A 57,671-nucleotide genomic window follows, 5' to 3' on the forward strand; every position below is an offset into this window, starting at 1 on the left:
ATTGTATTGAATGAGCTTGATGCATTGGTTAATATCGATTTTAAAACCCGTACCATCAATCCAAATCTTCGCAGCCTTAACATTATCCGCATTGGCACTTCGGGCGCTGTGCAGGGGGATATTGCTGTTGATAGTGTGCTATTATCGTCGGCAGCTTTTGGGTTAGACCCGTTAATGCATTATTATCAGCAAAGCCTAACCGATAAAGAACAAAATCTGCTTAAAGCGTTTAAAGCAGCTTTACCTGCAAATGCTCAACTATCCCCTTATATAGCGTCTGCCGGAAATAAATTACTTGCTGCATTAGGAAATGGCGAGCAGCAGGGCATTACTATTACTGCTCCGGGGTTTTATTCGCCGCAGGGTAGACAGATTAGGGCCGTGGTGGCTATTCCGGAACTAATGAATATAATTCAGCAATTTAATTTTGAAGGGCAGCGCATTGCTAATTTAGAAATGGAAACTGCCGGTATATATGGTTTAGCGGCCAGTTTAGGGCACCAGGCATTATCTTATAATGTGATATTGGCTAACCGGGCTACACACGTTTTTAGCAAGCAGCCTGCAAAAATAATGGACCATTATATTAAACATCTGCTGGAGAAACTGGCGGATATTTTATAAATTATTGAATATTAGTCTATTATTATTACCTTCAAAACATATAATAAACAACAACGTTACCTACTAAATTTCATACCCGGTACTATGACGCCTAAAAAAATCATCGCTCCTTTTTATGAACGTTTATCGCTGGTACTTATAGGTATTTTGGCGCTTGGCTTTTTAATAATACAAGGAAAGGAAGTGCTTGATCCGTTAATATTTGGATTTCTTTTCTCTATACTTTTACTGCCTGTTTCTGGTTTTTTAGAGCAAACGCTGCACATGCCCAGGAGCGTATCGTCTTTTTTATCAATTATATTGTTGGTTGCTTTTATAGGTGGTGTATTGTATCTGGTAGGGTCGCAGATATCTAAACTAACAGATGATTGGCCGATGCTGCAAAAACAGCTTGCCCAATCAAGAGACAATATTTCCGACTGGATACAAAGCGCTTTCCACCTCAATTTAGAGAAACAAAAAGCTTATGTAGATAATACAGCCAAGAAGATCATGTCATCAGGTACCGAAGTTATAGGTACCACGTTTGGTGCAGTGTCGTCATTAATGCTATTTTACGTATTCATTATGATATTTACCTTTTTTATCCTCTTTTACAGGAAGCTGCTTTTGGGGTTTATCCTGCAAGCTTTCGGTAAGGATAATGAGCATGTTGTGCATGATATTATAGAGAATATTCAAAGCATTTTAAGACAATACATATTGGGCCTTTTGTTAGAAATGATAATAGTTGCCTGTGTAGCCTGTACCGCGTTCTGGGTAATCGGCATTAAATACGCCGCCCTGTTGGGTATTATCGTAGGCCTGTTTAACATCATCCCCTACCTGGGTATTTTTACTGCCTTATTTTTAAGTGTGCTTATTACCTTTGCTACAGGGCCGGTTGGTAATGCGGTTGAGGTGGGCATTAGTGTAATTATTATCCACGCTTTGGATGCAAATGTATTACTTCCTGCAGTTGTAGGATCGAAAGTAAGGCTTAACGCGTTAATTACCTTTTTAGGCATTGTTTTGGGCGAAATGATTTGGGGACTATCCGGCATGTTCCTTTCCATACCGATAATGGCTATTTTTAAAATAATTTTCGATCGTATTGAAAGTACAAAACCATGGGGTTACCTGCTGGGCGGCGATTACGAATTCAAAAAATCCGCAGAGAAAAAAATGAAAACGGAATAGCTGCTATTTATGCGTTTTAAATTAATAACTGTCCTTCTTCTTCTATTATCAGTCGGCGGCTTTGCACAAGGCGCTTTTAAAATAGTCCCCTTGGGTGTTTTGGGTGGGATAGATGAGAGCAATATGTCGGCCTATATGGTTGCCCCGGCCGGTAGCAATAATTATATCTGTATGGATGCCGGTACGTTACATTATGGTATTGAACAGGCAATAAAAAACAAGGTATTTACTATCCCTGCAGAACAGGTGTTAAAGAAATACATTAAAGGCTACTTTATTTCACACCCGCATTTGGACCATATCTCCGGGCTCATCATTAATTCGCCCGATGATAGTACTAAAAATATTTACGCTTTCGCGGATTGTATAAACACAATTAAAACTCACTATTTTACCTGGACCAGCTGGGCCAATTTTGCAAATGAAGGCGAAGCGCCACAGCTAAAAAAATACACTTACCAGGTGTTGAAACCCGGCGAAGAAACAGATGCGGCAAACACCACCCTGAAAGTTACGGCATTTCCGCTTAGCCATTCTAATTTGACAAGTACCGCGTTCCTTATTAAAAGCAACAATAACTATTTATTGTATTTGGGCGATACGGGGCCGGACGAAGTAGAAAAGGGTCATAACCTGCAGGCGCTATGGCAGGCTATTGCTCCGCTGATTAAAAATCATCAATTAAAAGGAATGATGATAGAAGTATCCTTTCCGGATGAGCAGCCCGATAAGACCTTGTTTGGTCACTTTACCCCAAAATGGCTAATGACCGAAATGACCGGGCTAAGCAAACTAACAGGGGCTGATGCATTGAAAAACTTTAACCTGGTTATTACCCACGTTAAACCTCCGCAGGTAAATATTAATAAATTGAAGGCCCAGCTTAAGGCAGAAAACAAGTTTGGCTTTAATTTGGTTTTTCCGGTGCAGGGGAAAGAGTTGGATTTTTAAGAATAAAAGGGTGTCACCCTGAAGCACTCGAAGGGTGAGCGTAAAGGTCCGCCCTCATGCTTCGATTACCTGCCAATGACACCTGTACGTTTCCTGCCTTTCCATAGCTTTTCCTATCTTTACCCCATATATGAAATACCTGCGCCTGCTATTATTTCCTTTTTCGTTGATCTATGGCATCATCATCATGATGCGCAATTGGTGTTATGATGCGGGCCTGTTTCAAAGCAGGCAATTTGAGTTGCCCGTTATATCTGTTGGCAACCTTGAGGTTGGCGGTGCCGGCAAAAGCCCGATGACCGAATATCTCATTCGTTTATTTAAAAACGACTATAAACTGGCAACCCTTAGTCGTGGTTATGGCCGCAAGACAAAAGGATACCAAACTGCTACTGCCACGGCTAATGCCACTAAAATAGGCGACGAGCCCGCACAATTTAAACATAAGTTCCCGGATATTACCGTTGCCGTTTGCGAAAAACGGGTGGATGGTATTGAACAGTTAAAAGCCGGCCATGATTTAATTATTCTGGATGATGCTTACCAGCACCGCGCCGTTAAACCCGGATTAAGTATTTTATTGTTTGATTATAACAGTCTTAATAACCCGCACCTGGTACTACCAGCGGGTAATTATCGCGAACCGTTTAGCGGGCGCTGGCGCGCGGATATTATCATCATCAGTAAATGCCCTGAATTATTAAGTATTGATGAGCAAGCGGCAATTACAGCTAACATGAGCCTGCTGCCCTATCAGCAATTATTTTTTACCGCTATTGCTTACCAGCCTTTGCAAGCTATGGATAATAATTTGCCGGCTATTAATATTGATGCGGATACTACCGTTTTTTTATTAACAGGTATAGCAAATGCCAATCCGTTAGTTACTTATATTAAAAAACACACATCGCACGTTATACATCATAATTATCCCGACCATCACTGCTTTAGCTTAAAAAATATCACTAAACTTGCCGATGAATTTACAGCTTGCACCTCACAAAAAAAGGTGATTATTACAACAGAAAAAGATGCACAGCGTTTAGGAGAACAACAATTGCTGCCACTTGTTAAAAAACTACCCATTATGGTGATACCCATAGGCGTAAAATTTTTAAACCAACAGCAGCAATTTGATCAATTTGTTATTGAATATGTTAGAAAATATAGAGAGCACAACCAAATACATTAAAAGCCGCATTGGCGATTTTGTGCCCGAAGCAGGTATAATTTTAGGAACAGGCTTAGGCGGCCTGGTAAGCGAGATAACAATAGAAAAACAGCTGATGTATAGTAACATACCTGATTTTCCTATTTCTACTTTAGAGTTTCACTCGGGCAAATTAGTATTTGGTATGCTTGACGGGGTAAAAGTAGTTGCTATGCATGGGCGACTGCATTATTACGAAGGCTATAACATGCAGCAGATCACTTTCCCCGTTAGGGTAATGAAAATGCTGGGGATAAAAACCTTGTTCGTATCAAACGCCAGCGGGGCCTTAAACCCTGCCTTTAAAAAAGGCGATCTGATGGTTATCGAGGACCATATAAGCCTGCAGCCGGATAATCCGCTGGTAGGCAGAAATGAATCAGACCTGGGCCCCCGTTTCCCGGATATGAGCGAACCTTATAAACGAGTTTTGATTGATAAAGCTTTGGCTATTGCTTCAAAAAACAATATTCTTTGCCATAAAGGTGTATATGTTGCGGTAACCGGCCCTAATTTAGAGACTAAAGCCGAATACAAATATTTACGCATTATTGGCGGCGATGCCGTTGGCATGAGTACCGTGCCCGAAGTTATAGTAGCCAACCATATGGGCCTGCCGGTATTTGCTATATCTGTATTAACAGATGAGGGTTTCCCGGAAACGCTAAAACCGGTTTCTCTTGAAGAAATTATAGCGGTGGCCCGGGAAGCCGAACCAAAAATGACATTAATACTTAAAGAATTGATTGCCGGTTTAAATGCCTGATAAATTAAAATATATACTGCTTTTACTGATCTGTATTACAGTGCAGGCAGCTTTTGCACAACAATATAATCCCAACAATCCGAGGCGTCCCAATGGATTTGTTGGGGATACTGCCGCGTTAAAGGGAACAAACCTGGCGCCGCTTACCGCCGAGCAGCAAATAGATACTTTACGCAAGCGCGAACAACGCAGCCGCGACTCGGTAGTTTTTACATCGAAGTTTATTAAAATAACCAATGAAAATTTACTGAAGGATAGCACACAGCTATTTCCAATTGATACAACTTTAACCAATTTTGAAAATTACAGCCCGCTTTTTCAACCGCGGTCGCCTAAAATAAGTTTGGGCGGTACCATGGGTCTGGCTACAAGAAGCTTATTATTTGAGCCGTCTAAAACTATTGGCTTTGATGTGGGTATGCACGCGCTTGATCCCTACCTGTTAACTCCGCAGGATATACAATATTACAATGCCCGTGTGCCTTATACTTTGCTAACCATGTTTTCGGCCGGTAGAACAGATCAATACTTTAAAATATTGCATACCCAAAATATAAAGCCTAACTGGAATGTTGGCTTTAACTTAAACTTTATTGGTTCGCGGGGATTTTATGCCAGTAATAATGTGCTGGGGCAAAATGTTAGCGATTTAAATGCCGCCGTGTTTACCTGGTACGAGTCAAAAAACAAACGCTATAACTTATTGGCAAACATAGTGTTTAACAACCTTAAATCGCCCGAAACAGGTTCTATATTAAATGACTCGGTTTTTACCAGTGCAAAAGGTTCGTTTGATAAAAGTACCGAACCTGTACGATTACCCAATACGTATGAGAATTGGAAAACAGCCGGTTTTTATATTAAACAGTTTTACTACATAGGGCGTATAGATACTACTGTAAAAAAAGGCGGCGCAAATATATTGCCTACGCAAAGGGTATCCTATACACTTAATTATAATGTTACCAAGTATAATTTTTTGCAGAATGATATTGATACCTATCATGTTTTTCCTGATTATTATTACAGCGCTAACCGGTCAAGAGATTCACTTAATTTATCGCATATACAAAATGATTTTGGGTATAGCTTTTATTTACGGGGCAAATCACAAAAGTTTGTAAAGAACGAGTTAAAACTCGACCTGGGGCTTACGCACGACCTGTATCATTATACCCAATACGTAACCGATACCACGCTGGATATAAACAGCAACAAGGTAAGAATGCCTGACAAAAAGCAGGATGCCACTTTCCAGAACATTACCATTAAAGGCAAACTAAGCTACCGCTTCAGCGACCGGATAAACCTTGAGTTTAACGTGAACCAAATAGCCGCCGGACGTAATTTTGGCGATTTTATTTATGATGCCAAAGCATTGGTAGCGGGTAATAATAAAACGGGTAAAATTATATTGGATGGATATATACAAAGCAGTTCGCCGCCATTGGTGGCTACCAACTGGATATCCAACCATTATATATTTCATAACAGCTTTCATAATCAAAAAACCACCAGCTTATCATTCAATTACATTAATAACCCGCTGCAACTTGATCTGAAAGCCGAATACTTTTTAATTACCGACTACCTTTACTATACCGCGCAACCCGGTGGTATTGATGCGCACCCGGTACAATTGTCAAACCCTATTAACTTATTAAAAATAAGCCTGGGTAAAAACCTTTCATGGCGCGATCTGCACTTTGACAACTTTATAGTATACGAAAAAACCGACTATCAATCTACCCTGCGCGTACCCGAAGTATATACTTATACCAGTCTGTATTATAACATGTTTTTATTTAATGTACTGCACCTTTCGGTAGGTACAGATGTGCGCTATAATACGGCCTATACCGCGCCATCCTACGCCGTTGGGTTGGGTCAGTTTTATAACGGCCCTGATATTACATTCTCATCCTACCCTGTGGCAAACATTTTTTTGAAAGCCACCCTGCAAAAAACCAATATTTTTGTAGGGTATGATTATGCCAACCAAGGCGTATTCAGCAAAGGCTATTACACCGTTAACCGCTACCCGCAGCAAGATCGCATACTTAAATTTGGGGTGAGCTGGATGTTTTTTGAGTAAACTATGTTTTCAATTTTTTCTTCTTGGCTGCCGGGAACAGCACATTATTCAATATCAACCTGTAACCGGGCGAATTGGGGTGCAGGTTTAAATCGGTTGGCGGATCATTAAAGCCGTGTTGATAGTCTTCCGGGTCATGGCCGCCATAAAACGTCCATTGGCCTTTGCCATATTCGCCGTGTATATAACGGGCCTCGTTCATGGTCTTCATTTCGCCCATTATGGTTACGCCGGATTTTAGCTTGGTCTTATCAAATGCGGTAGCCAGGCCCATAAAGCCTTTTATTACCCGGTCATGATCCTGCGTAAGCATACTGGGTACCACATCCCACTTGGCCGAAAAATCAAACAAGGTAAAAAAATCGTTCTCCATGCCAATACTGCGGTGTAAGGGCCCGGTATCAATATTGCTGAACCCGCGCCCATTACCGGTAACCACCGTAAAATTCTGGAATGCGAAGGTTTGGCTAAAATCCAACTTTGATTGGGCGCGCGGGTCGGGCGGGTCATCGTCATATGTTTCGTCAACAATATCTGTATTGGCTGCAGCGAGGGCTATATCAAAACTATCCGCGCCGCTGCACATGGCAAATAAAAATCCGCCGCCGGCAGTAAAATCACGGATACGCTGTGCAACCGCCAGCTTCATTTTTGATACTTTTTTATAGCCAAACTGGCGCGCGGTAGCCTCTTGTATTTGCTTATCCGCTATAAACCGGGAAGAGTTTCGACCACGACCGGTTTTGCTGTATTGCCCGGTAAAATCTTCATGGTGCAGGTGCAGCCAATCGTATTTTGGTAATTCATCTTTTAATATTTCTGCATCGTAAATTATATCAAAAGGGATCTCGGCATATTTTAATACCAGTATCACCGCGTCATCTGATGGCAGCACACCTATTTTAGGCGAATAAACAGCCACGCGGGGTGCCTTTTGCAGCTTCACCAGGTCCATATTTACAGATGGATCGTTTATTTGTGTGATGATCTCGCTTACTTTGGCATCAGCCAGTACCTCGTAAGTAACGCCACGTATTTTGCATTCGTCCTCTGTTTTTTTATTATATAGTGTCATGAAACTGCCGCCGCGGTAGTTAAGCAGCCAGTCTACTTCGTCGCCGTTCTTTAAAACCCAAAAAGCAATACCGTATGATTTTAAATGATCTTTTTGAACATCATCCATAGGTATTAATATGGAAGCGGCTTTAGAGCTAAAAGCTGAAAGCAAAAAGGTGAAAGCTAAAAGGTGTTTTAGATATTTCATCGTAAAATAACCTATATAACAGTTGCAAAAAGTTTATATGGCGCGTAAACCCATCCCTACACCCTCCCGTTGGGAGTGAATCGCACAGGCCTTTGCTTTTTCTATATTATCAAACTAACTTGCTTACCAAAAAATTCCAATCACCAATCACCAATCACCAATCACCAATCACCAACTTACGTTTTTTGTTTCTTCTTCTTTGCAGCCGGGAACAGCACATTATTTAATATCAACCTATAACCCGGCGAATTAGGGTGTAAATTCAAATCAGTGGGCGGATCACTAACGTTGTGCTGGTAATCCTCCGGATCATGGCCGCCATAAAATGTCCATTGCCCTTTGCCGTATTCGCCGTGTATATACCGCGCTTCGTTAGCGGTTTTCATTTCGCCCATTATGGTTACACCCGGCTTTAACCTATTTTTATTAAAAGCGGTGGTAAGGCCCATAAAACCTTTTATCACTTTATCATGATTTTGGGTGAGCATGCTGGGCACCACATCCCATTTAGCCGAAAAATCAAACAGGGTAAAAAAATCATTCGTTCTGTCTACCTGGCGCGTTTGGGTTACATCAATATCACTAAACCGGTGAGAGAATGGGTTATTATCCAAATTAAAATTCTGGAAAGCGAAGGTTAACCCATAATCCAGCTTGCTTGCTGCATTAGGGTCGGCAGCATCGCCATCAAACATACTTTCGCATATATCGGTATTACTGGCTGCCAGCGCAATATCAAACGTTTCGGTACCAGAGCACATGGCGAATAAAAAGCCACCGCCCGCGGTAAAATCGCGGATATGCCCGGCAACGGCCAGCTTCATTTTTGATACTTTTTTAAAGCCCAGTTTAGCGGCCATTGCCTCCTGCGCTTTTTTATCATCTATATACCATGACGCGGTGCTAAAGCCGGCATAAAATTTACTGTACTGCCCGGTAAAATCTTCGTGGTGCAGGTGCAGCCAATCGTATTTGGGCAAGTCTCCGCGAATTACTTCTTCATCATAAACCAGGTCGAAAGGAATCTCAGCATATTTTAACACCAGCGTTACTGCATCATCCCAGGGCAATTTATTTTTAGGCGAATACACCGCTATTTTGGGCGCTTTCTCCAGCTTCACCAGGTCCATATTGGCAGAGGGATCGTTTACCTGGGTAATGATCTCGCTTACCTTAGCATCGGCCAAAACCTCGTAGCTAACGCCGCGTATCCTGCATTCGTCTTCCAGTTTTTTGTCATACTTGGTCATGAAACTGCCGCCGCGATAATTAAGCAGCCAGTCTACCTCGCCATCATTTTTCAATATCCAAAATGCTATGCCGTATGCTTTAAGGTGGTTTTTCTGTACCTCGTCCATAGGCATCAATATAGATGCTGCCCGGCTTGTTAAGGCTAAAAGGCAAAAGGCAAAAGGTAAAAGGTATTTTAAGCGGCGAATCATGTTCAAATTTAACGAATTAATGTTTAAGGTATTACGCTATTGAGGGAAAAAGGTGAAAGGATAAAGGTAAAAGGTTTATGCAGTTTATTATAAAGCTTACCGTTCTGTTTTATTCTTACCTTTTACCTCAAAAAGAACCTTTCACCTTTTACCCAAAAACATTACCTTTGCCAACTATTAAAAAATTTGAGAATGAGTAAAGCAATTATAAAAACTGAAAAAGGCAATATGACCGTAGATTTTTACGAGACAGATGCCCCTAAAGCGGTGGCTAATTTTAAAAAATTAGCAAAAGAAGGATTTTATGACGGAATAACTTTTCATCGTGTTATACCTAACTTTATGGTACAGGGCGGTTGCCCTTTCTCTAAGGACCCTGCAACTGCTTATAAAGCAGGCAGTGGCGGACCGGGTTATAATATTGATTGCGAATTGACAGGCGAATTTCAGTATCATGACCGCGGCGTATTGTCTATGGCACATGCCGGCCGTAACACAGGCGGGTCACAATTCTTTATTTGTCACAGCCGTACCAACACTGCTCACCTTGACCGTAACCATACCTGCTTTGGTAAGGTTATTGAAAATGTTGACCTGGTTGATGAGATACGCCAGGGCGATAAAATTTTAGGAATAGAAGTTTTAGAAGATTAATTACGTCGCATGTAATAAGTTATACGTCATATGTTGCAAAACGCAACCACGTAAAACTTATTACGTATAACCTACAACACACTATATGAATTTAAGCGGAATAGTATCAGTATCAGGCAAACCGGGCTTGTGGAAAGCACTGGTACAAAACAAAACAGGTTTTGTATTAGAGAGCCTTGATGCACAAAAAACCAAATTAATAGCCAACCTGTCAACTGCCAAATTAGCGGCTTTAGACGAGATAACCATTTTTGGTTATGACGATGATATTAAGCTTACAGATGTATTTGAGCGCATGAAAACTGCCGCGTCTGTACCTGATGCTAAAGCCGACGGCACCAAACTAAGGACATTCTTTAGAGAAGTAGCTCCGGATCATGATGAGGAGAAAGTTTACGCTTCTGATATGAAGAAGGTATTAAACTGGTACAGCATATTAAAAGATATGCCTTTGTTTAGCGAGGAAGCAAAAGCGCCCGAAGCTGCCGAAGCAGAAAAACCTGCTATTAAAGTAACAGAAAAACCAAAGGAAAAGCCGGTAGCTAAAAAAGCACCTGCGGCCCCTAAGGCACACAAGGCCAATACGCCAAAAAACCCATCGAAAAAAGGGTAGGTTGTTGTGCAGATATGCAGATGCGTGAATGTGTAGATGCTTATCGCTTACAATAAAAAATGCCTTACTGAAACAGTAAGGCATTTTTTATTGTAATTTATTTATTAATTTTTTCATCTGCACATTTGTATATCCGCACATCTGCACATCTACCTAACACTCCGGTTCACCGCACTTTTCCTCGGCAAACTCCGGTTCAAATGTGCTGTGGTTTATGTCGAGGTGTTGCAGGCGATGCCTTAGGTCCTGTTTAATGGCATCAAATAAATGCAGATCGGTGGGCAGTATAACCAGGTGGGCGGTTAGCGCGTTTTCGGTGGTGCTTAGCGCCCATACGTGCATATGGTGCACATCAACTACACCTTTGGCCTTCATCAATTCGTTTTTGATCTTGATGAGGTTCATTTCTTTGGGCACGCCGTCCATCTCTAAACGCAAGCTATCTTTAAGCAGGCTCCAGGTACCACGTAATATTACAATAGCTATTATTAAACTTACTACACTATCTATCCAGTACCATTTGGTAAAATAAATTATCACTCCTGATATTACCACGCCTAATGATACCACTGCATCCATTGCCATGTGCATATAAGCGCCTTTTACATTCAGGTCGGTATCTTTATCTTTTACAAAAAGCCACGCGGTAAACGCGTTAATAGCTATACCTATTAAGGATACCCATGCTACGGTATCGCCGGCAATTGGCTGCGGATGCATAAAGCGGATGACCGCCTCGTAAGCAATGATCCCGATTGAGGCTACCAATATAACCGCGTTAAAAAACGACACCAATATGGTAGACCGTTTATAACCATATGTATAATTACTATTTGAGCCAACCTTGGTTAGCTTAAATGCCAGCAAAGCCAACGCTAAACCTACAACATCACTCAGGTTATGCCCGGCATCGGTTAACAAAGACAATGAGCCGGTTATTAAGCCTGCAATTACTTCAATTACAACAAAGGCCGAGTTTAAAATTATCCCCCATATAAAAGCTGCATTTAAATGGTCGAGCTTGGGGGCTTCATGGTGATGGTGACCAAATCCATGGGAATGGTCATGGGCGTGTGAATGGGCGTGACCTGACATGGTGCAAAGGTAAGCTTTACTGGTTGAAATTTAAATTAGAACGAGATTAAACTATAGTATGGGCGCGATTACTCACCCCGACATCGCTACGCTTGTCGACCCTCTCTTCCGCAAGCGGGAAAGAGGGTTAAGGAATCTTTAATAACCCTCTTTCCGCCAAAGGCGAAGAGAGGGTCGCGCACGAAGTGCCGCGGGGTGAGTCAACAGCCTTACCTACTCATGATGATAAGGCTCACCCTTCAATATAGTAAAGGCCCTATATAACTGCTCTGTAAAAAACAAGCGTATCATTTGGTGCGAGAAGGTCATTCGCGATAAGGATAGCTTATCATTGGCCCGCTCATACACAGATTGGTCGAACCCATACGGCCCACCAACCACAAATACCAGGCTGGAAGTGGAACCGACTGACTTTTTATCCAAATAAGTGGCAAATTGTTTAGAGGTTAGCTCCATACCTTTTTCATCCAATAATATAACATGATCTAATGGTGATATTTTCTTCAGGATCAGCTCTGCCTCCTTAGCTTTTTGCTGCTCCTGTGTTAAGGCTTTGGTGTTTTTTAGTTCGGGCAAATCAACCAGCTCCAGCTTGGTGTAATGCTTTAATCGTTTTACATATTTGTCAATGCCATCTTTTAAATAAGCATCTTCTGTTTTGCCAACGGTTAGGAAAGTTATCTTCATAAAAAAACAAATAAACGTAATTTAAAATATTAGTGGTTATTTAGCCTGATTTTATTTAGGATGGAACAGGATATAATTGATTACTATAAAAATAATGCCCAGCTTGCACAGCAAGAGGCTGATAAATTTAAAAACCTGGCAGATACCTATTCATTAATGCGCCTCAGCATTTTTGTAATGATGGTGGTATCTATCTATTTCGGAGTGAAAGAGGACGATTTTACCATTGTAGCTGTCACCTTCGCCATTCTGATATGCGGCTTTGCATGGCTGGTATCGCGCCAAAGCGTTTATGAACGTAAAATGAAATACTTTAAGGATCTGAAACTCATCAATGAGAACGAGATAGCCAGCATCCTCTCCCGCGATAATCTGTATGATAACGGAGCCAAATTTGCCAACGAAAAACATTTTTATACTGCCGATCTGGACATATTTGGCAATGCCTCACTGTTTCAGTTAATGAACCGGGCAGCTACCGGCCCGGGCAATGCTAAACTGGCCGCATGGCTAAGCGCCCCAGCAAAAAAAGAAATTATTTTAGACCGGCAGGAAGCGGTTAAAGAAATAGCCAATAAAAACCAATGGAAACTGGAAGCACAAAACTTGCTTTTATTTGCCAATAAAACAGATGCTAACCAGCTACAGGGATTGTTTAATTACCTGCACACGCCTTTAGACCTGCCCCGCGAAAAATTGCTGATTAATTATATCAGGATAGCGCCTTACCTGTTAGCAGCGGCATTTATAGCAGGTTATTTTATGCCGGTATTTACATTGGCGGGTATAGTGCTGGCCATTGCCAATTTAACTATCATTACCATAAATGGTGGCTATATTGCCAAATCGGCCTCTATTGCCGATAGGATTAGCAAGGTGCTGGCCGGCTACGCGGTTGTATTTAACAAGATAGAGGGCGAAAACTGGCAATCGGCCTATAACAGCGCGCTAACTAAAAAGATCAAAGAAAACCACACCTCAAAAAATATTGAAGAATTAGCCAGGCTCATCAATAAATTAAGTTATAGCCTGATAATGATAGTGGGGTTTATACTGAACATATTTTTTCTTTGGGCGCTAAAGCAGATCATAGCCATTGAGCAATGGAAACGCAATAATCACGAAAGTTTAGAGGATGCTTTTGAAGTGATAGCCGAATTTGAGGCTTTATCAAGCATTGCAGGTTTGCAGGTTAATTACCCCGAATGGTGCATCCCGCAAATTGAGGATAGCCAAGCGTATACTTTAGTAGCTAAAAACCTTGCCCACCCGCTCATTAACAGTAAAACCCGGGTAACGAATGATTATGAACTAACAGACACTTTTAAGATAGATATCATTACCGGATCGAACATGGCAGGTAAGAGTACTTTCCTGCGTACCATTGGTATTAATACCGTATTGGCGCTTTGCGGCGCCCCCGTTTGTGCCGAAACTATGCGCGTATCGGTTATGACCATGGTGAGTTATATGCGGATTAAAGATTCGTTAAACGAGCGCACATCAACCTTTAAAGCCGAGCTTGACCGTCTGCAAATGCTGCTGGCTGCCGTTGAACAGGAATATAAGGTTTTCTTTTTGATAGATGAAATGCTGCGCGGCACTAATTCGGTTGATAAATACCTGGGCTCGAAAGCGGTTATTGAACAGCTTATTACAAAGATGGCTGTAGGAATGGTGGCAACACACGATCTGCAGATAGCGCAACTGGAGCAGAAATATCCTGACTACGTGCGCAACTTTTATTTTGATATACAGGTTAAAGACGGCGAAATGCTATTTGATTATAAGATGAAGCATGGCGAGTGTAAAACATTTAATGCCACTTTGTTATTAAAACAAATTGGGATCAATATCATAACAGAATAAAAATTACAATGGCGAATTTAAAAACGTCCGGTTACGCCGAAGTGAACGGCATCAACATGTACTACGAGTTGCATGGCAGCGGTAATATACCATTAGTTTTAATACATGGTGGCGGCTCAACTATAGAGGTAACTTTTGGCAATGTATTGCCCTATTTTGCCGCCAATAACAAAGTTATTGCTGTCGAGCTACAGGCACATGGCCGCACCAGCGACCGGAATTCGCCGGAGTCGTTCGAACAGGACGCTGACGACGTAGCAGCACTGCTAAAAGATCTTAATATAACTAAAGCCAATATCCTGGGTTTTAGCAACGGCGGTACAACTACGCTGCAAATAGCCATAAGGTACCCTCAACTGGTTAATAAAATAGTTGTCATTGCGGGTAGTTACAAACGGGATGGCTTTATAGATGGCTTTTTTGATTTTATGCCCAAGGCAACCATCGACAATATGCCGCAGCCACTAAAAGATGCCTTTTTAAAAGTAACACCCAACGAAGCCGGACTGCTTAACATGTTTAATAAAGATAAGCAACGGATGATAGATTTTAAGGATATCAGTGATACCGACATCAGTAATATAAAAGCTTCTGCGATGTTTATAGTAGCCGATAAGGATGTGATCACTGTTCCGCATACCATGGCAATGGCCAAATTAGTAAACGGCGCCGACTTAATCGTGCTACCCGGCGCACATGGCGAAGCGTTAGGTGAGACAACCACCTACAAAACAGGCAGCAAAGCGCCACAGGCAACCGCTATATTTGTACAGGAATTTTTAGACAAATAGTATTCCTCTTACAAACAAAAAGAGCGATGAGTTATAAAACCCATCGCTCTTTTTTGTTATGCTTAGCAAATATTATCTGCCGCCGCCACCGCCTGAGCCGCCGCCTACACCACCTTGATCGCCTTGTTTAAGGTCATCATTGTTAACACCTTTCTTTTTCTCCATTGGGTTGCTAAAAGTAATTTTACCAAAGTTATAGCTAAACGTTAAACCAACGGAACGGAAAGGGAACGCGAACGTGCTGTTCTGAACAAACGCAGGGCTCTTCAAATCTGAATTGAAATGTTTGTATTTGTTAAACGGCTCTAATGTATTGATACCGAGAGACATTTTCTTTTGCATGAATTGTTTCCTTACACCCGCGCCAAATATGCTGAATGATGGGTTACTTCCCTGTATAGTATAACGTTTTGAATTTTCAACCGCGAATACCTCGGCAATGAAACCACTTGGCAAGTTAACAGACCCACTCAGGAAAGCATTGTAGGCAAATGTTGCGCCTGTACGGGTTTGCTGTGTTGCATAACCACCTTCGGCAGTAGGATTATAAGTATAGCCATTAATGCTGCCCCTGATAGTTAATATGGATATAGGATTAATTGAGCCAAAGAAACTCCCCCCAAATGAATTATTGACACCTACGTTAGCATAGGTAGTTAATGTTCCCTGGTTATTGTTTATTGGCAATGCAATGCTTTCAATTAAACCGCCCGTATGTTTATAGTATACCGAGAAATTAATAACCGATGATTTAATAAACGTGTTATAATTCAACTCCACAGTTTGTGAAACTTCCGGCGATAATTTAGGGTTACCCTGCGATTGACTATTAGGGTTACTGGCATTCAAAAACGGGTTAAGGAAAGTTAAGCTTGGCCTGGTTATCCTCTTGCTATAAGTTAACTTTATTGTTTTTGTGGCACTTAATGCTTTCTGCACAGTAAAACTTGGCACAAACGTATTATAACTGTTTGAGAAAGGCGAAAAATTGGTTGTTACAACGCTGGGCTCGCCGTTAATACTTGTGTTTTCATCTCTTACACCGGCTAATAAAGTATATTTTTTAGGCAATGTAATGGTCATAACCGCATAACCGGCAGTAACATATTGATTGTATTTATATAGGTAAGAATTTGTAGGGTCAAGTATAAAGCTGGTCGAATCGGCTGCGCCAAAGGTTGCAGTTTTAAATACATCAGCATTGCTGTTTATATTTCTGAAAATACCTTTGCCACCTGCTTCTAACTTAAATATTTTATTTATTGGCAATACATAATCTGTCTGTAAGGTATATTCATTATTTGTACCGTTATTATCTCCGCGCTGGTTAGGGTTAAAAGCAGATTGCTGTGCATAGGTATTCATAAAATCAGTAGTTATAACACTATGGCTCCACTGGCTTGAGAAACTTAACTCATGACCCTCTTTTTTAAATTTATGCGTATAATCCAGGCTCCAGTCAAATCCGCCAAAAGTGTTATGTGATACTGAACTTCCGGTCGTCATCCTGTTATTTGCAGGATTAATAAAATCGGTATTACTAACTGCGACACCACCGGTGCTGTTAAAGCCACCCTGGTTAAGTCTTACAGTTGAGGTAAGGCTGTTAAAGCTGTTAAAATCATAGCTTGCAGTGATTGAACCAATAGCGCCATGACGCTTTACTTTGGTTGAACCTACCCTGCTGTTGGTAAGCGTTGGCGTATTACCATTTAAAAAAGTTTGTGTAAAGGCAGAATTAGATACCTGCGGCCAGGTAAGGTTACCACCAGCGTTAACAGCTAAGCTGAAACGGTTTTTACTATAATTTAAATTAATATTACCATTGTTTTGGCGCGTGCCAATACCACCGCTAACCGAACCACTAAAGCCCGACATGTTTTTTTGTTTAGTGATGATGTTAATGATACCGGCAGTACCCTCCGCATCATATTTTGCTGATGGCGAGGTTATAACTTCTATACTTTTTATCTGATCGGCAGGGATGGTTTTTAATACATCTGATAAGCTTGCAGACGTTGCACCCGATGGTTTACCATTTATTAATACACGCACGTTACCGTCGCCACGAAGGGATACGTTGCCATTTATGTCAACAGCAACCAACGGAACTTTCTGCAATACATCGGTAGCATTACCGCCTGCAGCAGTAAGATCCTTTTCGGCATTGTAAACAATTTTATCTATACGGTTTTCAATCAGAGGGGCCGTTCCGGTTATGGTAACCTCCTTCAGTGATTTTGAACTTGGCGCAACAACAACTGTACCTAAGTTTTTATCGGGCTTTGACGGAGTTGTTTCTACGTTATTTATGATCTTGGTTGGATAACCAATAAAAGTTATCTCTAATCTATAAACGCCCGGGTGAATATTATCTAATTTAAAGTTTCCCTTATCATCAGTTAAAACACCGGTGATAGGTGATTTTCCGGTACTTCTGAATAAGCTTACCGTACCATAATCTAAAGGTTTGTTAGTAACAGAATCAATAACAGTACCGGATATACGGCCTATTATTAATGAGCTACCGCCGCCAACACCAAATTGTGCCCTGGCAGCAGTGATAGAGAAAATTATTGTAATGAGTAGAATTATACGCTTCATTTTGTATTTTTTGTAATTGGAGGCAAAATTACTCCAAATGTTACAACGAAACGGCTATTTTATTTCTATAATCGATCAGCAGGATGTAAACATCACACTAAGCACCTGCTAAACAACCATATTTACAATGCGCCCTTTTACTACAATTACCTTTTTAGGCTGCTTGCCATCCAAATATTTTTTAACATCGGCATTGGCTAAAACAAATTCTTCAATCTCCTTTGGCTCCAGGCTTAGTGAAATATTCAGGTTCATTTTGGTTTTACCATTGATAGAAATAGGATACGCAAATTCATCCTCCACCAAATAAGCAGGGTTAAATTTTGGATATGCCGCATACGATAAAGTACCCGCCTCATTGCCCAGCATTACCCAAAGCTCCTCGCAAATATGCGGGGCATAGGCTGATAGTGTAATGACTAAATCCTGCAATACCCGGCGGTTATTGCATTTCAAATCGGTTAATTCATTTATGGCGATCATGAAGCTTGACACCGAAGTGTTGAACGAAAAACGCTCAACATCTTCCTCCACCTTACGGATGATCTTATGCAATGATTTTAATTCGGCTTTGGTAGGCTCAGCACCTAATACCGTAAATACCCAGGCATCATTATGGAACAATCGCCAAAATTTACGCAGGAACTTAAATACACCCTCAATACCATTAGTGTTCCACGGCTTGCTTTGCTCCAGCGGACCAAGGAACATCTCATACATACGCAAGGTATCGGCACCGTAGCGGGCAATCAGGTCATCGGGATTAACTACGTTGAATTTAGATTTTGACATCTTTTCTATTTCAACACCGCAGATGTATTTGCCGTTCTCTAATATAAACTCAGCATTACTATACTCATCACGCCAGGCTTTGAACTTATTTATATTCAGAACCTCATTCTCCACCATATTCACATCCACATGCAATGGCGATGTTTTATACTGACCTATTAAGCCATGCGAAACAAAAGTATTAGTGCCTCTGCCCTCTTCATCAATTAAACGATAAACAAAGTTTGAACGTCCCTGTATCATCCCCTGGTTGATCAATTTCTTAAAAGGCTCTTCCTCGATAACCAAATCAATATCTTTCAAAAACTTGTTCCAGAAACGGCTGTATAGCAAGTGCCCCGTAGCGTGTTCGCTGCCGCCGATGTAAAGGTCGACGTCTCGCCAATAGGCAATAGCTTCTTTTGATGCAAACTCTTTATCGTTATGCGCATCCATGTAGCGATACCAGTAAAAGCTTGAACCTGCCCAGCCCGGCATTGTCGAAAGTTCATATTCTCCGTCCGGATGTTTCCAGCCTTCTGCCCTTGCTAATGGCGGTTCGCCGCTTTCGGTTGGCAGGTATTTATCAACTTCGGGTAACAGTAATGGCAGGTCGCTTTCGCTGATCAGGTGCGGCAATCCCTCTTTAAAATAAACCGGCACCGGCTCACCCCAATAACGCTGACGACCAAAAATAGCATCGCGCATCCTGAAGTTTACTTTTGCCTTGCCGGCTTCAATTTCTTCCAATTTGGCAATTACGGCCGCGGTAGCTTCCTTGTAGGTTAAGCCATTAATAAAATCAGAGTTAATGTATTTTCCTTCCTTGGTCGGGTCGGCTTCAGTAGTAATATTCTGGGTATCCAGTATGGGTACTATGTTTAAGTTAAAATGTTTGGCAAACAAATAGTCGCGCTGATCTCCCGACGGTACACCCATTACCGCGCCGGTACCATATCCCGCCAAAACATAATCGGCAATATATATGGGCACCAACTCGCCATTTAACGGATTGAGTACATAGCTCCCTGTAAACGCGCCGGATACCGTTTTAGCATCAGCCATCCTGTCCAGCTCCGATTTCTTTTTGGTTTGGGCGATGTAGGCCTCAATATTCGCTTTTTGTCCAGGCGTGGTTAATTCAGCCACCAACTCATGCTCGGGCGCCAACACCATGAAAGTAACTCCGAAGATGGTATCAACGCGGGTAGTAAAAACTTCTATATAATGAGCATTGAGTTCTATGTTATGAGCCGGTTTTTCGATAGGGAACCTAACACTCGCGCCAATACTCTTACCTATCCAGTTACGCTGCATTTCTTTTAGCGGTTCGGGCCAGTCTATGGTATCCAATCCTTGTAGCAGGCGCTCAGCATAGGCTGTAATCCGCATGCTCCATTGCATCATTTTCTTTTGTTCAACGGGGTAGCCGCCGCGCTCGCTAAAGCCATCTTTAACTTCATCATTCGCTAATACCGTTCCTAAAGCCGGGCACCAGTTTACGGTACTTTCGCGCAGGTAGGTTAAGCGGTATTTCAATAATTCTTCCTGCTGAGAATTAGAACTCATCGCCTTCCACTCATCCGCGGTAAAGCTTAAAATCTCTTCATCACAAACGGCATTTACACCTGCCGAGCCATTTTTTTCAAAATGCTCAACCAGTTTGGTAATTGATTCCGCCTTATCAGCAGCTTTATTATACCAGCTGTTAAACAGCTGCATAAATATCCACTGTGTCCATTTATAATAATCGGGCGAGCTGGTGCGAACCTCGCGGCTCCAATCGAACGAAAAACCTATTTGATCTAACTGGCGACGATAGGTTGCAATATTATCCTCGGTAGTAACAGCAGGGTGCTGACCGGTTTGTATAGCGTATTGCTCGGCGGGTAAACCAAACGAATCATAACCCATGGGATGCAATACATTAAAACCTTTTAAACGTTTATAACGTGCAAAAATATCAGAGGCGATATAGCCGAGCGGATGGCCCACATGTAAACCCGCGCCCGATGGGTACGGAAACATATCCAGCACATAATATTTAGGTTTGGTGGTTTTATCCTCAGCTTTAAAAGTTTGGTTATCGGCCCAAAACTGCTGCCACTTTTGCTCTATATCTTTAAATTGATAGTCCATGAGTTATTATACGGTATTAATGCGCGAAATTAAGAAAATCCCTATTAGTTTGGTAGTTAATTATACAAGTGTTCTATTTTGAGTACGAGGAACATATGGACCATGAAACACTCCGGAACACCTATTTCTCATCTTTAAAATACTCAGGGCCTCCCCCCTCAGGCAAAGCGAGTGCAATAGGCCTATTTATTCACTTAATATATCCAGGCAATTTTTGCTGAGAGCAGCCAACCGTGTATTTAATGCCTTAAGGCCCTGTTCATCATGTATATTGGTATACATTAACTTTATAAGTGCCAATGTTTCGGCACTGGGGTCGCAGGCCTGGGCCTTTTCTAAATTGGGCAGGGCCTTTAATGCTGCCGCTTTATACAGATCGCCGATTGCTTTATCGGCCTTTGCCGCATATAAATAGCCCAATGCACGATGCGCTACGTAGTAGTTGGGTTCGGCAGCGGTTACCATTTCGTAATAAATAATAGCCTTATCGGGCTGATTATCCTCATATAGTTTTGCCATACTATTATAAAAGCTTATCCGGGCCTTTGCAGGTAATTTACCGGCATTGGGCAATATACTTTCGCCAAGTTTTAATGCTATGGCCATATCGCCATGCAGCCTGTCAAGATTATAATCAAGATATTGGTCGTAAACAGCATCGGCAGTTTGGGCCTTTGCTAAGCTGCAAAAGCAGATGATAAATAATATTAGGAGTATTTTTTTAGGCATTTTAGACTCCGATCTTATTCGCATCCCATAAAGTTTGCCCAACCCGATCAATATGATCTAATAATTCAGGATTAGCTATGTGATTGTAAATAGAAAGGTCGAACTTATAGGGTAATAACAGATCATCCAATTTTAAGTTTAGACGGATCAATATACTCAAATCAATACCACTGCCTTTTAAAGTAATATCAATATCTGATGACGCTTTAAAATTACCTTTTGCCCTTGAACCATAGATCACAGCTTTTTCTACAACAGGAAATTGTTCCAGTACCTCGTTTATTTTACTGACTGTATTTGATGATAATCCGTATTGCATTATTTAATATTGTTAACGAGATTTTAAGTTTTCGAATTTTATTTCGAGCGATTTAAATAAATCAAAGTAACTATTAACAACCGCGCTTGCAATTTCGTCAGCAGTTTCTTCATTATAGGAGTACGAAGTTAAATCTCTGATCACCAGCATATTCATCCACTCCTCGCCGTTACTAATTAAGTTTATTCTAAAAGCTTCTCTTATGGTATCCCTTGAACCGGCTACATTTAAAATACCTTGGTAGTCCAAATAGTCTCTCATGGTATTCCATGCCAATTCAAAAGTACATTCAAATGCTTTAATCAGCCCTTGTTCTTCCAATTCGGATAATTCGCCTTTCAGAATAAACTTTTCCAATTGCTTTAAGGCTTTGCAATAGTTTGCAAATCTTTGGTGCCAGCGAATATCTTCTGTTGAAGCCATATCGATTATACTTAAACAAAGATAAGATAATTAATAATTCAAGTCTTTCAATATTTGGTTCTGAAGTTTTACATCCAAAATTTCTCAAATCTCACTTCTCATATCTCACATCTAAAAACTATCTTTGCCCATGCAAGAAAAAATCCTCATTCTTGACTTCGGCTCGCAATTCACACAGCTTATAGCGCGCCGGGTTAGGGAACTCAATATTTACTGCGAGATCCACCCTTTTAATCACATCCCAGAAATTGACAACACTGTAAAAGGAATCATCCTATCCGGTAGCCCATATTCGGTTCGGCAGGAAGACGCGCTGCATTTTGATTTTATGAAATTTCATGGCAAGCTGCCTATGCTTGGCGTTTGTTACGGCGCGCAATACTTAGCGCATTTTAACGGCGGCGAGGTTTTGCCATCCAGCACACGCGAGTATGGCCGGGCCAATTTGCAATACATCAACAAAGAAAATCCGTTGTTTAAGCAAATACCTTCGGGTTCGCAGGTATGGATGTCGCATGGCGATACCATTGCCACTTTAGCCAGTAATTACGAAATTATTGCCAGTACAGATACTGTTAAAGTTGCCGCTTACCAGATAACCGGCACCCAAACTTACGGCATACAGTTTCACCCTGAGGTTACCCATAGTTTAGATGGCAAACAATTGCTGCAAAACTTTTTGGTTGATATCTGTGGATGCAAACAAGACTGGACAGCCGATTCGTTTGTAGAAACAACCATTGCCGCGTTAAAAGAAAAACTGGGCGATGATAAAGTAGTATTGGGCCTGTCGGGCGGAGTTGATTCATCGGTTGCGGCAGTATTGCTGCACCATGCCATCGGCAAAAACCTGCATTGCATATTTGTAGATAATGGCTTGCTGCGTAAAGATGAGTACCAGTCTGTATTGGATTCATACCAGCACATGGGCCTTAACATAAAAGGCATTGATGCCAAACAGCGTTTTTATGACGCGCTGACCGGGTTGTCTGATCCGGAGAAAAAGCGTAAAGCTATTGGCCGTGTTTTTATAGAAGTATTTGATGATGCCGCGCACGAAGTACAGGGAGTTAGCTGGCTTGGACAAGGCACCATCTACCCCGACGTTATTGAATCGGTATCAGTAAAAGGGCCGTCGGCCACTATTAAATCGCACCATAACGTTGGCGGCTTGCCTGATTTTATGAAGCTAAAGGTTGTAGAGCCTTTAAATACTTTATTTAAAGACGAAGTGCGCCGTGTTGGTAAAGCTTTGGGTATTGATGATAATATATTAGGTCGCCACCCTTTCCCGGGTCCGGGGCTGGCTATCAGGATATTAGGTGAGGTTACACCGGAAAAAGTTGCTATATTACAAGAGGCCGATGCGATTTATATCAACAATTTGCGCAGTGCAGGTGTTTATGATAAAGTTTGGCAGGCCGGCACCATATTTTTGCCGGTACAGTCGGTAGGTGTTATGGGCGATGAGCGTACTTATGAGAACGTTGTTTGCTTGCGTGCGGTTGAATCATTAGACGGGATGACGGCAGATTGGTGCCATTTACCCTATGACCTGCTGGCTAAGATATCAAACGAGATCATTAACAATGTAAAAGGAATTAACCGGGTAGTATATGATATCAGTTCGAAACCGCCTGCCACTATCGAGTGGGAATAAGTGGTTATTGTTTTTATGGATAACGCTATTAGTAGCTGCATGTTCGCCAAAACTGCAGCCGGTGGCCCCTCCTGTAAAACCAACTGAAACTGAAAAACCTGTTGTTAAAACAGAACCAAAACCAGTAAAGCCCTTGCCCCCAAAACCGGTGGTTATTTCGCTTTTGCTGCCATTTGGGTTAGATCATTTAAATCCGGGTGCAAGCTATACCGATGTTAGTTTAAAACAAGCTAACATCGCGCTGGATTATTACCAGGGATTTAAGCTCGCGCTCGATTCATTAACCGCGTCAGGTTATAACTACAAACTGTTGGTGCATGATACAAAGGGCTCGGTGGCACAGGCGCATGCTTTAGCCTACAACCCTCAAATACAAGCAAGCGACCTTATAGTTGGCCCGGTTTTCCCAGACGATCTGAAAGCATTTACCAGTGTATTGGTTAGCGCGCGTAAGCCCGTTGTTTCGCCGCTGTCTCCCGCTTCACCGTCAACTTTTAACAATCAAAATTTGGTTACTGTTATTCCGCCTTTAGCCTATCATGCCCGGGCAACCGCCAAATACATAAACAACCGCATAAAGCCTCAAAGGGTATTCATACTGCGGTCGGGTTATTCAGAGGATAATGAATACATTACACCCTTTAAAAACACTATAGATAGTTTGAGTAAAGGACACATACAAGTAGTGCAGTTAACAGTTGTAAGGGGCAATTTGGCTGCTTTGTCATCTCAATTTTCGACAGACAGTAATAATATATTTTTGATGCCATCAACTAACCAGGCGTTTTTAATGGTTACCATGCGGTCGCTGGATTCATTGGCGAAAAAATACCCGGTTATGTTATTTGGTCACCCCAGTTGGGCGAAGTTCAATTTTTTGCATGCCGATATTTTGCAGCGGTTAAAAACACATATAACCTCGGCAGATCAGGTTGATTATAAAGCTGCAACTACCCTTGATTTTTTACGTACCTATCGTAAAGCTTATCATGCCGAAGCAAGTGAATATGCCATAAAAGGTTTTGATGAAGGCTTGTATTTTGGTAAATTATTAGCCGCGGACCACGGCGAAATAAAAAATTTAGACCAAAAAGATTTTATCGGTTTACATAACGATTTTCACTTTATAAAAAAATCGGGGCAAGGTTATATAAATACACATGTAAATATGATGGATTATAGTTATTTTGAGCTCAGGAAAGTAGAATGAAGGCAATAAACCAGCTTAAAACATTTCAGCGTATTTTGGGTGAATATCCGGCCGAAACGCCTTTAAGCAAATTTTTGCCCGGCTTTTATCGTCAAAATAAACAAATGGGGTCAAGCGACAGGCGCCTTGCCAACCGGTTAATGTATAACTATTTCCGCTTAGGCAAAGCGCTATGGAACACCCCTACTGAGGACCGGTTAATGGTTGCCGAGTTTTTGTGCAACACCCAAACCAATTCCTTCCTGCAACATTTTAAACCCGACTGGGCCGCCTGTATTGGGTTTACTATTGAGGATAAAATAGAGTTAATACTTAAAACCCATCCTGATTTTAAACTGGATGATGTTTTTCCGTGGGCTGCACAACTATCACCGGATATTGACAAAACCGTCTTCCTTAAATCTTTCTTTGTGCAACCCGATCTGTTTATCCATGTACATAACGGCTATGATCATTTAGTTAAAACCGAATTAGTTAAAGCAGGCATTGTTTTTAAAGATGAAGGCAACGGCTGTTTAGCCTTACCTAACGGGACACGCTTAGAGACTATATTTGTAAACCAGCACTGGTTCGAGGTACAGGATCAATCGTCACAACAAACCGCCAATTATTTTAAACCTAATAAATGGGATGCGTGGTGGGACGCCTGCGCGGCATCGGGCGGTAAATCGTTATTGCTGTATGAGCTGGAACCTAATATAAAGCTGGTGGTATCTGATATTCGCGAATCTATACTGGCTAACCTGGATGAACGATTCCGTTCCGCAGGCTTACTCAAATATCAAAAGAAACAACTTGACCTCACCCAAAACGTTGACCAAACCCTGCACGATTACGAGTTTGATGGTATTATCTTAGATGCCCCCTGCAGCGGCTCGGGCACCTGGGGCCGTACACCCGAAATGATATCGCAATTTGAACCGCAAAAAATAGAGTTCTTTCAGCGCCTGCAAAAAACTATTGCCGTTAATGTAGTTAAGTTTTTAAAGCCCGGCAAACCGTTGATATACATTACCTGCTCGGCCTTTAAAGCCGAGAATGAGGAAGTGGTTGATTATTTAGTAAAAGAGTGTGGGTTAAAATTGGAAGAGGTGAAAGTTTTGAAGGGGTATGAGGGGAAGGCGGATAGTATGTTTGTTGCGCGACTTAGCCCCCCAGCCCCCTGAAGGGGAGCTTTTGACGTAACTATGGGTTTGTCATTTCGACCAACGGGGGAAATCTATACACGGCAAGGTCTATTTAAGTTAGTCCGGATTGCAATTAGGACTTGAATGCCTACGGATTTGCAATCCGTGTGCACTACCCTCGGGGATTACAAATCCCCTGGAAAATCAGTCCGGGATTACAAATCCGGACTAACCGGTTTTACTGACCCTCCCTCGGCCATTTCCATGCATACCAAACAATGTTCGCTGTAATTATACTTTCAACAATTGCAAAGAAAACAGCAAATGTCAGCCATTTATCCAATGAGTAGTTTGATGCGATCCACAACATTAATGCGGTGTATAATGTACCAAATATTATATTGAACAAACGGCTAAATTTAGGTTTTAACAATATTGACAAAGGAATCATCAATGCAGGTATTATCAACAGCAATGCCCCAAAAAGCAGCGTCATTGGTGTAGATAAAAAATTATCTCCACTAATTATACGCTCAATCTTTTTTGGAACATATAATTCAAAATAGTCTTCATATATGTAGCAGAACATTACGGATGTCCATAATACTGCTAATTTAATTTTGACATTTACTTTCAGATCTTCTAACTTATTAGTATTCATTTTATTGAATTTAAGATTTGATTAAATTAGATAGAAAAGTATACGAATAACTTATCTCTTTGGGGTTCTCCACTATTTAGAAGCTTCTTGGTTAGTCCGGATTTTGAACAATTTTGAATCCCGGACTAATTGAGGCTGTTTCATCACATCAAAATTAAGCAATCTGCAATTAGATGATAATCAAATAAATAATACAAATTTACGCATAAAAATACTGACGAATACGTTGTTACATTTTGTTTCATCACTTTTTAGCAAGTAATTGAATTTCAATTTGTTAATCCAAAATCTTGTTTCACTTGTTACATTTTGTTTCACATTTGCGTGAAACAAACGCAATCAAAAAGTCTCCCCTACCGGGGGAGATTATTCACGGTTGTTTGTCTTTTAAGGTGTTCATGAAGGCTCCGCCGTTAGAGGGGGCTAAAGGTGCGTATTACTCCTAAACAACTTGATAGCAATAGCCAGTAAAATTATCCCAAACGCTTTACGCAGAATATTGATACCGGTTTTGCCAAACAGTTTCTCCAGCCATTGCACGTTTTTTAGCACCAGGTAAACAAACAGGGTATTGATAACAATGCCTACCAATATGTCCTGAGTTTGGTATTGTGATTTTAGGGATAAAAGCGTAGTCATAGTACCCGCTCCTGCGATTAACGGGAAGGCCAGCGGAACAATGGATACCGTATTTGCCATATCCTCATCCGGTTTAAACAGGTGGATGCCCAGTATCATTTCCATAGCTATAATAAATATTACCAATGAACCGGCAATAGCGAAAGAGGCTACATCCAGGCCAATTATATCCAGCAGCTTATCGCCCACTAATAAAAAAACGATCATTAATACCAATACTACAATACTGGCTTTTTCAGACTCGATATGCCCGGCACGCTGGCGCAATTGGATAATTACAGGTATGGCGCCTAATATATCAATAATCGCGAAGAGGATCATGGTTACTGATAGTATCTCTTTAAAAATGAAAGGGTGCATAGGTGGTGATAATTAATTGATACAAAGCTAAAAACAATATCAACACAAAAGGTTCTGAAAATTCAGAACCTTTTGTGAAAATGTATAAAGAGAATATTAATTACTCTACAAATTTAGGGTTCGGCGGATTAATCGCAGCCTTGGGTTTACCATGTCTTACATGCGAGTGTTTAATACTATAAGTAAAGTATACAATCATGCCTAAAGCCATCCATACAAATAAACGCAGCCAATTGTCTAATCCCTCGCTAGCCATCATACATAAGCATATTGCTGCTCCAAGCGGGCACACGATATAGTAAAGTGGAGTTTGGAACGGTCGTGTAATACCCGGATCAGTTCTACGCAGAATGAATATACCTATACATACCAGCACAAACGCGAATAAAGTACCAATACTCACCATATCCCCAACAATACTATCGGGAATAAAGCCTGCGAATAAAGATACCATTATAAAGAAGAACCACTGCGACTTATATGGTGTGCGGAATTTTGTGTGCAGTTTTGAAAAAATGGGCCAGATCAAACCGTCAACACTCATGGTATAAAATACACGGGTTTGGCCAAGCAACATCACGAGGATAACAGATGAGAAACCTGCTAAAATAGCAATGGTAACCAATTTAGCTAACCAGCCAAATCCGGGCATAAATGTTTGGATAGCGTAAGTAACAGACGCTTCTTTACCTTTTACCAAAAATTCTTTATAAGGTGCTAAACCGGTTAATACGTGCGAGAATAAGATGTATAAAACGGTACAGAATACTAAAGAGATCAAAATACCTTTTGGCATATCTTTCTGCGGATTTTTAGCTTCCTGCGCCGCTGTCGAAACTGCATCAAAACCAATAAACGCAAAGAATACCACACTTGCCCCCCGTAATACACCGAGCCAGCCATGGTTAAACGTATCGCCATAATTAACAATACCCGTATTAGTTGCAATGGTACCTGCATCTGCAGGTATCAGGTATGGTATGTGGTTTGCCGGATTAATAAAGCTCCATCCTAAACCAATGATCATTAATACAATAGCTACTTTAACAATAACGATAACGTTATTTACCGCTGCCGATTCTGCTGTACCTTTTATAAGTAATAAAGTAAGCATTAGTAGTATGAATATAGCCGGTAAATTAACCAATCCATGCGTGCCCAGTTCTGAGGCATACATACCCGTTGTAGTTGTTGATACCTCGAACGGAGAATGTGATAGCGCGAAAGGTATATGGCAATTAAAGAATGTTTCAAGGAAAGTGTTAAAATATTGCGACCAGCCAATGGCTACCGTAGCGGCACCTAAAGCATACTCCAATACCAAATCCCATCCAATTATCCAGGCAATAAACTCGCCCATTGTAGCGTAAGAATAAGTGTAGGCCGATCCTGCTATAGGTATCATACTGGCAAACTCAGCGTAGCATAAACCGGCTAAGGCGCAACCCGCTGCCGCGATTGCAAATGATATGGTAACTGCCGGTCCGGCATGCTCGCCTGCTGCTGCTGCTGTACGCACAAAAATACCGGCGCCAATAATTGCGCCAATACCTAATGCGATAAGTGAGCCAACACCGAGTGTACGTTTTAATGTCTTTTCCCCTTCTTTCGAAGCGGCCATTAATTGTGCAATAGGTTTTTTAATAAATAGCTTCATGTGTTTTTTAAAATCAGTTAATCTTATTCCCAAACATAGTTAATTTTTCCGAAAAAAATAATGTGACGGTATTATGGTAAATAAGTTTTGAATAGCTGTTTTTATCCCAACAAAAAAGGGATACCAAACCGGCATCCCTTCTCTTTATAATCCTTTATTATTATACGTTTTTATCTATCTTGATAACATGCGTTATCATTGACCTTCTTTGAATTTCTTTTTGTAAACGTGGGCTATGGCTAAGTTCTTTATGCAAATGTGGTGCAATAACCAATGACATAATCGACATCAGCTTGATCAAAATATTCATTGACGGGCCTGACGTATCTTTAAACGGATCGCCAACAGTATCACCTGTTACAGATGCTTTATGTGGTTCTGATTTTTTGTAGTGCATTTCGCCGTTTATATCCACTCCTTTTTCGAATGATTTTTTAGCATTGTCCCATGCGCCGCCTGCGTTGCTTTGGAAGATACCCATTAACACACCCGATACGGTTACGCCTGCTAATAATCCGCCTAAAACTTCGGGGCCGAATATAAAGCCAACTATTATAGGGGTAATCAACGCTATAAGGCCCGGGGCTACCATCTCGCGGATAGAGGCTTTGGTTGATATAGCTACGCATTTTTCATACTCAGGTTTAGCTTTGTATTCCATAATGCCCGGTATCTCGCGAAACTGGCGACGTACTTCTTCTACCATCGCCATAGCTGCACGGCCCACTGCCGAGATGCATAATGCCGAGAATATAAAAGGTATCATACCACCAACAAATAAACCCGCCAGTACATCGGCTTTGTAAATATCAATATGCTCAATACCTGCTACACCCACAAAGGCTGCAAATAAAGCCAGTGAGGTTAATGCTGCCGAAGCAATGGCAAAACCCTTGCCTGTTGCTGCGGTAGTGTTACCTACGGCATCAAGGTTGTCCGTCCGGTGGCGTACCTCGGGTGGTAACTGGCTCATTTCGGCAATACCACCGGCGTTATCAGCAATTGGGCCAAATGCATCGATAGCTAATTGCATAGCTGTAGTAGCCATCATACCTGCCGCGGCAATTGCCACACCATATAAACCTGCAAAATGATAAGAGCCATAAATACCCGAAGCCAATACTAAAATTGGTAACACGGTAGATTCCATGCCTACTGCCAAACCTGCTATAATGTTGGTAGCATGGCCCGTTGATGATTGCCTTATTATGCCCAACACCGGGCGTTTACCCATCGCGGTATAATACTCGGTTATCATTGACATTAGCGTGCCAACAACCAAACCCACCATTATAGATCCTATTATGCCATCTTTGGTAAATATTAAAGCACCTTCTTTCATAACCCCGTCGCCATCCATATCGCGGCTCATAAAGAAGTTACCATCAGGCAGCATCCATTTAACTAAAAATATCGAAGCAATAGCAGTTAATAATATAGAGGTCCAGTTACCTATATTTAATGCTTTTTGCACACTGTCGGTTTCGCTTTTAATTCTTACGAATGACGCGCCAACTATAGAGAATATCAAACCTAAGCCTGCAATAACCATTGGTAATAATATAGGGGCAATACCGCCAAAATTATCATGCGATACAATTTCACGGCCCAATACCATGGTAGCCAGCATAGTTGCAACGTATGACCCGAATAGATCGGCACCCATACCTGCAACGTCACCTACGTTGTCGCCTACGTTATCAGCAATTGTTGCGGGGTTACGCACATCATCCTCGGGGATACCTGCTTCTACCTTGCCCACTAAATCGGCACCCACGTCGGCAGCTTTGGTATAAATACCGCCACCCACACGTGCAAATAAGGCAATGGATTCTGCACCTAACGAAAATCCGGCTAATACATCCAGCGCCTTAGCCATGGCTACACCGTTTACACTACTGCCGGTAACATTTTTTACATAAATAGTATAGAATACAATGAATAACGAACCTAAACCTATAATAGCTAAACCCGCTACGCCCAAACCCATAACGGTACCGCCTGTAAACGATACTTTTAATGCTTTGGCTAAGCTGGTTCGCGCAGCTTGTGTAGTACGCACGTTTGCTTTGGTAGCAATACGCATGCCCAGGTAACCTGCAAATGCCGATAAAAAAGCGCCAACTATAAATGAAACCGCTATAACCGGGCTTGATGTATGTACCGTTGTGCCAGAGTAAGCCAGTAAAATACCTGCAATAACTACAAAGTAGCCCAGCATTTTCCACTCTGCGCGTAAAAAAGCCATTGCCCCATCAGCAATATGGCCTGCAAGCTCATTCATTGAAGCATCACCGGTTTCCTGTTTAGTAACCCAGGCCGACTTAATGATCATAAATACAATTCCTACTAAACCAAAAACGGGAATTAAGTAAATTAAGTAAGTGTTCAAAAAATCCATATGTGTTATTAAAGTTTATATTTTGTTTGGTATTTAATCGGGGTTGCAAATTAGTAAAATTAATTTCTTTACAATAGCATGTCAATTATAAAGTTTTTTGAATAGTTTAGAACTCTAAACGATATCTAATGATTAAAAACGAAGGTCAACCTAAATTAAAAGCATCCCTGGGCCTGTTAGATGGCACTATGATAGTTGCCGGCTCTATGATAGGCTCGGGGATTTTTATTGTAAGTGCAGATATTATACGCAATGTAGGCTCATCCGGGTGGCTTATTGCTGTTTGGCTGATAACCGGCTTCATGACCTTAACCGCTGCCGTTAGTTATGGCGAGTTGAGCGCCATGTTTCCAAAAGCAGGCGGGCAGTACGTTTATTTAAAAGAGGCTTATAATAAATTGATAGCTTTTTTATACGGATGGAGCTTTTTCGCCGTGATACAAACCGGCACTATTGCAGCGGTTGGGGTAGCATTCTCTAAATTCACCGCTTATTTAATACCTGCGGTTAGCGAGGATAATATTATATTTTCTACCATGCTTGGTTCATGGCACTTTACTATAAGCGCGGCGCAATGTGTATCTATTGTATTAATTATACTGCTTACGTTTATCAATACCCGTGGTGTTAAAAGCGGCAAGATCATCCAAAATACTTTTACTTTAACCAAACTGGCCAGTTTATTTGGTTTGATCATATTTGGGTTGATAATGCTTAAGGGCGATGTATGGCACGCCAACTGGACCAACGCCTGGGATATTCATAAATTAAATGTCGACGGCAGTGTTGCCTCTTATACTATGGCTGCCGCTTTGGGCGCTGTTGCCGCCTCAATGGTAGGCTCTATTTTTAGCAGCGATGCCTGGAATAACGTAACCTTTATTGCCGGCGAAATGAAAAATCCGCAGCGCAATATTGGTCTGAGTCTATTTTTAGGTACGCTGATAGTAACCCTTATTTACGTAAGCATTAACATTGTATATACCGGTGTATTACCGTTGCACGAAATTGCCACTGCAAATAAAGACCGTGTAGCAGTTGCCGCATCGCAGGTAATATTTGGGCACATTGGTACTGTTATTATTGCCTTAATGATCATGATATCAACCTTTGGCTGTAATAACGGATTGATAATGGCAGGGGCACGTGTATATTATACTATGGCTAAGGATGGCTTGTTCTTTAAACGCACAGGCACCTTAAATAAATTTGCAGTACCGGGCTTCGGTTTATGGATACAATGTATTGTAGCCAGTATATTATGCCTTAGCGGCAAGTATGGCGACCTGCTGGATATGATATCATTTGTAGTAGTAATATTTTATGTGCTTACCATTTTAGGCATCTACATATTACGTGTAAAGCGCCCCGATGCCGAGCGGCCCTACAAAGCATTTGGCTACCCGGTGCTACCCGCCATTTACATGATTATGGGTTTAGCCTTTTGCATATTATTAATTATTTATAAACCACAATTTACCTGGCCGGGTTTAATTATAGTTTTAATAGGCATACCAATTTATTATATAACCAAATATTTTTCGAAAGATGAAGAGCAGGTGGAGAGCCCCGTTTAGTTTCAGTATACTATTATTTATTTCGGTACAGGCATGGGCGCAAACCCCGTTGCAGCAAAAGTTATCAGCAGCATTTAATAAATTACAGACCGATAGTCAGTGCCGCTACGCTTCTGTAGCGTTAACCGTGCTTGATGCCAAAACCGGCGAGCAGGTATTTGCCGCTAACCTCAACATGGGTTTGGCGCCGGGCTCTACCATGAAAGTTATTACCAGTATAACCGCGCTTAATACGTTGGGTAAAGATTACCAGTTTAAAACTACCTTTAGCTACAGTGGCACCATTAGCGCCGATGGCACACTTACCGGCGATGTCATCATCCGCGGGTATGGCGACCCTACCCTGGGCAGCTGGCGCTGGGAAACCACTAAGCAAACCTATATTCTTAGCCAAATGGTTAGCGCCCTGCAAAAGGCAGGTATTAAACGTGTTAACGGTCGTGTTATTGGCGATGACTCTTATTATGGCAGCCAGTCTATTCCCAATGGGTGGATATGGCAGGATCTGGGTACTTATTATGGCGCAGGCACCTCGGCACTTTGCTGGGGCGAAAACCAGTTTAGCCTCAAACTGCGCACCGGCGAGGTGAATACACCCATCGGTATTGCCGGCACATCGCCCGCTATGCCCTACCTTGCCTTTAAAAGCGAGCTGCTAAATGGCGTTGCACATACCGGCGACCAAGCCTACGCCTATCTACCCTCACTTGGCAGCAATATTATGTATGTAAGGGGCACTTACGCTGTAGATCAAACCAAGAAAGCCATAGGCACCGCCATACCCAACCCCGCGTATGATATTGCCTGGCACCTGACAGATACCCTAAAGGGTCTCGGGATCGCTGTAAGCGGTATGCCCGAATCGTTTACTACGTTAATCGCTAAGGGGCAGCCTATACCGCAATCAACCGCCAGCTTGCTTACCATAACCTCGCCAACGTTAACCGGTATATTGTACTGGCAAAACCACATCAGCATAAACCTGTATGCCGAGCAGCTTTTATTGGCTGTTGCCGATAAGGCAGGCAAGCCCGTTAATACCGATAATGGCGTTAAAGTGCTGCAAGATTTTTGGGCAGCCAAAGCAGGTATTGATAAGCATACGCTAAACGTGTTCGACGGCAGCGGCCTGTCGCCGGGTAACCGGGTAACTACGCTCACTATGGCGCGCATCCTGCAATCGGCCACCGCCGAAACCTGGTTCAAAGATTTTTACGATAGCCTGCCCCTGTATAACGATATGCACATGAAAAGCGGCAGCATCAACAGCGCCCTGGCCTACACCGGCTACCAAACCCATAACGGCCGCCAGCTTTGCTTCTCCATCATCGTTAACAACTACAACGGATCAGGCAGAGGCATCAAGGAAAAGATGTTTAAGGTGCTGGATGAGTTGAAGTAGTTTTTGAAAATTGGTTATTGAAGATTAAAGATTGGTCCTGAGCTATCTGGTCTAACCTCAACCCACCCCAACTGCAACCCCCCGGCATGGATATAGCCGACTGGCTGATAAGTGTCCGATAGAACTGAAAGTGTTTGAGGAGGTAGCGGACGGACGGGGTTAGAGATTAGTGATTGAAGATTAGAGATTAAGCCTATCGCTTTTACCGCGGGTAATTGCTCTGCTCTCCGAGCGTCATTGCGAGGAACGAAGCAATCTCTACGTAGGACATTCAAATTTGTATGAGGTTGACACATGCCTATTGTACACCTGCTTAGCTTACGCAGAGATTGCTTCGTTCCTCGCAATGACGTGGTGGGGAGGTTGGGTGGTTAGCAACCAGGGTAATCCTAAAATCAAAAAAATCAGCGGTTCAGACACCTTGCGTTAAGGATTGAAGCGGATACCGGCCTGTGGTTAAGGCCTGAAGGCGTATGAGCGTAAAGCCTGTCCCGCAGGGAAACGCCATAAAACAATAAAGGCCCCGATCTCCCGGAGCCTTTATTAATACTATTTATGTCATTGCGAGCGTAGCGTGGCAATCGCGAACTTTGCAGCGTGCGATTGCTTCGTTCCGCGCAATGACAAATATTGTTATCTAATCATTAATCGCTTTTACGCCCGGCAATTCTTTGCCTTCCATATACTCCAGCAGGGCGCCGCCGCCGGTTGATACGTAGCTTACCTGCTTGGTTAGGTTAAATTTTGATACTGCTGCTGCCGAGTCGCCGCCGCCAATAAGGGAGAATGCGCCGTTATCGGTTGCTTTTACTACGGCTTCGGCAATGGCTTTGGTACCTACCAAAAACTTCTCCATCTCGAAAACGCCCATGGGGCCGTTCCACAATATGGTTTTTGAATCTTTAACCACCTTGCTAAACAGCGCAACGGTTTCGGGGCCGATATCTAAACCCATCCAGCCATCGGGTATTTCGCCGGTCTTTGCTGTGCCGGTGTTGGCATCGTTGCTAAATGCATCGGCAGTAACGTTATCTACCGGCAATAACAGGTTAACACCTTTATCTTTTGCTTTTTGGATGAGGCTAAGCGCCAGGTCCTGCTTATCCAGCTCTACCAATGAGGTGCCGATATTGCCACCCTGCGCTTTAGCAAAGGTATAAGCCATGCCACCACCTATAATAAGGTTATCTACCTTATCCAGCAGTTTTTCTATCAGCTCAATTTTATCAGATACTTTAGAGCCGCCCATAATAGCGGTAAAAGGTTTTTCGGCACCGTTTAGTATTTTCTCTGCATTGGCAAGCTCTGCCCCCATAAGGTAACCAAAGTACTTGGCATCGGGGAAAAACTGTGCTATAACCGATGTTGAGGCGTGCGCGCGGTGCGCGGTGCCAAAGGCATCGTTTACATAAACATCGCCTAAAGCGGCTAATTTTTTAGCAAATTCTACATCGCCTTTTTCTTCTTCTTTATAAAAGCGCAGGTTCTCTAATAACAGCACCTCGCCTTTTGATAATGCTTTGGCTTTGGCTACCGCGTCGGCACCAATACAATCATCGGCAAACTCTACCTGCTGGCCCAACAAGTCAGACAGGTGCGGTATCAGGTGCTTTAATGAATCGTTTTCGTTAGGGCCATTCTTTGGCCTGCCCAGGTGCGACATCAGGATAACGGCGCCGCCATCAGTAAGTATTTTTTTGATGGTTGGCAGGGCCGCGGTCATGCGGTTATCATCAGTAATGTTATGATTTTCATCAAGGGGTACATTAAAATCTACCCGTATAAGGGCTTTTTTGCCTGTAAATTTAATCTGATCTATAGTTTTCATAGTATATCCTCTGTTGTAAAGGCCGCCAAATTCAGCATTTTATTCTAAACTATGAAACTCAAAAACGAAAAAGGTGTTTTAATTTGAGGTAAAAGGTGAAAGGTAAAAAGGTGAAAGGTGCTTTAATTTGAGGTAAAAGGGGAAAGGATAAAACTAAAGATGTTATTTAGTTAACAGTTTTTTCACATTGATAAGGCCAGCCGATCATTGAATTTTAACATACAATACGTGATGCGGGCCCGTACCGGGTATTTCAAACTCGGGCGATACGATCTCAAATCCTACTCCCTGGTAAAATTTTACGGCTTTTTTGCGCCCGTTGCACCATATGTAATTGCCTTTTTGCCCCTGCAGATAAACAATGGCAAAGTTTAATAACTGGCTGCCTACGCCCTGCCCCTGATATTTGGCTATTGTAGCCACGCCACGCACCTGGTAGCCGTTGCCGCTAAATTGGCCATAGCTTTGCGGATGGAAGGATGCTATACTTGCCAGCTCGCCTTTTATATAGTAACCTAAATGGAAATTGCCCGCGGCGTTATCTGTTGGGAAACGGCATTCATCATCTTTTAAATTTTTTCCTTCGCGTAATACAGCGTTGCGCACGGGCAATACTTCTTCGGCGGTAATAAATCTGATCATTTAGATAAGCGTATTTTTTCTACCAGGTCGGCCAATCGGCTGGAGTATCCCATTTCATTATCATACCAGCCCACTACCTTTACCAATCCACCTACTATTGAGGTAAGCTGCGCATCAAACACACAGCTATGGGTATTGCCTATAATATCTGATGATACAATGGGGTCCTCGGTATATTCAAGTATATTTTTCATATCACCTTCGGCAGCATTTTTAAAAGCCAGGTTTATTTCTTTTACGGTTGGTTGTATTTTTAAGGTACAGGTAAAATCAGTTAACGAACCGTTAAGCACCGGCACACGTATGCCTGCACCACCCAATTTACCATCCAGATGCGGAAATATAGAAGTGATGGCTTTTGCAGCACCCGTAGTGGTTGGAATGATGGATGCCGAAGCGGCCCTTGCCCTGCGCAGGTCTTTATGTGAGCTATCATGCAGGCTTTGGTCGCCGGTCATGGAGTGTACGGTGGTTATATAGCCATCAATAATGCCCCAATTATCATCCAGTATCTTCACCATCGCGGCAACGTTATTGGTTGTGCATGACGCGTTAGAGAGTATGGGCGAATGCAGGTCAACAGCACCCTCATTAACGCCTAATACAACGGTAGGCACACTTTTATCAGTTGACGGGGCAGAAATAATTACCTGTTTTGCCCCGGCTGCCAGGTGCTTTTCTGCACCTTGCTTAGCGGTAAATTTACCTGTTGATTCTATTACCAGGTCAACATCGAGTTGATACCAGGGTAAATACTCGGGATCACGCTCGGCTATAATTTTTATTTTATGATGGTTAACGTACAGGTTTTCGTCATCAAAAGTAACCATACCGGTAAAACTATGATGAACAGAATCATACTTGAACAAATGTGCGAGGGTACGCGTATCCGACAGATCATTTATAGCCACAACCTCAATACCTGGTCTGGTTAAAATGCTTCGCAAAAATATGCGGCCTATTCTTCCAAATCCGTTTATAGCTATCCTCATTTATATTTTAATTAACAGAGGTACAAAGTTAACTAAAATTGATAAGATGCCTGCCTGCTATAAACAGACATTAAGATTAAAAAAGCGGGGAATTTATTAAATGAACAGGTTACGTAAAGCAACGTCTTCGCGATCTTTTGACCGGATCAGGAATGTAATTGCCCAGTTAAACAGCATTGATATAGTAAAAATTATTGCTATTAATGCAAAATTACCTAAATTACTAAATGCCAGCACCAACCCAATTGATATAAGATTAAGTACCGCCAAAATAAGTGTAGTTTGCAAATGAGAATAACCAAGTCTTAATATGCGATGATGTATATGGTTGCGATCAGCAGTAAATGGAGATATGCCACTTATTATGCGTATAAAAAACACTCTCAGGGTATCAAAAATTGGCACTATTAATATAGCTACTGTTAAAGCAGGAGCAGCGTAAATTTGCGGGTTGTTATCAATAGCAAACCTGTTTAATTCAATTAATTTAATTGCCATTACTACAGATATTAAACCGATAAACAAAGACCCTGTATCGCCCATAAATATTTTGGCAGGCGGGATATTAAATTTTAAAAATCCGGCTATAGACCCTACCAAAATTAATGAAATTACGGCTGATTCATATTGATGAATATATATAAATAATATTGCGAAGACGCTATTTACAATTATACCCGTAATAGCTGCTAAACCATCAATGCCATCAATCAAATTAAAAGCATTAATAATCATTATTATTACTAACACCGATAGTGCACAACTTATGGTAAATGGAAGTTGGTATATGCCAAATACCCCATACATACTGGTTAAGCGTATATCGCTAAATACAACTAATATTAAAGCAATAATAAATTGAACCATGAACTTTGTGCTTGAATTTACCCCCGAAAGATCATCTTTTAAACCCATTGCAAATAAAATTATGCTGGCTATAAGTAAATAACTTATAGGAAAAGATTCATTTATTATGCTAAATACCAGGGCGGTAATTGCAAAGCTTACAAATATCGCTATACCACCTAAACGCGGTATGCCGTGATCATGCTGTTTTCTAAAATGCCCTATATCATCATATAAATGCCTTACACGTGCAACATATAAAATTGAAGGTATAGCTATAACGGATAAAAGGGCAGGAAATCCAATTATAAATAAATAATAAGCAAAGTGATAACGTAAAAACTCGGGCATATAAAATTTATTATATTAAAGTATAGCATAAATATGACCAAATTTATTAAAATAATTATAAACATTGCTTAATAGTTAGTATTAAAATTTCATAATAGTTACTAACATTTTTTTATAAGCCTAAATTCATTAAAAATTAGGGGATAAATATTGCTTAATAGTTTTTAACAAATGTTTCTTTATAATTAGAAAATAATTATCTAACCTATTATAAACTGGGTTATCTTTCTTAATGGCTTAAAAATTAAACATAACAGTGGAAATTTTACCTCATTATTTCTCATCGCTCTAAAATCATTTCGCCACGCTTTTAAACGATTTTGATAGGTCTTATTACTAACCCCTCCTATATTCATTTTAACCATCGCTTTATTCAGATAGCATACATTTAATTTATTTAAATGCATAAACCTTAACATTAATTCATAATCAGCAGCAGTTCCATATTGTGGATCATATAACCCTAAACGTTCAAATAACAAACGTTTACAGTAAAAAGTAGGGTGTGGCGGCATCCATCCCCAATTAAATGTACCCTGTATGTAAGTTCCTGAATGCCAGTTACGAATAATTGCGCCGTTTTGATTTATATACTCCAGGTTTCCATATAATACATCGGCATTTTGCCGGCTAAAAGCTTCTGCCACGCAGCTTAGTATGTCATTACTTGCAAAAAAATCGTCGGCATTTAACATTCCTATTATATCCCCCGTTGCAATTTGTATACCTTTATTCATTGCATCATAAATGCCCTTATCAGGCTCTGATATATAAAAACTAATATGGGGGTTGTAGGAATTTATTATTTGACGAGTGTTATCTGTTGAGCCACCGTCAATTATTATATATTCTGTATTACTATATTTTTGCGCTATTACAGATTCTATACAACGGCCAAGAGTTTTTCCGGCGTTTTTGGTAACTGTAATTATAGAAATTTTTAAATTCTGCACTTCTTAAAAAATAGGTTAACTTATACAGACAAAATATGTAGTTTTGGGATTGTTGCTAAAAGATATAAGTACTAAGCCGAATTTGTTATATATATGCGCCCTTTAATACTAATATGCCTTATTTTCGGACTAACTTTTATTTTCGCCTCCTGTTCATACAAACAAGATCATGTACTTCTTGAGCAAAGAACCTCACCTGCAGATACTTTCCGACAAAGTAACGCTGCAAACATAAGTAATTATCGCATAAAGCCGCAGGACGTACTGCAAATATCCAACATACAAAACAGTAAAAATATTGTTGATTTAAATGCCGGAATTGTTGGCACAACTATAACAGCGACAGGAATACAATCAGGAGAAACTTATACTGTTGAAGATGACGGAACAGTTGCATTAACAGGTTTAGGAAGAATACAGGTTGCCGGATTAACGCGTGTAGAGGCGCGGAAATACATTGAAGATCTATACCGTAAAGGGCCGCTAAAAGACCCATTACTTGAATTAAAAATAATGAATCTTAAAGTAACCTTACTTGGTGAAATAAAAACGCAGGGAAATATACTTTTAACAAAAGATAAGACAACACTTATTGAAATTATAGGCCAGGCGGGAGGACTCACCGAAAAAGCGGATGAAAAAACCATTAAAATAATACATACCGATCAAAAATACCCAAAAACTGATATAATAGATTTGAGTAATATAAAATCTATAAACGATCCCCGAACCATACTTCAAAACAATGACATTGTTGTTATCGCACAAAACAAAAGGGCAGTACGGGCTGATAGGTTACAAGATTTTTCTACGATAGCACAACCTGCATTGCTTATATTTAATACAGCATTAATTCTCTTTACACTTATCCGCCGCTAAATGGAAGAGTTAAACAAGGTAACACCCAAACTACCGAACCAGGAATTTGATTATTATAAAATAGCCAAAATTCTATTAAGCAGATGGTACTGGATAGCAGGTTCTGTTTTGATATGTTTTCTTGCATCAAATGTTTATTTGTGGTATACACCGAAAGTATTTGCTACATCTGCCGTTATAAAATTCGAGGAAAAAAAATCCGAAATATCAGATATGGTAGGTATGGCAACCAGTACAGACAGGGCCAACGTTTCTAAAATTCAAAGCGAAACGATAATACTACAAAGCACCCCTCTTTTATTAAATGCTGTTAAACACCTTGATTACCGCATGAGCTTTTATGTAGTGGGCCGGGTACTTAACCGTACTAATGAACTATACCCCGCAAAACCATTAGATGTACAACTTATTAATTTTGATACGCTAAATTTTTTTCACAACCTAATCACTTTTAAGCCTATAAATAAAACTTCTTTCAATATTAGTTATCAAGGGCAGCAGTCTATATTAGGAAAAGATATTACCCAGGTATGCTATTACAATGTGCCCTTTACTGTTGGACCTACATCTTTTAGTATTAAATATCCGGCAGATTTGCCTAAAACTGCGTCTTTTTTATTCAAGCTTAATGCTCCGGAAGATTTTATAGGCAGGATAAGGGGCGGGTTACATACGCAAGAAACAGCCAAAAACTCAAATATGTTATCATTACAGCAAACTGATTCTAATCCCCGGTTTGCTGCAGATGCATTAAACGCTGTTGTACAGGAATATATGCATTATGATCATAGCCAGCGAACAAAATCAGCATTGCAAATGATCAGGTTTATTGATGATCAGTTAAATTTTCTTGCAACCAAACTAAACGGCTCAGAAAGCTCCATTCAGGAATATAAGCAAAATAATAAAATAATAGATGTAAGTTCTGCTTCAGACCGGGTAATAGGCCGGGCTAAAGAGCTTGAATCACAAATTTCAATAATAAAACTTGACCTCCTGGCTATTGATCAGCTTCAACAAGATATAGTTAAGGGTAAAGACAATGTAAATATTAATTTGAACACCGTTGGAGCAAGTACCAATACTCAAATAGGTGAATTTGTTGCCAATCTTAATAGTTTATTGTCTTTAAAAACTGCTTTGTTAAAAACTTACAATAATAATTCGCCGCAAATACAGGATATAGACCGGCAAATTTTACAAATCAAAAATACTACCATAAACAGCATTGTTTCATCGCGCAAGCTTATTGAAACTAAATTAAAATATGAACAAGACCAACTTGTGCCGGTAAATCAACAAATAGCACAATTACCGGCTGCAGAACGGCAGATGGTTAGTTTAAAACGAGATTTTGAAGTTAATGATAAGGTTTATTCTTTCTTATCCGAAAAAAAACTAGATCAGGAAATATTAACCGCGGGTATACTGCCCGGTGCAACTATTATTGACCTGGCCCAACCTAATTATAATCCGGTATCGCCAGATGACCATAGCTTTCATCGTACAGCAATAATTTTAGGAATTGCAATAGGTTTAGGGTTTATTATTTTAATAAGGGTATTAAACCCTTATATATATGATAAAGAAACTGTTGAAAATATTACCACAATACCGATTATTGGGGTAATAAGAAAGTTCCCCGAAGATATTGATGAATTTAGCACCCAAATACTGGCCATTAGTAAGCCAAAATCAATATTTGCAGAATCTGTACGCTCGGTTCGTACCAATCTAAACTTCCTGGCATCAGAGAAAAAAAGCAAGGTCATCTGTGTTACATCGGAAGTAGCGGGCGAAGGAAAATCATTTGTGGCGGTTAACTTATCAAGTACCTTATCTCTTATAGATAAAAAGGTTATTTTGATAGCTGCCGATCTAAGACGATCAAAACTGCATAAAACTTTTCATGTGCCAAATGATATGGGTTTAAGTAATTACCTGGCCAACAGATGTAGTATTGATGATATTATAAATAATTCTAACCAGGAAGGTTTGGATTTTATAGTTTCAGGACCGGTGCCCCCTAACCCATCAGAATTATTGCATTCTGCAAGAATGACTGAATTAATAAACAATCTTAAAGAAAGGTATGATATTATCATGATTGATACCGCCCCGATTGGTTTGGTATCAGATGCAATACCATTAATAAGAATGAGTGATATTAATCTTTTTGTAATACGATCAGGAAAATCAAAATTCTATGCGGCAACTATTCCGCAACGTATTGCACAGGAATATCACCTGGATAATACAGTTATTGTACTTAATGCATTTGCCCAGGACCAGCTGCATTCAGGATATTATTCAACAAAATATACCGGCAATAATTATGGCGCCACCTATTACTATTACTCTGACTATGCCGGTAATGAAGGCTCTGGTTATTATATCGATGATAATGAGAATAAATGGTGGCATATATGGAATTGGTTCAAAAAATAAAGCATTAATTTAATAAATGACTTTAATATCAAATACAGCTGCCTATAAGTGGTATCCTGTTTATACGCAACCCCGGGCCGAAAAAAAAGCATTCCAGACTTTAGTAAATAAAGGCATAGAGGCTTATTTGCCGCTTCATCGGCAAATGAAACAATGGAGCGACAGAAAAAAATGGGTGGAAGAACCTTTTATTAAATCATACCTATTTGTTCATATCACCGAACAAGAAAAAACAGAAGTGTTAATGACCAAGGGAATAGCACGGTTTATATACTTTTCAAACACAGTTGCTACAATGCCCGACCGCCAGATTGTAGATCTTAAATTATTGATGGCTAGCCCCTACGATCTGGAAATTACCGAAGAAAACCTGCAACCTGGCGAAAAAATAATAATTAAAGCCGGCCCGCTTAAGGGAATGACCGGCAATATGGTCTCATACCGCTCGCAAAAACAATTGGTGCTAAAACTTGAAAGCCTTGGTTGCTCAATCTTAGTAAATGTGGCTGCCTCAATAATTGATAGATTTTAATTAATAATTTATATTATAGTTTTATATTACACAACGGCATTTTAGCTTTATTTATGCCATCAGCCTTACAAAATTTGCATTAAAAAGCAAAATGCAAATAACTAATAATTAATAGGTTACACACATTACGTGTGACTTACGAGGCGGAGCTATGAATACCCCTTATTTATGTGCAGAATAGCAGGAATTATTTCGAAAAGGTTAACTACAGATGAAATGTTTGCAAAAACAAGCATTATGTGTAATGCCTTAAAGCATGGCGGGCCAGATGATAAAGGTATTTTTTTGGCCGAAAATACTGGCTTGGCATTTGGTCATCGCAGATTATCAATCATTGATTTAAGTACCAATGGGCACCAACCCATGGCTGATATTAATAAAAAAACATGGATAACTTTTAATGGTGAGATTTATAATTATCGCGAATTAAAAGATCAATTGATGAAAATTGGTGCTAAATTTCATTCTAATACCGATACAGAAGTTATTTTGCAGGCTTACCTGCATTGGGGTGTAGCAGCTTTTTCAAAATTCCGTGGGATGTTTGCTTTTGCATTATATGATATTGAAAAAGCTTTAACTTATCTTGTACGTGATGCTATGGGTATTAAACCCTTATATTATCATATTGCAAACGAACAGTTAAGCTTCGCATCAGAAGTAAAGGCGCTGCAATTAGCGCGTATTGCTAATGAAAACAATAAAACATGGTTAATTAAATTTTTAGCTTACGGGCACATTCCTGAACCTGACACTATTTTAAACAATGTATTCAGTCTGCCTAAAGGAAGTTTTTTATGTTGGGATCATAATAACTGTACCCATCATATATCATTATATACCCAATCATCGGTAACCAACCGCATCACAAATATAAAACTCGCAGAAAAAGCCATTAACGAGACATTTAGAGCTGCTATAAACCGTCAACTTATTGCTGATGCACCCATTGGTGTTTTTTTAAGCGGCGGCATAGATTCAAGCGTGGTTACCCTGTTAGCTAATCAACAGCAACAACACGAGCTGAAAACCGTATCGCTTTATTTTAATGAAAAAGAATATGACGAAAGCGCCTATCAACAACAAATCTTTAATAAAATACAAGGAGAAAAATTTACTCACCTAATAACACAGCATGATTTTGAAGAGTGCTTTCCTTATATATTAAGCGCAATGGACATGCCAACTACCGATGGCATTAATACTTGGTTTATAAGCAATTACGCCCATAAAGATGGGTTAAAAGCTGTACTATCGGGCATTGGTGCCGATGAACTATTTGGCGGATATCCTTCATTTAACAGGATAAAATATATCAAATATTTAAGAATGATTCCATCCTCGTTATTAAAAACAACAAATTATTTGGTTGCTGACCCATTAAAAAGGGTAAACTACTTAACCAACAATCATCCATTTGCTGATTATCTTTTTTTAAGAGGATTATTTGCACCTGCTGAAATAGCAGAAATATTAAATTGTGATGAAAAGCAAGTTTATGACGCATTATTCTCAATAGAGAATATTCCTAATCCAGGGCTCACAAACCAGGAAAAAGCAGCCTGGTTTGAAACTAACATCTATATGCAAAATCAATTACTGCATGATACTGATATAATGAGTATGAATAATGGACTGGAAGTTAGGGTTCCATTTTTAGACGAAGACTTTCAAAATGCGATAAACAGTATTTCTTCTGAAATAAGGTTTGATAAAAATCAACCTAAAAAATTGTTGATTGATACTTTTAAAGATATTTTACCGCAATCTGTTTGGAACCGGCCCAAAATGGGTTTTAGCTTTCCTTTACAACAATGGATGCGGCAACACGCTGAAATAAATAACGAAAACTTGTATAGAAACAAAAAAGCAAAAAGTATTATTAAGGATTTTAAAACTGACAAAGTGCATTGGTCTAAAGCCTTTGCACTTTACCAGGTACAACTTCATGCCTAAAAAAATATTTCTTCTTACGTTACAAACATTTAGCTCTACAGGCGGGATACAAAAAATGACCCGCACGCTTGCACATTCGTTGCAGCAAGTAGCTTTACACAATAAATTTAAATTTAAGCTATGGTCTGTTTATGATAACGATAGTGACTTAATGCCTCAATATTTACCACCCGAAAGCTTTAAAGGCTTTAGTGTTAACCGTGGTGCATTTATTGTAAATACGCTTAAAATAGCAGTAACTGCCGATGTTATAATAATAAGCCATATTAACCTGGCCATTATTGGCTTAGGTATTAAAATAATAAATCCAAAATGTAAAGTTTGGCTCATCGCTCATGGCATAGAAGTTTGGCGCCCGTTATCGTTTATCAAAAAATATTTCTTGAAAAAATGCAACAAAATAATTTGTGTAAGCAATTTTACTAAACAAGAAATAATAAAACGGCATAAAATAAATTCTGATAAATGTGCTGTTTTAAATAATGCGGTGGACCCCTTTATGGTGCTTCCAAAAAGCTTTGAAAAACCAAAACATTTGCTTGAAAGATATCAACTAACTACTAATAATGTTATATTATATACTTTAACAAGATTAGCGGCAACAGAACAATATAAAGGATACGAGCAAGTAATAAAAGTTATAAACAAATTAAAGCATACTGTTCCTTCAATTAAATATATTCTTTCGGGCCAGTATGATGCTATAGAAGAAAGACGTATCAAGCAATTAATAAGCGATTATAAAGTTGAGGACCAAATTATTTTAACCGGTTTTATTAATGAAAATGAACTTGCTGATCATTTTTTATTGGCCGACCTATTTATCCTCCCAAGTAAAAAAGAAGGCTTTGGAATTGTATTTATAGAAGCATTAGCTTGTGGCTTACCTGTAATTTGCGGCAATGTTGACGGTAGCCTTGATGCTATAAGAAACGGCGAACTGGGAAGAGCCATTAACCCTGATGATTTAATAGAGCTTGAAAACGCGCTTGCTACCGACTTAAACAGATCATTAACCATAGCCGAACGTAAAAACTTACAGAAACAATGCTTGCATTATTTTAACGAAGATGATTATATAATTAAACTACAACGCTTATTAAACAATGAACCAATTAGCTGAAGAAAATTGGGATATCGAAATTACTCCAAAAAATAACCTTTTTAGCTTAGGCCTAAAGGATGTTTGGCAATACCGCGATCTGCTGGTGCTGCTGGTAAGGCGCGATTTTGTATCATTTTACAAACAAACTATATTAGGCCCCATTTGGTTTTTTGTACAACCTATAATTACCATTCTAATTTATAACCTGGTATTTAATAACCTTGCTAATATAGGAACTGATAAAATACCCGGTCCGGTATTCTACTTAGCCGGTACTATTTTATGGAACTATTTTGCCGATTGTCTAACCAAAACATCAACTGTTTTTAGAGATAATGCTGCTATGCTGGGTAAGGTTTACTTTCCGCGGTTAATAATGCCTTTAAGCATTGTGCTATCCAATTTAATAAGATTTGCTGTGCAGTTTATATTGTTTGTAATACTGATGCTTGTCTATCATTTTAATGGTTCCCTTATTAGGCCTAATATATACATCTTGCTTTTTCCTTTATTAATCATTCTTATTGCAGCATTAGGATTGGGGCTGGGTATGATTATATCAGCAGTTACTACTAAATATCGCGATCTGGCATTTGTAGTAAGCTTTGGTGTCCCCTTGTTAATGTATACAACTACGGTAATTTATCCATTATCCGCGGCAATAATTAAATATCCTGCATATAGCTGGATAATAAAGTTTAACCCTGTTACAGCAATAATAGAGACTTTTAGATATGGTTTTTTAAACAAAGGCAGTTTTAGCTGGGAGCTATTGGCTTATAGCAGTTGTATAACCGTAATTATATTGTTAACAGGTATTATTATTTTCAATAAGGTTGAAAAAACTTTCGTTGATACGGTATAATGAGTAAAGTAATAAAAGTAGAAAACCTTTCAAAAGCCTATCAATTAGGCGATTTTGGCACAGGAACGATATCACGCGATTTGGAACGCTTCTGGGCCAGGATGCGGGGTAAAGAAGATCCATTTTTAAAAATTGGTGAAGTAAATGACCGCACTATTAAAGGCGGGAGTGACGTTGTTTGGAGTTTAAAAGATATAAACTTTGAAATTGAACAAGGCGATGCGGTTGGCATTATAGGCCGTAATGGTGCGGGCAAAAGCACCTTGCTTAAGATTTTGAGCAGGGTAACCTCTCCTACTACCGGCTCTGTAAAAGTTAAAGGGCGCATAGCTAGCCTATTAGAAGTGGGTACCGGGTTCCACCCTGAATTGACAGGTAGAGAAAACATTTATTTAAATGGTGCTATATTAGGCATGCGCAAGGCAGAGATTAAACGCAGGTTTGATGAGATAGTTGATTTTGCCGGCGTTGAACGTTATATTGATACACCCGTAAAACGATATTCATCAGGCATGTACGTTCGTTTAGCCTTTGGGGTTGCCGCACATTTGGAATCAGAGATTTTAGTTGTTGATGAAGTATTGGCTGTTGGCGATGCTGAATTTCAAAAAAAATGCCTGGGTAAAATGAGTGATGTGAGTAAGGGCGAAGGGAGGACGATTTTGTTTGTGAGCCATAATATGGAATCCATACTTAAGTTATGCAAACAAGGCATATATCTTGAAAAAGGCAAATTATTTTCACAGTCGGCAGCAGAAAAAGTCGTTTTTGAATATATCTCAGAGAGCGATCTACCATCAACTAACCAACATACAGAAGATCTTAATAAACACGTTAAATTATTAAAATATGCATTAACCAAGACAAATTATAGAATGTCTGAAAATATAGAATTTTGTATTGAATTATTGTCTTCTTCAATTAATAAGCTATCTGGTTTGTGTATTCTAATATATAACATTTACGAAACAAGAGTAGCCATAATTGATTTAAGATGTGAAGAGTTAGTTGAAATTTCAAAAAAGAAAGGCCATTTATATCTTGAAGGCGTTATGAAAAATATAAATCTTATACCTGGGTCATATACTATGGGTCTTTACCTTAATTCCGAGCTTTGTTCCGGAGATTATTTAAATATTTTAAAAATTCAAATAAGTGAAGATTTACAACAATCTGCTTTTATACAATATCCACCAGAAGTTAGAGGGGTAGCATTTTTTAACCATACGCTAACAATAAAATAATGTTTCCAGAAATATTAAGTCAATCTATAATTAAATTACTGGTTAACACTTTTGACCCTGACAAGAAAGGTACAGCAATAGAAATTGGTGTTGGTACAGACAATTTTTATTCTATTAAGTATAAAGAAGCCGGACTTGAATGTCTTGCAGTTGACCCAATTGCGTATAAACCTTTTTTAAAAATTGCCAAAGAAAGGAATATCCATTTTGAAGAAGCCTGTATTTATGATACAGAAGGTGAAATAACGCTATATAGCAATGAATATTCTGATCTTTCGTCTATTAATAGCGACTGGTGGGGGGTGAACGAAAAAAATCAAAAAAAAGTTAAGTCTATTTTGCTGAAGACATTGCTAATAAAATATAATATTGACAAAATTACTTTCCTAAAAGCAGATACCGAAGGTTCAGAATACGAAATAATTAAACAATTAACAGAATTAGATCAATCAAAATTACCATATATTATAGAGTTTGAATATGGTGGTGGTGCCTTTAAACAAAGTGGCACCGCAGGATGGGATAAAAAATTTTTCGGCAAAGTAATTGCCCTAATACAAACGTTACAAGATCTAAATTATGCACAAGGACTAATTATAGATTCAAATGATATTATGCCTGTTTTTTTTGATTTAAAAACAATTAAAGACCCCAACGAACTATTTAAACCGACTTATGAGTATGGCAATTTTTTAGTTTTTAAGAATCCTATTAACAATGTAGCTGAATTTGAAAGTTTATTATTAAAAACCCAAGCATTTGAACTTAAAAAGTTATTAGATAATTTATATACTGAAAACGCTGCGTTAGGTGTAAAAGTGCTAAAGGCTCAATATTTAAGCCGGATTATAAATAAAGTAAGAAAAATGCTAAAAAGTCTAAACAGATAACCGTTTAAATTTGTGAAAACTATTCTGAAAAAAATATACCAAAATTTTTTTCCTCCTCGCAAAGTAATTCAAAAAACCTACGAGTCTTGGGCTAATAAAAATTATAATCCGGAACCAATAATTTCATTCGTTATACAAACGCATAACAAAAGCCGTACAGTTTTAAAGTTTATTCAAAAACTGAGACAGGTTAAAAATTCTGAAATTATTGTTATAGATGACGGTTCTAAAAAGAAGGAGTCTATATTGCTTTTAGATAAACTAAATGGAGCAAATGAGTTTATTTTAAAAGCGAATGATCTATATGAAGTAATAACTTATGACAGAGCCATTTATTTAAGCCGTGGTAAATATGTGGCATTATTACAGGACGATGATGATTTTACTGATCTGAATTGGGTAAATGACGCGGTAAAGCACTTTGAAAAATTTACTGATCTTGTTTTCTTGGGTGGCAGGTTAGGCATGAACATGCTGCCTTTTGAAACTACTGCAGATAACGTAAGAGGTGAATATGAAGTGGCAAACGGTTATGGACAACGAAAAAACTCTTTTAAATATAAATTTGTAGGGGGAGATATCGAACCTGGCGACTTTAAATTTGCCCAAGTTGTTATTAGGGCCCCCATGTGGGTTAACAGACAATTATTTATTGATAACATTAAACATATAGATCAAACTTTCGCACCTTTCCAATGGGATGATGCTGAAGTATGTCTTAGGGCTTATTCTCTTGGACTTAAAGTTGGCTGGTACAGAACAAATTTCCGGATAGGCGGGAGCGCGTTAGGTGGAATGAGGATTTGGAATACAGATTTGATCCATCGGCAGGATGAAGTTAATGCAAATAAGATATATGCTCTTTACAGCAATAAGTTTCAAAAATTCCAAACGATTATTGATAAAGCCAACGATAATATAAACTAAGAGGTGAAAAAAAACATTCAAAAACACATTTTAAATCTTATTCCGAAAAGGTTGATCAACTATATTTATTATACTCATCCCGAGTATAATAGACAACGCAATGGTCAAATCTCATTTTCGCAGGAGGGTGAAGATATGGTATTAAAAAGGATATTTGGCAATATAAATGAAGGCTATTATATTGATATTGGCGCCCATCATCCATCCTTGTTTTCAAATACAAATTATTTCTATCAAATAGGATGGCGGGGGATAAACATCGAACCGATACCTAAAAGCAAAACTATTTTTGATATAGAAAGGCCAAATGATATTAACCTGGAATTATTGATATCAGAAAAAGAAGGCCTTATTGAATTTTATTTGTTTGAACCATCATTAATGAATACCATTTCTAAAAAACAGGTCGAAGAAAATAAAAAATTTGCCTGGTGTAAATTAGAAGAAATTGTATTAATACACTCGGTACCTTTAGAAAAATTATTAGATGAATACCTGCCTAACGAAACAAAAATAAATTTTATGAGTATTGATGTTGAGGGTGCAGAAATGTCTGTTTTAAAATCAAATAATTGGGAAAAATACCGACCTGAAGTATTGCTTATTGAATCCATTGACATGAGTGTAGAGGAAATAATTGAAACTGAAATGCATAAATTTTTAGGCATGCATTTATACGTTTTTTTTGCTAAAACAGGAAATACGGTATTTTACAAACAAAAAGATTTTTTAATTTCAATTGATAAATTGACTCTATTTTAGCAATTGCTAATTAAATGATTCATCAGTTCCCAACATTATTTAATGAAAGTTTTCATTCTGCATATCCCGTTTTTATTACAACCGAAAAAACAAACATTTCAATATCCCACTCACAACAAAGATTATGGCATTGAGCAGGATTTTTTAATCTGGTTAAAAAAACAAAAGTATATTGTTACTCAAAATCCTGATGAGGCCGATTGGCATTATCTGCCGGTTTATTGGACGCGTTGGCATATTAACCATCATTTTGCTGCAAACAGAGAAGGCCTTGACGAATTACAAGCTGTGATTGACAAAATAATTATTGATAATGCCAAAACATTTACAATAAGCCAGTTTGACGGCGGCACATTGTTAAATAACGGCAAAATGGTGGTATTTACGGCTGCACGCACCATTAACGATGGTATAGACATACCTATCCTCTGTAGCCCGCATCGTAAACCGCCAGTCCCTATTAAAAAAAATTATATCGCAAGTTTTAACGGATCGTTTGAAACACATCCGATACGTGTTGAAATGCAAAAAAAATATAAAGATAGTGATGATATACTAATTGCCGGGGGGATGCCTACCCGTTTTTATAAACGTTGGTTTTGGGCTAAAAACTACAATTTAAACACAATGGCATCATACATAGCGTTATGCCCTCGTGGAACCAGTTGCAATTCGTTCCGCTTTTTTGAAGCTATGCAGTTAGGCACTGCGCCATGCTTAATTGGCGATATGGATGTCCGGCCTTTTAAAAATTTTATACCCTGGGATGAAATGAGTTATTATGTATCATCTGTTGATGAATTAGATAGCTTATTAAAAAGCTTCGATAAAAAAGAAGCCATTGAAAAAGGCAAAAAGGCCTATCAATATTGGAAAAATGAATTGTATTACCAAAAGTGGTGTAAGTATATAATCAAAGAACTTGAGCAACTCAATTAATAAATTAGATTATATACCAGGTTTAGATGGCATACGTGCTTTAGCAGCATTCCTCGTAATTTCTACCCACTGGCCAAATAATAGCATTTCATTAAAATTTGGATGGATAGGTGTAAATATTTTTTTTGTATTGTCTGGGTTTTTAATAACCCGGATATTGGTAAATGAAAAAAGTAAGGATTTTAAGCCCTATATCCGTAACTTCTTTTTTAAGCGTGCATTAAGAATTTTACCAATTTATTATTTGTTTTTTCTTGTTACTACACTAATAATTTTATTCACCTATTGGTTTATACCTGTGCTTTCACATAATGAAGTGATTCTTTCAGCTATAAACTCTATCAAATATGATCTGCCTGCTTATTTAACATTTACATTCAACACAAAATTGAATTTAGCCTACTTTTTTAATTGGCATATTTCCAGCAATCATTTTTCTGGTCATGTATGGTCATTAGCTGTTGAGGAGCAATTTTATCTTATATTTCCATTTATTGTTTATTTTTCAGATACCAGGACATTAAAAAAAATAATAATTTCAATTATAATTATTTGCCCGCTTATGAGGCTATGGGCTGCAATTGTTGGCGTACATTTAGTTACAAATAGTTATTGGCTTGGTGAATTTTTTTATACTAACACTTTTTGTCAGGCTGATGCTTTGGCAACAGGGGCACTATTGGCTTTGTTCCCAATAAAGATCAGATTTCCCTATCTCAATTTTTTTATAGTTTTAACAATATGCATTGCTGTTGGCTTAACATGCTTATTTTTTTTACGTAAAGCCGGATATTTTTTAGTTGCCGGCAAAAGTCTCGGTTTTGATTTTCCGGGTTATTGGTTTGTTGAAAAAACATCTTGGTTTTTTATAAATATCAGGGCTTTTTACCAATATACGCTTGTTAATTTATTTGCATTTGTCTTAATTGCTCCAGCTATTGTAAAAAAACCTATTTTTCCGTCAATTTTTACATCAAAACCTATAATTTATTTGGGTAAGATATCTTACGGAATTTACTTATTTCACAGTCCTATTTTAGCATTTTTTATGTTAGCCGCTACTTTCTTTGGCGGTTGGGTTATTATAACTTCAAACCCTGTAATTGATCTATGTTTTTTCATTGTCTACCTGGCTATAGTTATAATAATGGCCCATTTAAGCTATAAATACTTTGAGCGAAGACTTATTAATAAATATGCTGATAAGTAATGGAAAATATTAGTTTTTTTATACCGGCCTACAATTGCGCTGATACTATTATTGAATCCGTTAATTCAATAATAGAAACCAATTTTAAAATTGGTGACGAACTAATTATTGTTAATGACTGTTCAACAGATGAAACCGGAGAAACTTTAAAAGATCTGAAAAAAAAGTATCCTGAAATAATCCTGATAGCGCATAACAGAAATAAAGGCGGTGCCGCCGCCAGAAATACGGCAGTAGACAATGCAAAGCATGAGCTATTATTCTGCCTGGATGCTGATAATGTATTAGCGCCCAATAGTATTAAACCATTAAAAGAATATTTGATAGGTTGCAATGCGGATGTTGCATCATTTCAATATCAGCATTTTTTTACGTCTGATAAGTTAAAACCCGATTATATATGGACCCTCCCGGATGGTGAATTTGATAGGGGGATGTATTTAACAGATGGGAACACACCCGGCCAGCATGGCAATTACTTATTTACCAAACAAAGCTGGGTTAATGCACGTGGTTATGCAGAAGGAACCGGAGCACTTGATACCTGGACTTTTGGCTTAAGACAGGCTATTACCGGTGCAAAAGCGGTAATATTAAAAGACACTTATTATTACCATCGGTTAGATCATCAAAACTCATACTGGATGCGTGATGCCGAAGCTAATTTATGGTCGGTATCAATGAAGGCTACTTTAGCATTATATCCATTTTTTGATAGGATAGATGAAAAATATCTGGATTATATGTTAGGTAAAGGCCGCTACAGTTGGTTCCACAGCCGCGGCAAAAAGCCCATAAAATTAGTAACTGCCGAATCGAAAAAAAAATTCTATACCAACTTACAACAAAAAACCGTGAAGCGTATTTATCCGAAACTTACGGTTATAGATAGAGCCATCAATAAAATCAAAAGGATGATTTTTACTAAATGATAGCAGTGAAATTAGAAGGCAGGCTTGGCAATCAGCTTTTTCAATATGCTTTTATATATGCTGCTGCAAAAAAACTGCAAACCAATTTTTATCTCGATAAGAGTGTGGATTATCTTTTGCTAAATAAATACTTTAACATTGAAGATGATTTTTGTAATGGGCTTGATAGCCATATATTCTCAATTAAAGGCTATAAAAATATTTTCAGCCACTACGCCAGATGGCTATTTTATTATTTATTGAAGAATTTACTTTTTCTTCGCAACGAAATGTTTTCAAATTATGAATCGCCGGCATCACAACTTCACAAAATCAGAAACAATTGCCTTTATACAGGGTATTTTCAATCAGAAGAATATTTTTTAAGCTACAAGGATGATATAAAACGGCTATTTACCATACAGAATATTTACACAAAAAAATTTGAAACTATCTTTCTGTCACTACCCAAAAATCTCAAATATATCATCGTGCATGTTCGTCGTGGTGATTATATTGCAGAGCGCGTAGCATTAAACACAGATTATTATCATAAGGCCATTAATAGTATACATCATGAAGATAATTATTATGTCTTTATTTCTGACGATATAGCATTTGTAAAAACAGAGTTTGGTTATTTAGATAATAAATACATATCAGAAAACGATGAAATAACAGATTTTCAGTTTTTAATCAATGCCGACATCTGTATATTATCAAATAGTTCATTTAGCTGGTGGGGAGCTTGGTTAAATAATAAAACTGAAAAAAAAGTGATCGCTCCTGAGTTTTGGTTAGGACAAAATACAGCACATGAATACCCCAAAGGGGTATTCATGAAAGAATGGACATTGATAAATGCTGAATCTTATGCCGGTTAATACACCCGTTCTTTTTCTTGTCTTTAATAGGCCGCAGTTAACTGCAAGTGTTTTTGAGGCTATTAAAAAAGCACGCCCCACCCAACTATTTATTGCAGCTGATGGACCAAGGAAAGACAAAAATGAGGATAACTTGTGTACCCAGGTTAGACTAATAGCGACCCAGGTTGATTGGCCATGCGAGGTACATACTTTATTTAGAGAAGAAAATTTGGGTTGTGGAAAGGCTGTAAGCGAGGCCATTACCTGGTTTTTTGATCATGTGGAACAGGGTATTATTTTAGAAGATGATTGTTTGCCAAATGAAAGTTTTTTTGATTTCTGTGAGGTCATGTTAAAAAGATACCAAAATGATACTCATATCATGATGATAAGTGGCACAAGCTATCAACCTACGCCTCTCAATTCAAATTCATATTATATATCAAAATATGTGCATGTATGGGGTTGGGCCACTTGGAGAAGAGCCTGGAAATTATATAGTTTTGAGCTTAAAGGCTTTAACAAAAATGCGTGTACTAAAATGCTTAAACGAACATTCCCGATAGAGCGGGAGCGCGTACTTTGGTTAAGCAATTTTAGCCATATATTAAATGGATTTGACACTTGGGATTATCAATGGATGTACTGCATATGGAATAATAGTGGCGTTTGTGTAATACCATGGCGAAACATGATTTCAAATATCGGTTTTGGGCCGGATGCAACTCATACACTTTCAGAAAACTCTACTCATGCAAAAATGAAACAGTTTGATCTCTTGAATGTAATTCATCCGCAAAATACATTGCCTGATAATGGGGCCGACAGATTTATGAGATATAATGTAATAATTGATTCTCCTTTCAAACATTTCAAACAAAAATTACGCACACTGCTAAAAAAAATATTAATACGTTATAACAAATGAGTAATTATCCTGTAGCTGTTATAATTCCAATTTATAAGAAAGAATTAAATTATTTCGAGATCATATCTTTAAAACAATGCTTTAAAATATTTTCACAATATCATATAATTTTTGTTGCTCCTCCTGATATTGATTTTAAAGTCTATTTTGCTATATGCACTGCTAAATATCAGATTGTTCATTTTAAAACCAAATATTTTCAGAGTATTAAAGGATACAATGAGTTAATGCTATCTGCTGATTTCTATAAAACATTTTTGAGTTTTAAATTTATTCTTATATACCAGTTGGATGCTTTTGTTTTTAAAGATGAACTAATTTACTGGTGTAAACAGAATTATGATTTTATTGGGGCTCCGCACCCTCAGTACGACAATCTTAACAGAGAAATGCAGTTCTTAAAAAATTATAGTAAAGTGTTAATGTTGTTAAAAACAAAATGGAGAATTAATCATAAAATTAGCAACGTTGGAAATGGCGGATTATCATTAAGAAAAACAAAATCATTTTATCTACTATTAAAAATATTAAAAAACAAAGCTAAAAACTGGCCCTATAACGAGGATAGCTTTTTTGAATATTGGGGCAATTTATTCTATCCATTTTTTAACTTACCAACAGATGATGTTGCCCTTAGGTTTTCGATTGAGACATTACCAAAAGAATCTTTAAAAAAAT

The 57,671-nt window shown here is 39.1% G+C and carries 49 protein-coding genes (2 of these 49 cut by a window edge); 31 read left to right on the plus strand and 18 right to left on the minus strand.

Annotated elements, in window-relative coordinates; genetic code table 11:
• The 6 genes from JWR23_RS14735 to JWR23_RS14760 all read left to right on the plus strand — a co-directional run.
• Positions 1 to 624: the 3' portion of a nucleoside phosphorylase gene (locus JWR23_RS14735; RefSeq protein WP_299516939.1), read on the plus strand. It extends 252 nt beyond the left edge of the window; 624 of the gene's 876 nt are visible here — the last part of the coding sequence; its start codon lies beyond the left edge, outside the window; its stop codon occupies positions 622 to 624.
• An 84-nt stretch (positions 625 to 708) separates the two neighbouring features.
• Positions 709 to 1,803 carry an AI-2E family transporter gene (locus tag JWR23_RS14740; RefSeq protein ID WP_299516940.1) on the plus strand — a complete coding sequence of 365 codons (1,095 nt, stop codon included), beginning with the start codon at positions 709 to 711 and terminating at the stop codon, positions 1,801 to 1,803.
• A 9-nt stretch (positions 1,804 to 1,812) separates the two neighbouring features.
• On the plus strand, positions 1,813 to 2,754 hold the full coding sequence (locus JWR23_RS14745) for an MBL fold metallo-hydrolase (protein WP_299516941.1): 942 nt from the start codon (positions 1,813 to 1,815) through the stop codon (positions 2,752 to 2,754).
• Positions 2,755 to 2,884: 130 nt separating this feature from the next.
• Positions 2,885 to 3,946 carry a tetraacyldisaccharide 4'-kinase gene (gene lpxK / locus JWR23_RS14750; protein ID WP_299516943.1) on the plus strand — a complete coding sequence of 354 codons (1,062 nt, stop codon included), beginning with the start codon at positions 2,885 to 2,887 and terminating at the stop codon, positions 3,944 to 3,946.
• A complete protein-coding gene (locus JWR23_RS14755; RefSeq protein WP_299516944.1) occupies positions 3,909 to 4,730 on the plus strand; it encodes a purine-nucleoside phosphorylase in 822 nt (273 codons plus the stop codon). The genes lpxK and JWR23_RS14755 overlap by 38 nt, the downstream gene beginning before the upstream one ends.
• Positions 4,723 to 6,825, plus strand: coding sequence for a putative porin (locus tag JWR23_RS14760; protein WP_299516945.1), 2,103 nt, complete (start codon positions 4,723 to 4,725; stop codon positions 6,823 to 6,825). The genes JWR23_RS14755 and JWR23_RS14760 overlap by 8 nt, the downstream gene beginning before the upstream one ends.
• A 1-nt stretch (position 6,826) precedes the next feature.
• Here JWR23_RS14760 and JWR23_RS14765 read toward each other — a convergent pair whose 3' ends face one another.
• Positions 6,827 to 8,089, minus strand: a complete 1,263-nt coding sequence (locus JWR23_RS14765; protein ID WP_367277563.1) for an asparagine synthetase B — start codon at positions 8,087 to 8,089, stop codon at positions 6,827 to 6,829.
• A 176-nt stretch (positions 8,090 to 8,265) separates the two neighbouring features.
• Positions 8,266 to 9,531 carry an asparagine synthetase B gene (locus tag JWR23_RS14770; RefSeq protein ID WP_299516946.1) on the minus strand — a complete coding sequence of 422 codons (1,266 nt, stop codon included), beginning with the start codon at positions 9,529 to 9,531 and terminating at the stop codon, positions 8,266 to 8,268.
• Between the two features lie 192 nt (positions 9,532 to 9,723).
• On the opposite strand from JWR23_RS14770, the gene JWR23_RS14775 reads away from it, so the two are divergent.
• Both JWR23_RS14775 and JWR23_RS14780 read left to right on the plus strand, forming a co-directional pair.
• The gene (locus JWR23_RS14775; protein WP_299516947.1) at positions 9,724 to 10,185 is read left to right on the plus strand and encodes a peptidylprolyl isomerase; all 462 of its coding nucleotides are present in this window, start codon (positions 9,724 to 9,726) and stop codon (positions 10,183 to 10,185) included.
• An 85-nt stretch (positions 10,186 to 10,270) separates the two neighbouring features.
• Positions 10,271 to 10,798, plus strand: a complete 528-nt coding sequence (locus tag JWR23_RS14780; RefSeq protein ID WP_299516948.1) for a DUF5606 domain-containing protein — start codon at positions 10,271 to 10,273, stop codon at positions 10,796 to 10,798.
• A gap of 153 nt (positions 10,799 to 10,951) precedes the next feature.
• Here the strand turns inward: JWR23_RS14780 and JWR23_RS14785 are convergent, their stop codons facing one another.
• Together JWR23_RS14785 and rlmH are read right to left on the minus strand one after the other, a co-directional pair.
• The gene (locus JWR23_RS14785; protein WP_299516949.1) at positions 10,952 to 11,893 is read right to left on the minus strand and encodes a cation diffusion facilitator family transporter; all 942 of its coding nucleotides are present in this window, start codon (positions 11,891 to 11,893) and stop codon (positions 10,952 to 10,954) included.
• 213 nt (positions 11,894 to 12,106) lie between these two features.
• Complete coding sequence (gene rlmH, locus JWR23_RS14790) at positions 12,107 to 12,580, minus strand: 23S rRNA (pseudouridine(1915)-N(3))-methyltransferase RlmH (RefSeq protein WP_299516951.1); 474 nt, start codon at positions 12,578 to 12,580, stop codon at positions 12,107 to 12,109.
• A 60-nt stretch (positions 12,581 to 12,640) separates the two neighbouring features.
• Between rlmH and JWR23_RS14795 the strand changes: the two genes are divergently transcribed.
• The gene (locus JWR23_RS14795; protein WP_299516952.1) at positions 12,641 to 14,449 is read left to right on the plus strand and encodes a DNA mismatch repair protein MutS; all 1,809 of its coding nucleotides are present in this window, start codon (positions 12,641 to 12,643) and stop codon (positions 14,447 to 14,449) included.
• An 8-nt stretch (positions 14,450 to 14,457) separates the two neighbouring features.
• Positions 14,458 to 15,240, plus strand: coding sequence for an alpha/beta hydrolase (locus JWR23_RS14800; RefSeq protein ID WP_299516954.1), 783 nt, complete (start codon positions 14,458 to 14,460; stop codon positions 15,238 to 15,240).
• A gap of 72 nt (positions 15,241 to 15,312) precedes the next feature.
• Here the strand turns inward: JWR23_RS14800 and JWR23_RS14805 are convergent, their stop codons facing one another.
• The 5 genes from JWR23_RS14805 to JWR23_RS14825 form a co-directional block, all read right to left on the minus strand.
• Positions 15,313 to 17,844, minus strand: coding sequence for an outer membrane beta-barrel family protein (locus tag JWR23_RS14805; RefSeq protein WP_299516956.1), 2,532 nt, complete (start codon positions 17,842 to 17,844; stop codon positions 15,313 to 15,315).
• A gap of 108 nt (positions 17,845 to 17,952) precedes the next feature.
• Positions 17,953 to 20,754, minus strand: coding sequence for a leucine--tRNA ligase (leuS, locus tag JWR23_RS14810; RefSeq protein WP_299516957.1), 2,802 nt, complete (start codon positions 20,752 to 20,754; stop codon positions 17,953 to 17,955).
• 186 nt (positions 20,755 to 20,940) lie between these two features.
• Positions 20,941 to 21,483, minus strand: a complete 543-nt coding sequence (locus JWR23_RS14815) for a hypothetical protein (protein ID WP_299516958.1) — start codon at positions 21,481 to 21,483, stop codon at positions 20,941 to 20,943.
• Between the two features lies 1 nt (position 21,484).
• Complete coding sequence (locus tag JWR23_RS14820) at positions 21,485 to 21,802, minus strand: nucleotidyltransferase domain-containing protein (RefSeq protein WP_299516960.1); 318 nt, start codon at positions 21,800 to 21,802, stop codon at positions 21,485 to 21,487.
• A gap of 12 nt (positions 21,803 to 21,814) precedes the next feature.
• Positions 21,815 to 22,225, minus strand: a complete 411-nt coding sequence (locus JWR23_RS14825) for a nucleotidyltransferase substrate binding protein (RefSeq protein ID WP_299516961.1) — start codon at positions 22,223 to 22,225, stop codon at positions 21,815 to 21,817.
• A gap of 130 nt (positions 22,226 to 22,355) precedes the next feature.
• Here JWR23_RS14825 and guaA point away from each other — a divergent pair, with 130 nt between their 5' ends.
• Genes guaA through JWR23_RS14840 form a run of 3 tightly spaced genes read left to right on the plus strand, consistent with a single transcriptional unit; the run spans position 22,356 to position 26,261 of the window.
• Positions 22,356 to 23,885, plus strand: coding sequence for a glutamine-hydrolyzing GMP synthase (gene guaA / locus JWR23_RS14830; protein WP_299516962.1), 1,530 nt, complete (start codon positions 22,356 to 22,358; stop codon positions 23,883 to 23,885).
• A complete protein-coding gene (locus JWR23_RS14835) occupies positions 23,842 to 25,095 on the plus strand; it encodes an ABC transporter substrate-binding protein (protein WP_299516963.1) in 1,254 nt (417 codons plus the stop codon). Before guaA ends, JWR23_RS14835 begins: the two co-directional genes overlap by 44 nt.
• Entirely contained in the window at positions 25,092 to 26,261 is a 1,170-nt protein-coding gene (locus JWR23_RS14840; protein ID WP_299516964.1) for an RsmB/NOP family class I SAM-dependent RNA methyltransferase, read from the plus strand. Before JWR23_RS14835 ends, JWR23_RS14840 begins: the two co-directional genes overlap by 4 nt.
• A gap of 199 nt (positions 26,262 to 26,460) precedes the next feature.
• Here JWR23_RS14840 and JWR23_RS14845 read toward each other — a convergent pair whose 3' ends face one another.
• The 4 genes from JWR23_RS14845 to JWR23_RS14860 form a co-directional block, all read right to left on the minus strand.
• Positions 26,461 to 26,883 carry a DUF6326 family protein gene (locus tag JWR23_RS14845; RefSeq protein ID WP_299516966.1) on the minus strand — a complete coding sequence of 141 codons (423 nt, stop codon included), beginning with the start codon at positions 26,881 to 26,883 and terminating at the stop codon, positions 26,461 to 26,463.
• Positions 26,884 to 27,306: 423 nt separating this feature from the next.
• A complete protein-coding gene (locus tag JWR23_RS14850; protein ID WP_299516967.1) occupies positions 27,307 to 27,882 on the minus strand; it encodes a MarC family protein in 576 nt (191 codons plus the stop codon).
• Between the two features lie 100 nt (positions 27,883 to 27,982).
• Entirely contained in the window at positions 27,983 to 29,539 is a 1,557-nt protein-coding gene (locus JWR23_RS14855) for an amino acid permease (protein ID WP_299516968.1), read from the minus strand.
• 160 nt (positions 29,540 to 29,699) lie between these two features.
• Positions 29,700 to 31,940 carry a sodium-translocating pyrophosphatase gene (locus JWR23_RS14860; protein WP_299516969.1) on the minus strand — a complete coding sequence of 747 codons (2,241 nt, stop codon included), beginning with the start codon at positions 31,938 to 31,940 and terminating at the stop codon, positions 29,700 to 29,702.
• 128 nt (positions 31,941 to 32,068) lie between these two features.
• Here JWR23_RS14860 and JWR23_RS14865 point away from each other — a divergent pair, with 128 nt between their 5' ends.
• Entirely contained in the window at positions 32,069 to 33,517 is a 1,449-nt protein-coding gene (locus JWR23_RS14865; protein WP_299516970.1) for an APC family permease, read from the plus strand.
• Positions 33,489 to 34,919, plus strand: coding sequence for a D-alanyl-D-alanine carboxypeptidase/D-alanyl-D-alanine-endopeptidase (gene dacB, locus JWR23_RS14870; RefSeq protein ID WP_299516971.1), 1,431 nt, complete (start codon positions 33,489 to 33,491; stop codon positions 34,917 to 34,919). Before JWR23_RS14865 ends, dacB begins: the two co-directional genes overlap by 29 nt.
• 637 nt (positions 34,920 to 35,556) lie before the next feature.
• Here the strand turns inward: dacB and pgk are convergent.
• The 5 genes from pgk to JWR23_RS14895 all read right to left on the minus strand — a co-directional run bounded on the left by pgk (position 35,557) and on the right by JWR23_RS14895 (position 40,531).
• Positions 35,557 to 36,747 (minus strand): phosphoglycerate kinase, encoded by a 1,191-nt coding sequence (gene pgk, locus JWR23_RS14875; RefSeq protein ID WP_299516973.1) that lies wholly within the window; start codon positions 36,745 to 36,747, stop codon positions 35,557 to 35,559.
• A 204-nt stretch (positions 36,748 to 36,951) separates the two neighbouring features.
• Positions 36,952 to 37,389, minus strand: a complete 438-nt coding sequence (locus tag JWR23_RS14880; RefSeq protein WP_299516974.1) for a GNAT family N-acetyltransferase — start codon at positions 37,387 to 37,389, stop codon at positions 36,952 to 36,954.
• A complete protein-coding gene (gene gap, locus JWR23_RS14885) occupies positions 37,386 to 38,381 on the minus strand; it encodes a type I glyceraldehyde-3-phosphate dehydrogenase (protein WP_299516975.1) in 996 nt (331 codons plus the stop codon). The genes JWR23_RS14880 and gap overlap by 4 nt, the downstream gene beginning before the upstream one ends.
• A 96-nt stretch (positions 38,382 to 38,477) precedes the next feature.
• Entirely contained in the window at positions 38,478 to 39,578 is a 1,101-nt protein-coding gene (locus tag JWR23_RS14890) for an MraY family glycosyltransferase (protein ID WP_299516977.1), read from the minus strand.
• Positions 39,579 to 39,778: 200 nt separating this feature from the next.
• Complete coding sequence (locus JWR23_RS14895; protein ID WP_299516979.1) at positions 39,779 to 40,531, minus strand: glycosyltransferase family 2 protein; 753 nt, start codon at positions 40,529 to 40,531, stop codon at positions 39,779 to 39,781.
• 93 nt (positions 40,532 to 40,624) lie between these two features.
• Here JWR23_RS14895 and JWR23_RS14900 point away from each other — a divergent pair, with 93 nt between their 5' ends.
• The 16 genes from JWR23_RS14900 to JWR23_RS14975 all read left to right on the plus strand — a co-directional run.
• The gene (locus JWR23_RS14900) at positions 40,625 to 41,410 is read left to right on the plus strand and encodes a polysaccharide biosynthesis/export family protein (protein ID WP_299516980.1); all 786 of its coding nucleotides are present in this window, start codon (positions 40,625 to 40,627) and stop codon (positions 41,408 to 41,410) included.
• The gene (locus tag JWR23_RS14905; RefSeq protein ID WP_299516982.1) at positions 41,411 to 43,858 is read left to right on the plus strand and encodes a tyrosine-protein kinase family protein; all 2,448 of its coding nucleotides are present in this window, start codon (positions 41,411 to 41,413) and stop codon (positions 43,856 to 43,858) included.
• A gap of 16 nt (positions 43,859 to 43,874) precedes the next feature.
• Positions 43,875 to 44,390: a UpxY family transcription antiterminator gene (locus JWR23_RS14910; RefSeq protein WP_299516983.1), complete on the plus strand. Its 516-nt coding sequence runs from the start codon at positions 43,875 to 43,877 to the stop codon at positions 44,388 to 44,390.
• A 168-nt stretch (positions 44,391 to 44,558) separates the two neighbouring features.
• Positions 44,559 to 46,346 (plus strand): asparagine synthase (glutamine-hydrolyzing), encoded by a 1,788-nt coding sequence (gene asnB / locus JWR23_RS14915; protein ID WP_299516984.1) that lies wholly within the window; start codon positions 44,559 to 44,561, stop codon positions 46,344 to 46,346.
• On the plus strand, positions 46,339 to 47,469 hold the full coding sequence (locus JWR23_RS14920; protein ID WP_299516986.1) for a glycosyltransferase family 4 protein: 1,131 nt from the start codon (positions 46,339 to 46,341) through the stop codon (positions 47,467 to 47,469). Before asnB ends, JWR23_RS14920 begins: the two co-directional genes overlap by 8 nt.
• Positions 47,453 to 48,316 carry an ABC transporter permease gene (locus JWR23_RS14925; protein ID WP_299516987.1) on the plus strand — a complete coding sequence of 288 codons (864 nt, stop codon included), beginning with the start codon at positions 47,453 to 47,455 and terminating at the stop codon, positions 48,314 to 48,316. Before JWR23_RS14920 ends, JWR23_RS14925 begins: the two co-directional genes overlap by 17 nt.
• Before the next feature lie 101 nt (positions 48,317 to 48,417).
• Positions 48,418 to 49,560: an ABC transporter ATP-binding protein gene (locus tag JWR23_RS14930; protein WP_299516989.1), complete on the plus strand. Its 1,143-nt coding sequence runs from the start codon at positions 48,418 to 48,420 to the stop codon at positions 49,558 to 49,560.
• Positions 49,560 to 50,450, plus strand: coding sequence for an FkbM family methyltransferase (locus JWR23_RS14935; protein ID WP_299516990.1), 891 nt, complete (start codon positions 49,560 to 49,562; stop codon positions 50,448 to 50,450). Before JWR23_RS14930 ends, JWR23_RS14935 begins: the two co-directional genes overlap by 1 nt.
• Before the next feature lie 12 nt (positions 50,451 to 50,462).
• Positions 50,463 to 51,377: a glycosyltransferase family A protein gene (locus JWR23_RS14940; RefSeq protein WP_299516992.1), complete on the plus strand. Its 915-nt coding sequence runs from the start codon at positions 50,463 to 50,465 to the stop codon at positions 51,375 to 51,377.
• A 3-nt stretch (positions 51,378 to 51,380) separates the two neighbouring features.
• Positions 51,381 to 52,139, plus strand: coding sequence for an FkbM family methyltransferase (locus JWR23_RS14945; protein WP_299516994.1), 759 nt, complete (start codon positions 51,381 to 51,383; stop codon positions 52,137 to 52,139).
• Between the two features lie 42 nt (positions 52,140 to 52,181).
• On the plus strand, positions 52,182 to 53,078 hold the full coding sequence (locus tag JWR23_RS14950; RefSeq protein ID WP_299516995.1) for an exostosin family protein: 897 nt from the start codon (positions 52,182 to 52,184) through the stop codon (positions 53,076 to 53,078).
• Complete coding sequence (locus tag JWR23_RS14955; protein ID WP_299516996.1) at positions 53,062 to 54,288, plus strand: acyltransferase; 1,227 nt, start codon at positions 53,062 to 53,064, stop codon at positions 54,286 to 54,288. The genes JWR23_RS14950 and JWR23_RS14955 overlap by 17 nt, the downstream gene beginning before the upstream one ends.
• Positions 54,288 to 55,220: a glycosyltransferase family 2 protein gene (locus JWR23_RS14960; protein ID WP_299516997.1), complete on the plus strand. Its 933-nt coding sequence runs from the start codon at positions 54,288 to 54,290 to the stop codon at positions 55,218 to 55,220. Before JWR23_RS14955 ends, JWR23_RS14960 begins: the two co-directional genes overlap by 1 nt.
• Complete coding sequence (locus tag JWR23_RS14965) at positions 55,217 to 56,083, plus strand: alpha-1,2-fucosyltransferase (protein ID WP_299516998.1); 867 nt, start codon at positions 55,217 to 55,219, stop codon at positions 56,081 to 56,083. The genes JWR23_RS14960 and JWR23_RS14965 overlap by 4 nt, the downstream gene beginning before the upstream one ends.
• Positions 56,073 to 56,993, plus strand: coding sequence for a nucleotide-diphospho-sugar transferase (locus tag JWR23_RS14970; RefSeq protein WP_299516999.1), 921 nt, complete (start codon positions 56,073 to 56,075; stop codon positions 56,991 to 56,993). The genes JWR23_RS14965 and JWR23_RS14970 overlap by 11 nt, the downstream gene beginning before the upstream one ends.
• A protein-coding gene (locus JWR23_RS14975) for a DUF5672 family protein (RefSeq protein ID WP_299517000.1) crosses the window boundary here: on the plus strand, positions 56,990 to 57,671 show its 5' portion. The gene runs 83 nt beyond the window's last position; 682 of the gene's 765 nt are visible here — the first part of the coding sequence; its start codon is at positions 56,990 to 56,992; its stop codon lies beyond the right edge, outside the window. Before JWR23_RS14970 ends, JWR23_RS14975 begins: the two co-directional genes overlap by 4 nt.

The sequence above is a fragment of the Mucilaginibacter sp. genome, from assembly GCF_028288205.1.
In the GTDB taxonomy this organism is placed as follows: domain Bacteria; phylum Bacteroidota; class Bacteroidia; order Sphingobacteriales; family Sphingobacteriaceae; genus Mucilaginibacter.

Bases quoted from the DNA above. Each gene is read 5' to 3' on its own strand.
- JWR23_RS14815 (WP_299516958.1), bottom strand. From the start codon at position 21,483: ATGCCTAAAAAAATACTCCTAATATTATTTATCATCTGCTTTTGCAGC.
- JWR23_RS14820 (WP_299516960.1), bottom strand. From the start codon at position 21,802: ATGCAATACGGATTATCATCAAATACAGTCAGTAAAATAAACGAGGTA.
- JWR23_RS14890 (WP_299516977.1), bottom strand. From the start codon at position 39,578: ATGCCCGAGTTTTTACGTTATCACTTTGCTTATTATTTATTTATAATT.
- JWR23_RS14805 (WP_299516956.1), bottom strand. From the start codon at position 17,844: ATGAAGCGTATAATTCTACTCATTACAATAATTTTCTCTATCACTGCT.
- JWR23_RS14965 (WP_299516998.1), top strand. From the start codon at position 55,217: ATGATAGCAGTGAAATTAGAAGGCAGGCTTGGCAATCAGCTTTTTCAA.
- JWR23_RS14765 (WP_367277563.1), bottom strand. From the start codon at position 8,089: ATGAAATATCTAAAACACCTTTTAGCTTTCACCTTTTTGCTTTCAGCT.
- JWR23_RS14755 (WP_299516944.1), top strand. From the start codon at position 3,909: ATGTTAGAAAATATAGAGAGCACAACCAAATACATTAAAAGCCGCATT.
- asnB (WP_299516984.1), top strand. From the start codon at position 44,559: ATGTGCAGAATAGCAGGAATTATTTCGAAAAGGTTAACTACAGATGAA.
- JWR23_RS14850 (WP_299516967.1), bottom strand. From the start codon at position 27,882: ATGCACCCTTTCATTTTTAAAGAGATACTATCAGTAACCATGATCCTC.
- JWR23_RS14770 (WP_299516946.1), bottom strand. From the start codon at position 9,531: ATGATTCGCCGCTTAAAATACCTTTTACCTTTTGCCTTTTGCCTTTTA.
- JWR23_RS14925 (WP_299516987.1), top strand. From the start codon at position 47,453: ATGAACCAATTAGCTGAAGAAAATTGGGATATCGAAATTACTCCAAAA.
- JWR23_RS14740 (WP_299516940.1), top strand. From the start codon at position 709: ATGACGCCTAAAAAAATCATCGCTCCTTTTTATGAACGTTTATCGCTG.
- JWR23_RS14745 (WP_299516941.1), top strand. From the start codon at position 1,813: ATGCGTTTTAAATTAATAACTGTCCTTCTTCTTCTATTATCAGTCGGC.
- pgk (WP_299516973.1), bottom strand. From the start codon at position 36,747: ATGAAAACTATAGATCAGATTAAATTTACAGGCAAAAAAGCCCTTATA.
- rlmH (WP_299516951.1), bottom strand. From the start codon at position 12,580: ATGAAGATAACTTTCCTAACCGTTGGCAAAACAGAAGATGCTTATTTA.
- leuS (WP_299516957.1), bottom strand. From the start codon at position 20,754: ATGGACTATCAATTTAAAGATATAGAGCAAAAGTGGCAGCAGTTTTGG.
- JWR23_RS14900 (WP_299516980.1), top strand. From the start codon at position 40,625: ATGCGCCCTTTAATACTAATATGCCTTATTTTCGGACTAACTTTTATT.
- JWR23_RS14860 (WP_299516969.1), bottom strand. From the start codon at position 31,940: ATGGATTTTTTGAACACTTACTTAATTTACTTAATTCCCGTTTTTGGT.
- JWR23_RS14775 (WP_299516947.1), top strand. From the start codon at position 9,724: ATGAGTAAAGCAATTATAAAAACTGAAAAAGGCAATATGACCGTAGAT.
- JWR23_RS14970 (WP_299516999.1), top strand. From the start codon at position 56,073: ATGCCGGTTAATACACCCGTTCTTTTTCTTGTCTTTAATAGGCCGCAG.
- JWR23_RS14835 (WP_299516963.1), top strand. From the start codon at position 23,842: ATGATATCAGTTCGAAACCGCCTGCCACTATCGAGTGGGAATAAGTGG.
- JWR23_RS14910 (WP_299516983.1), top strand. From the start codon at position 43,875: ATGACTTTAATATCAAATACAGCTGCCTATAAGTGGTATCCTGTTTAT.
- JWR23_RS14845 (WP_299516966.1), bottom strand. From the start codon at position 26,883: ATGAATACTAATAAGTTAGAAGATCTGAAAGTAAATGTCAAAATTAAA.
- JWR23_RS14825 (WP_299516961.1), bottom strand. From the start codon at position 22,225: ATGGCTTCAACAGAAGATATTCGCTGGCACCAAAGATTTGCAAACTAT.
- JWR23_RS14905 (WP_299516982.1), top strand. From the start codon at position 41,411: ATGGAAGAGTTAAACAAGGTAACACCCAAACTACCGAACCAGGAATTT.
- dacB (WP_299516971.1), top strand. From the start codon at position 33,489: ATGAAGAGCAGGTGGAGAGCCCCGTTTAGTTTCAGTATACTATTATTT.
- JWR23_RS14795 (WP_299516952.1), top strand. From the start codon at position 12,641: ATGGAACAGGATATAATTGATTACTATAAAAATAATGCCCAGCTTGCA.
- JWR23_RS14920 (WP_299516986.1), top strand. From the start codon at position 46,339: ATGCCTAAAAAAATATTTCTTCTTACGTTACAAACATTTAGCTCTACA.
- JWR23_RS14880 (WP_299516974.1), bottom strand. From the start codon at position 37,389: ATGATCAGATTTATTACCGCCGAAGAAGTATTGCCCGTGCGCAACGCT.
- gap (WP_299516975.1), bottom strand. From the start codon at position 38,381: ATGAGGATAGCTATAAACGGATTTGGAAGAATAGGCCGCATATTTTTG.
- JWR23_RS14855 (WP_299516968.1), bottom strand. From the start codon at position 29,539: ATGAAGCTATTTATTAAAAAACCTATTGCACAATTAATGGCCGCTTCG.
- JWR23_RS14935 (WP_299516990.1), top strand. From the start codon at position 49,560: ATGTTTCCAGAAATATTAAGTCAATCTATAATTAAATTACTGGTTAAC.
- JWR23_RS14760 (WP_299516945.1), top strand. From the start codon at position 4,723: ATGCCTGATAAATTAAAATATATACTGCTTTTACTGATCTGTATTACA.
- guaA (WP_299516962.1), top strand. From the start codon at position 22,356: ATGCAAGAAAAAATCCTCATTCTTGACTTCGGCTCGCAATTCACACAG.
- JWR23_RS14840 (WP_299516964.1), top strand. From the start codon at position 25,092: ATGAAGGCAATAAACCAGCTTAAAACATTTCAGCGTATTTTGGGTGAA.
- JWR23_RS14960 (WP_299516997.1), top strand. From the start codon at position 54,288: ATGGAAAATATTAGTTTTTTTATACCGGCCTACAATTGCGCTGATACT.
- JWR23_RS14865 (WP_299516970.1), top strand. From the start codon at position 32,069: ATGATTAAAAACGAAGGTCAACCTAAATTAAAAGCATCCCTGGGCCTG.
- lpxK (WP_299516943.1), top strand. From the start codon at position 2,885: ATGAAATACCTGCGCCTGCTATTATTTCCTTTTTCGTTGATCTATGGC.
- JWR23_RS14930 (WP_299516989.1), top strand. From the start codon at position 48,418: ATGCGGGGTAAAGAAGATCCATTTTTAAAAATTGGTGAAGTAAATGAC.
- JWR23_RS14800 (WP_299516954.1), top strand. From the start codon at position 14,458: ATGGCGAATTTAAAAACGTCCGGTTACGCCGAAGTGAACGGCATCAAC.
- JWR23_RS14780 (WP_299516948.1), top strand. From the start codon at position 10,271: ATGAATTTAAGCGGAATAGTATCAGTATCAGGCAAACCGGGCTTGTGG.
- JWR23_RS14950 (WP_299516995.1), top strand. From the start codon at position 52,182: ATGAAAGTTTTCATTCTGCATATCCCGTTTTTATTACAACCGAAAAAA.
- JWR23_RS14785 (WP_299516949.1), bottom strand. From the start codon at position 11,893: ATGTCAGGTCACGCCCATTCACACGCCCATGACCATTCCCATGGATTT.